General features: G+C 66.9%; 53 protein-coding genes and 1 pseudogene. 26 read left to right on the top strand and 28 right to left on the bottom strand.

The window, feature by feature from the left end:
* Positions 1-428: 428 nt before the first annotated feature.
* A complete protein-coding gene (gene alaS / locus J2728_RS21415; protein WP_310002208.1) occupies positions 429-3,071 on the top strand; it encodes an alanine--tRNA ligase in 2,643 nt (880 codons plus the stop codon).
* A 70-nt stretch (positions 3,072-3,141) separates the two neighbouring features.
* Here the strand turns inward: alaS and J2728_RS21410 are convergent, their stop codons facing one another.
* Positions 3,142-3,519: a VOC family protein gene (locus tag J2728_RS21410; protein ID WP_310002207.1), complete on the bottom strand. Its 378-nt coding sequence runs from the start codon at positions 3,517-3,519 to the stop codon at positions 3,142-3,144.
* Between the two features lie 213 nt (positions 3,520-3,732).
* On the opposite strand from J2728_RS21410, the gene J2728_RS21405 reads away from it, so the two are divergent.
* Positions 3,733-4,254: a hypothetical protein gene (locus J2728_RS21405; RefSeq protein WP_310002206.1), complete on the top strand. Its 522-nt coding sequence runs from the start codon at positions 3,733-3,735 to the stop codon at positions 4,252-4,254.
* Between the two features lie 6 nt (positions 4,255-4,260).
* Here the strand turns inward: J2728_RS21405 and J2728_RS21400 are convergent, their stop codons facing one another.
* The 3 genes from J2728_RS21400 to J2728_RS21390 all read right to left on the bottom strand — a co-directional run bounded on the left by J2728_RS21400 (position 4,261) and on the right by J2728_RS21390 (position 7,119).
* Positions 4,261-5,205, bottom strand: a complete 945-nt coding sequence (locus J2728_RS21400) for an AEC family transporter (RefSeq protein ID WP_310002204.1) — start codon at positions 5,203-5,205, stop codon at positions 4,261-4,263.
* Positions 5,206-5,217: 12 nt separating this feature from the next.
* The gene (locus J2728_RS21395; RefSeq protein WP_310002202.1) at positions 5,218-5,784 is read right to left on the bottom strand and encodes a DUF2939 domain-containing protein; all 567 of its coding nucleotides are present in this window, start codon (positions 5,782-5,784) and stop codon (positions 5,218-5,220) included.
* Between the two features lie 117 nt (positions 5,785-5,901).
* Positions 5,902-7,119 (bottom strand): NADP-dependent isocitrate dehydrogenase, encoded by a 1,218-nt coding sequence (locus J2728_RS21390; protein WP_310002201.1) that lies wholly within the window; start codon positions 7,117-7,119, stop codon positions 5,902-5,904.
* A gap of 336 nt (positions 7,120-7,455) precedes the next feature.
* Between J2728_RS21390 and J2728_RS21385 the strand changes: the two genes are divergently transcribed.
* Entirely contained in the window at positions 7,456-9,879 is a 2,424-nt protein-coding gene (locus tag J2728_RS21385) for an ATP-binding protein (protein ID WP_310002331.1), read from the top strand.
* On the opposite strand, the gene J2728_RS21380 is transcribed toward J2728_RS21385, so the two are convergent.
* The gene (locus J2728_RS21380; protein WP_310002200.1) at positions 9,876-10,871 is read right to left on the bottom strand and encodes a serine hydrolase; all 996 of its coding nucleotides are present in this window, start codon (positions 10,869-10,871) and stop codon (positions 9,876-9,878) included. The two genes, J2728_RS21385 and J2728_RS21380, sit on opposite strands and share 4 nt — an antisense overlap.
* Before the next feature lie 77 nt (positions 10,872-10,948).
* Here J2728_RS21380 and J2728_RS21375 point away from each other — a divergent pair, with 77 nt between their 5' ends.
* The 7 genes from J2728_RS21375 to rpsD all read left to right on the top strand — a co-directional run bounded on the left by J2728_RS21375 (position 10,949) and on the right by rpsD (position 17,055).
* On the top strand, positions 10,949-11,755 hold the full coding sequence (locus J2728_RS21375; RefSeq protein ID WP_310002199.1) for an RNA methyltransferase: 807 nt from the start codon (positions 10,949-10,951) through the stop codon (positions 11,753-11,755).
* Between the two features lie 92 nt (positions 11,756-11,847).
* The gene (locus tag J2728_RS21370; RefSeq protein WP_310002198.1) at positions 11,848-12,264 is read left to right on the top strand and encodes a host attachment protein; all 417 of its coding nucleotides are present in this window, start codon (positions 11,848-11,850) and stop codon (positions 12,262-12,264) included.
* A 106-nt stretch (positions 12,265-12,370) separates the two neighbouring features.
* The gene (locus J2728_RS21365; protein ID WP_310002197.1) at positions 12,371-13,654 is read left to right on the top strand and encodes a DUF1254 domain-containing protein; all 1,284 of its coding nucleotides are present in this window, start codon (positions 12,371-12,373) and stop codon (positions 13,652-13,654) included.
* A gap of 67 nt (positions 13,655-13,721) precedes the next feature.
* Complete coding sequence (locus tag J2728_RS21360; protein WP_310002196.1) at positions 13,722-14,831, top strand: S-(hydroxymethyl)glutathione dehydrogenase/class III alcohol dehydrogenase; 1,110 nt, start codon at positions 13,722-13,724, stop codon at positions 14,829-14,831.
* Between the two features lie 143 nt (positions 14,832-14,974).
* Positions 14,975-15,808, top strand: a complete 834-nt coding sequence (gene fghA / locus J2728_RS21355) for an S-formylglutathione hydrolase (RefSeq protein WP_310002194.1) — start codon at positions 14,975-14,977, stop codon at positions 15,806-15,808.
* Positions 15,809-15,882: 74 nt separating this feature from the next.
* Positions 15,883-16,263, top strand: coding sequence for a hypothetical protein (locus J2728_RS21350; protein ID WP_310002193.1), 381 nt, complete (start codon positions 15,883-15,885; stop codon positions 16,261-16,263).
* Between the two features lie 174 nt (positions 16,264-16,437).
* A complete protein-coding gene (rpsD, locus tag J2728_RS21345; RefSeq protein ID WP_310002192.1) occupies positions 16,438-17,055 on the top strand; it encodes a 30S ribosomal protein S4 in 618 nt (205 codons plus the stop codon).
* Positions 17,056-17,137: 82 nt separating this feature from the next.
* Here the strand turns inward: rpsD and J2728_RS21340 are convergent, their stop codons facing one another.
* Positions 17,138-17,503 carry a TM2 domain-containing protein gene (locus J2728_RS21340; protein ID WP_310002191.1) on the bottom strand — a complete coding sequence of 122 codons (366 nt, stop codon included), beginning with the start codon at positions 17,501-17,503 and terminating at the stop codon, positions 17,138-17,140.
* A 297-nt stretch (positions 17,504-17,800) separates the two neighbouring features.
* Between J2728_RS21340 and J2728_RS21335 the strand changes: the two genes are divergently transcribed.
* Together J2728_RS21335 and htpX are read left to right on the top strand one after the other, a co-directional pair.
* Entirely contained in the window at positions 17,801-18,118 is a 318-nt protein-coding gene (locus J2728_RS21335) for a TFIIB-type zinc ribbon-containing protein (protein ID WP_310002190.1), read from the top strand.
* An 11-nt stretch (positions 18,119-18,129) separates the two neighbouring features.
* Complete coding sequence (htpX, locus tag J2728_RS21330; protein WP_310002188.1) at positions 18,130-19,083, top strand: zinc metalloprotease HtpX; 954 nt, start codon at positions 18,130-18,132, stop codon at positions 19,081-19,083.
* A gap of 3 nt (positions 19,084-19,086) precedes the next feature.
* On the opposite strand, the gene J2728_RS21325 is transcribed toward htpX, so the two are convergent.
* A complete protein-coding gene (locus J2728_RS21325; protein WP_310002186.1) occupies positions 19,087-20,238 on the bottom strand; it encodes a serine hydrolase domain-containing protein in 1,152 nt (383 codons plus the stop codon).
* Between the two features lie 109 nt (positions 20,239-20,347).
* Between J2728_RS21325 and J2728_RS21320 the strand changes: the two genes are divergently transcribed.
* On the top strand, positions 20,348-20,689 hold the full coding sequence (locus J2728_RS21320; protein WP_310002185.1) for a hypothetical protein: 342 nt from the start codon (positions 20,348-20,350) through the stop codon (positions 20,687-20,689).
* Here the strand turns inward: J2728_RS21320 and J2728_RS21315 are convergent.
* The 4 genes from J2728_RS21315 to J2728_RS21300 form a co-directional block, all read right to left on the bottom strand.
* Positions 20,673-21,092: an acyl-CoA thioesterase gene (locus J2728_RS21315; RefSeq protein WP_310002183.1), complete on the bottom strand. Its 420-nt coding sequence runs from the start codon at positions 21,090-21,092 to the stop codon at positions 20,673-20,675. The genes J2728_RS21320 and J2728_RS21315 overlap by 17 nt on opposite strands.
* Before the next feature lie 82 nt (positions 21,093-21,174).
* Positions 21,175-21,516, bottom strand: coding sequence for a Grx4 family monothiol glutaredoxin (gene grxD, locus J2728_RS21310; protein WP_310002182.1), 342 nt, complete (start codon positions 21,514-21,516; stop codon positions 21,175-21,177).
* Positions 21,517-21,579: 63 nt separating this feature from the next.
* Positions 21,580-22,443, bottom strand: coding sequence for a hypothetical protein (locus J2728_RS21305; protein ID WP_310002181.1), 864 nt, complete (start codon positions 22,441-22,443; stop codon positions 21,580-21,582).
* An 11-nt stretch (positions 22,444-22,454) separates the two neighbouring features.
* Positions 22,455-22,691 (bottom strand): BolA/IbaG family iron-sulfur metabolism protein, encoded by a 237-nt coding sequence (locus tag J2728_RS21300; protein ID WP_223393871.1) that lies wholly within the window; start codon positions 22,689-22,691, stop codon positions 22,455-22,457.
* A 123-nt stretch (positions 22,692-22,814) separates the two neighbouring features.
* On the opposite strand from J2728_RS21300, the gene J2728_RS21295 reads away from it, so the two are divergent.
* From J2728_RS21295 to J2728_RS21285, 3 genes are all read left to right on the top strand, one after another.
* On the top strand, positions 22,815-23,750 hold the full coding sequence (locus J2728_RS21295) for a M20/M25/M40 family metallo-hydrolase (RefSeq protein ID WP_310002180.1): 936 nt from the start codon (positions 22,815-22,817) through the stop codon (positions 23,748-23,750).
* A 101-nt stretch (positions 23,751-23,851) separates the two neighbouring features.
* The gene (locus J2728_RS21290; RefSeq protein WP_310002330.1) at positions 23,852-25,669 is read left to right on the top strand and encodes a PAS domain-containing hybrid sensor histidine kinase/response regulator; all 1,818 of its coding nucleotides are present in this window, start codon (positions 23,852-23,854) and stop codon (positions 25,667-25,669) included.
* A gap of 135 nt (positions 25,670-25,804) precedes the next feature.
* Positions 25,805-26,818, top strand: a complete 1,014-nt coding sequence (locus tag J2728_RS21285) for a sensor histidine kinase (protein WP_310002178.1) — start codon at positions 25,805-25,807, stop codon at positions 26,816-26,818.
* 27 nt (positions 26,819-26,845) lie between these two features.
* On the opposite strand, the gene J2728_RS21280 is transcribed toward J2728_RS21285, so the two are convergent.
* The 3 genes from J2728_RS21280 to J2728_RS21270 form a co-directional block, all read right to left on the bottom strand.
* Complete coding sequence (locus tag J2728_RS21280) at positions 26,846-27,193, bottom strand: hypothetical protein (RefSeq protein ID WP_310002177.1); 348 nt, start codon at positions 27,191-27,193, stop codon at positions 26,846-26,848.
* 16 nt (positions 27,194-27,209) lie between these two features.
* Entirely contained in the window at positions 27,210-29,417 is a 2,208-nt protein-coding gene (purL, locus tag J2728_RS21275) for a phosphoribosylformylglycinamidine synthase subunit PurL (protein ID WP_310002176.1), read from the bottom strand.
* Positions 29,418-29,482: 65 nt separating this feature from the next.
* Complete coding sequence (locus J2728_RS21270) at positions 29,483-30,454, bottom strand: endonuclease/exonuclease/phosphatase family protein (protein WP_310002175.1); 972 nt, start codon at positions 30,452-30,454, stop codon at positions 29,483-29,485.
* Between the two features lie 258 nt (positions 30,455-30,712).
* On the opposite strand from J2728_RS21270, the gene J2728_RS21265 reads away from it, so the two are divergent.
* Positions 30,713-30,880: a hypothetical protein gene (locus J2728_RS21265; protein WP_310002174.1), complete on the top strand. Its 168-nt coding sequence runs from the start codon at positions 30,713-30,715 to the stop codon at positions 30,878-30,880.
* 59 nt (positions 30,881-30,939) lie between these two features.
* Here J2728_RS21265 and J2728_RS21260 read toward each other — a convergent pair whose 3' ends face one another.
* The 5 genes from J2728_RS21260 to J2728_RS21240 all read right to left on the bottom strand — a co-directional run bounded on the left by J2728_RS21260 (position 30,940) and on the right by J2728_RS21240 (position 35,744).
* The gene (locus J2728_RS21260) at positions 30,940-32,871 is read right to left on the bottom strand and encodes a CocE/NonD family hydrolase (RefSeq protein ID WP_310002173.1); all 1,932 of its coding nucleotides are present in this window, start codon (positions 32,869-32,871) and stop codon (positions 30,940-30,942) included.
* Positions 32,872-32,972: 101 nt separating this feature from the next.
* A complete protein-coding gene (gene purQ / locus J2728_RS21255; protein ID WP_013078379.1) occupies positions 32,973-33,635 on the bottom strand; it encodes a phosphoribosylformylglycinamidine synthase subunit PurQ in 663 nt (220 codons plus the stop codon).
* A gap of 53 nt (positions 33,636-33,688) precedes the next feature.
* Positions 33,689-34,174, bottom strand: coding sequence for a DUF3291 domain-containing protein (locus J2728_RS21250; RefSeq protein ID WP_310002172.1), 486 nt, complete (start codon positions 34,172-34,174; stop codon positions 33,689-33,691).
* A gap of 104 nt (positions 34,175-34,278) precedes the next feature.
* Positions 34,279-34,458 carry a rubredoxin gene (locus J2728_RS21245; RefSeq protein ID WP_310002171.1) on the bottom strand — a complete coding sequence of 60 codons (180 nt, stop codon included), beginning with the start codon at positions 34,456-34,458 and terminating at the stop codon, positions 34,279-34,281.
* A gap of 11 nt (positions 34,459-34,469) precedes the next feature.
* Positions 34,470-35,744: a cytochrome P450 gene (locus J2728_RS21240; RefSeq protein ID WP_310002170.1), complete on the bottom strand. Its 1,275-nt coding sequence runs from the start codon at positions 35,742-35,744 to the stop codon at positions 34,470-34,472.
* Between the two features lie 86 nt (positions 35,745-35,830).
* Here J2728_RS21240 and J2728_RS21235 point away from each other — a divergent pair, with 86 nt between their 5' ends.
* A complete protein-coding gene (locus tag J2728_RS21235; RefSeq protein ID WP_310002169.1) occupies positions 35,831-36,454 on the top strand; it encodes a TetR/AcrR family transcriptional regulator in 624 nt (207 codons plus the stop codon).
* Here J2728_RS21235 and purS read toward each other — a convergent pair.
* Complete coding sequence (gene purS / locus J2728_RS21230; RefSeq protein WP_099442644.1) at positions 36,451-36,690, bottom strand: phosphoribosylformylglycinamidine synthase subunit PurS; 240 nt, start codon at positions 36,688-36,690, stop codon at positions 36,451-36,453. The genes J2728_RS21235 and purS overlap by 4 nt on opposite strands.
* A gap of 156 nt (positions 36,691-36,846) precedes the next feature.
* The gene (purC, locus tag J2728_RS21225; protein WP_099538612.1) at positions 36,847-37,605 is read right to left on the bottom strand and encodes a phosphoribosylaminoimidazolesuccinocarboxamide synthase; all 759 of its coding nucleotides are present in this window, start codon (positions 37,603-37,605) and stop codon (positions 36,847-36,849) included.
* Between the two features lie 389 nt (positions 37,606-37,994).
* On the opposite strand from purC, the gene J2728_RS21220 reads away from it, so the two are divergent.
* Complete coding sequence (locus J2728_RS21220; protein ID WP_041538493.1) at positions 37,995-38,312, top strand: DUF1476 domain-containing protein; 318 nt, start codon at positions 37,995-37,997, stop codon at positions 38,310-38,312.
* 311 nt (positions 38,313-38,623) lie between these two features.
* Complete coding sequence (locus J2728_RS21215) at positions 38,624-39,046, top strand: DUF1842 domain-containing protein (RefSeq protein WP_310002168.1); 423 nt, start codon at positions 38,624-38,626, stop codon at positions 39,044-39,046.
* 52 nt (positions 39,047-39,098) lie between these two features.
* Here J2728_RS21215 and J2728_RS21210 read toward each other — a convergent pair whose 3' ends face one another.
* The 5 genes from J2728_RS21210 to J2728_RS21190 all read right to left on the bottom strand — a co-directional run bounded on the left by J2728_RS21210 (position 39,099) and on the right by J2728_RS21190 (position 44,785).
* Complete coding sequence (locus J2728_RS21210) at positions 39,099-39,605, bottom strand: DNA-deoxyinosine glycosylase (protein ID WP_310002167.1); 507 nt, start codon at positions 39,603-39,605, stop codon at positions 39,099-39,101.
* Positions 39,592-40,335, bottom strand: a complete 744-nt coding sequence (locus J2728_RS21205) for a 2OG-Fe(II) oxygenase (protein ID WP_310002166.1) — start codon at positions 40,333-40,335, stop codon at positions 39,592-39,594. Before J2728_RS21205 ends, J2728_RS21210 begins: the two co-directional genes overlap by 14 nt.
* Before the next feature lie 4 nt (positions 40,336-40,339).
* Positions 40,340-41,650 carry an adenylosuccinate lyase gene (gene purB / locus J2728_RS21200; RefSeq protein WP_310002165.1) on the bottom strand — a complete coding sequence of 437 codons (1,311 nt, stop codon included), beginning with the start codon at positions 41,648-41,650 and terminating at the stop codon, positions 40,340-40,342.
* Positions 41,651-41,828: 178 nt separating this feature from the next.
* A complete protein-coding gene (locus J2728_RS21195) occupies positions 41,829-43,331 on the bottom strand; it encodes a spinster family MFS transporter (protein WP_310002164.1) in 1,503 nt (500 codons plus the stop codon).
* Between the two features lie 107 nt (positions 43,332-43,438).
* Positions 43,439-44,785: a spinster family MFS transporter gene (locus J2728_RS21190; RefSeq protein ID WP_310002163.1), complete on the bottom strand. Its 1,347-nt coding sequence runs from the start codon at positions 44,783-44,785 to the stop codon at positions 43,439-43,441.
* 100 nt (positions 44,786-44,885) lie between these two features.
* Here J2728_RS21190 and J2728_RS21185 point away from each other — a divergent pair, with 100 nt between their 5' ends.
* Positions 44,886-45,515: a glutathione S-transferase family protein gene (locus tag J2728_RS21185; protein WP_310002162.1), complete on the top strand. Its 630-nt coding sequence runs from the start codon at positions 44,886-44,888 to the stop codon at positions 45,513-45,515.
* A 6-nt stretch (positions 45,516-45,521) separates the two neighbouring features.
* On the opposite strand, the gene J2728_RS21180 is transcribed toward J2728_RS21185, so the two are convergent.
* Positions 45,522-45,986: a hypothetical protein gene (locus J2728_RS21180; RefSeq protein WP_310002161.1), complete on the bottom strand. Its 465-nt coding sequence runs from the start codon at positions 45,984-45,986 to the stop codon at positions 45,522-45,524.
* A gap of 18 nt (positions 45,987-46,004) precedes the next feature.
* Positions 46,005-46,487 carry a hypothetical protein gene (locus tag J2728_RS21175; protein ID WP_310002160.1) on the bottom strand — a complete coding sequence of 161 codons (483 nt, stop codon included), beginning with the start codon at positions 46,485-46,487 and terminating at the stop codon, positions 46,005-46,007.
* A gap of 209 nt (positions 46,488-46,696) precedes the next feature.
* Here J2728_RS21175 and J2728_RS21170 point away from each other — a divergent pair, with 209 nt between their 5' ends.
* From J2728_RS21170 to J2728_RS21150, 5 genes and pseudogenes are all read left to right on the top strand, one after another.
* The gene (locus J2728_RS21170) at positions 46,697-48,178 is read left to right on the top strand and encodes an NAD(P)/FAD-dependent oxidoreductase (protein WP_310002159.1); all 1,482 of its coding nucleotides are present in this window, start codon (positions 46,697-46,699) and stop codon (positions 48,176-48,178) included.
* Between the two features lie 385 nt (positions 48,179-48,563).
* Positions 48,564-49,922, top strand: coding sequence for a sugar MFS transporter (locus tag J2728_RS21165; RefSeq protein WP_310002158.1), 1,359 nt, complete (start codon positions 48,564-48,566; stop codon positions 49,920-49,922).
* Positions 49,923-50,079: 157 nt separating this feature from the next.
* Positions 50,080-51,426 carry a dicarboxylate/amino acid:cation symporter gene (locus tag J2728_RS21160; protein WP_310002157.1) on the top strand — a complete coding sequence of 449 codons (1,347 nt, stop codon included), beginning with the start codon at positions 50,080-50,082 and terminating at the stop codon, positions 51,424-51,426.
* 72 nt (positions 51,427-51,498) lie between these two features.
* The gene (locus J2728_RS21155) at positions 51,499-53,796 is read left to right on the top strand and encodes a glycoside hydrolase family 3 N-terminal domain-containing protein (RefSeq protein WP_310002156.1); all 2,298 of its coding nucleotides are present in this window, start codon (positions 51,499-51,501) and stop codon (positions 53,794-53,796) included.
* Between the two features lie 377 nt (positions 53,797-54,173).
* Positions 54,174-55,386 (top strand): annotated as a pseudogene (locus tag J2728_RS21150) (ice nucleation protein); the annotation flags it as partial.

Here is a 55,386-nt window from a genome sequence, read left to right as displayed (position 1 = left end):
TCACCAGACGGTCGACACGAGGCGCGCGTCGAATTCAGCGATTGTGGCGCAGCCTGCTCCTTTCGACGTGACGTTGTAGTCCGACGTGTCGGCGTTCCGTTTTCCGACTGCATGGCCTTCACGGTCCATGGAGAATGGCCGCTGTCGCTTCGATGGTCGGACAACGCACACTTGTTGATTGGAGACCCCGCACCATCCAACGAGCGACGCTCAAAAGCCGAAAGCTGTGGGGCGGTGAACATTGCGGTCCGGCCCAGCGCCTAAAGTCCGCACACCACCCATCTCGGAACTTCCCGCAGTCCAGGCCACGCCCTTTTCCGCGTCCCAATACGCCCCCATCTGCGAGTCGGTTTCCCCTTCGCTAAAAACCGCGCTATGCAGCGCGCGACTCCCGGCCGCTCGCCGGATGCTTAAGACTTGAGACGCTCATGCCCAGCTTGAACGAGATCCGCGGTACGTTCCTCGACTACTTCGGCAAGGCCGACCACGCCGTGGTGCCGTCCGCGCCGCTGGTGCCGCAGAACGATCCGACCCTGCTGTTCGTCAACGCCGGCATGGTGCCGTTCAAGAACGTCTTCACGGGCGCCGAGACGCCGGCGCATCCGCGCGCGGCCAGCTCGCAGAAGTGCGTCCGCGCCGGCGGCAAGCATAACGACCTCGACAATGTCGGCTACACCGCCCGTCACCACACCTTCTTCGAGATGCTGGGCAACTTCTCGTTCGGCGACTACTTCAAGGAACAGGCGATCCACCACGCCTGGACCCTGCTGACCCGCGAATTCAAGCTGCCCAAGGAGAAGCTGCTGGTCACGGTGTACCACACCGACGACGAAGCGGCGGACCTGTGGAAGAAGATCGCCGGCCTGTCGGACGACAAGATCATCCGCATCCCGACCAGCGACAATTTCTGGTCCATGGGCGACACCGGTCCCTGCGGCCCGTGTTCGGAAATCTTCTACGACCACGGCCCGTCGATCGCCGGCGGCCCTCCGGGCAGCCCCGATGAAGACGGCGACCGCTTCATCGAGATCTGGAACCTCGTCTTCATGCAGTTCGAGCAGCTGGCGGGCGGCGAGCGCGTGTCGCTGCCCAAGCCCTCGATCGACACCGGCATGGGCCTGGAGCGGGTCGCGGCCGTGCTGCAGGGCGTCCACAACAACTACGACGTCGATCTCTTCAAGGCCCTGATCTCCGCCAGCGTCGAGCTGACGGGCGTCAAGGCCGAGGGCGATCAGGCGCCGTCGCACCGGGTCATCGCCGACCACCTGCGCTCGTCGTCGTTCCTGTTGGCGGATGGCGTCTCGCCCTCGAACGAAGGTCGCGGCTACGTCCTGCGCCGGATCATGCGCCGGGCCATGCGCCACGCCTATCTGCTGGGCGCGCAAGAACCCCTGATGCACCGCCTGGCTCCGACCCTGGTCGCCGAGATGGGCCAGGCCTATCCGGAGCTGCGCCGGGCCGAGGCCTCGATCGTCGAGACCCTGCGCCAGGAGGAAGAGCGCTTCCGCACGACCCTGGGTCGCGGCATGGGCCTGCTGGACGAGGCGACCGCGAACCTGGCCGCCGGCGGCGTGCTGGATGGCGAGACCGCCTTCAAGCTCTACGACACCTATGGCTTCCCGCTCGACCTGACCCAGGACGCGGTGCGGGCCAAGGGCCTGACCGTCGACACCGACGGCTTCGACGCGGCCATGCAAAAGCAGCGCGAAATGGCGCGCGCCAACTGGGCCGGTTCGGGCCAACAGGGCGCCGCCGCGGCCTGGTTCGCGATCAAGGAAAAGAACGGCGCCACGGATTTCGTCGGCTACGAGACCACGGAGACGACCGGCGTCGTCCAGGCGATCGTCGTGGACGGCGCCGAGGTCCAAAGCGCGACCGGCGGCACGACCGTCGAGGTCCTGCTGGACCGCACCAGCTTCTACGCCGAGAGCGGCGGTCAGGCGGGCGACCAGGGCGTGATCGAAGCCAATGGCCGCGAGAACCGGGTCATCGACACCCAAAAGCAGGCCGGTGAGCTGTATGTTCACCGTGTCGAGCTGTCGGGCGAGTTGAAGGTCGGCGATCAGGTCGTGGCCTCGGTCGACGCCGAGCGCCGTCACACGACCCGCTCGAACCACTCGGCCGCCCACCTGGTGCACGCCGCCCTGCACCATGTGCTGGGTCCGCACGTTGCTCAGAAGGGCCAGATGGTCGACGGCGAGCGCATGCGCTTCGACTTCAGCCACGGCGGCCCGCTGACGCCCGAGGAGCTCGACAAGATCGAGGCCGAGGTCAACGCGGTCATCCGCCAGAACGTCCCGGCCGAGACCAAGGAGATGGCCCCGCAGGAGGCCATCGAGGCCGGCGCCGTGGCGCTGTTTGGCGAGAAATACGGCGACAGCGTCCGCGTGCTGACGCTGGGCAAGTCGCTGACCGACGAGGCCAAGGCCTATTCGGTCGAGCTGTGCGGCGGCACCCACGTGGCTCGCACCGGCGACATCGCCCTGTTCAAGATCGTCTCGGAGCAGGGCGTCGCCGCTGGCGTGCGCCGCATCGAGGCCCTGACCGGCGAGGCGGCCCGCCGCTTCCTGCTGGACCAAGCGGGCGTGGCCAAGTCGCTGGCCGACCAGTTCAAGACCCCGGTCGCCGAGGTCGCCTCGCGCGTCGACGCCCTGATCGCCGATCGTAAGCGCCTCGAAAAGGAACTCGCCGAGGCCAAGAAGCAGCTCGCGCTGGGCGGCGGCGGCGCGGCCTCGGGTCCGGAAGACGTCAATGGCGTCGCCCTGATCGCCCGTGTCCTGGACGGCGTCGGCGGCAAGGAGCTTCGCGGCGTCGCCGAGGAGTTCAAGAAGCAGCTGACCTCGGGCGTCGTCGCCCTGGTTGGCACCTCCGACGGCAAGGCCGCTGTCACGGTGGCGGTCACCGCCGACCTGACCGGCAAGTTCAGCGCCGCCGATCTGGCCAAGGCCGCCGTGATCGCCATGGGCGGGCAGGGCGCCGGCGGCAAGGCCGACTTCGCCCAGGGCGGCGCGCCCGACGACAGCAAGGCCGAGGAAGGCCTCGCGGCGGTCAAGGCGGCCCTGGCCGGCTGAGCCGACGCGGTCGACGACTAGACCGAAGGGGACGCTCCAAAGGCGTCCCCTTTTTCATGTCCGGGCGAGATCACGACTTCAGGAACGCCGAGAGCTTGTTGCCGTCCGGATCGCGGACATAGGCCAGATAGTAGCCGTCGCCGTAGTGAGGACGGGGGCCTGGCGGGCCCGCGCAGGAGCCCCCGTGAGTCATGGCCGCCGCGTGAAAGGCGCCGACCTGGTCTTGGGTGCTGGCCGTGAGCCCGACCATGACCCCGTTCCCGGCCTGGACGGGCAGTCCGTTCTCCGGGCTGCAGATCAGGATCGTCGCGTGGTCGGGATCGGGGCCATAGCCGATCCAATGCTCTTGCCGCCATAGCCGGGCGTGTCCCAACGCGCCCAGCACCGCGTCGTAGAAGGCTTGGGCGCGGTCGCCGTCGCTCGCGCCGATCGTGATGTAGCTGATCATCGGGCGTCCTCCCGGCCCAAGGCTAGATCGCCCTCCTGACAGATCGCGTCAGCAGTCGCCGCCGCCTCGGACATGACCGAGTGGTGTCCAGGCCCTCTTGGAGGTCGACCAAGGGCGCGCGGCGAAAGGCCTGAAAGGCGCCCGTACGCTATCCGCTTGACGGGGACATGGATCGAGCCTCAATTGAGTTACATATGTAATCCGGAGGCGAGGGTGTCCCTGTTCACATCCATGCGGCGGCTGGCGGCCGTGGGTCTGGTTTTGGCGCTCGGCGCCTGCGAGCGGGAGGTCGCCAGGACGCAGGTCCATTTCGCGCCGCCATCCCTGTGGCGTGTGGCCGTGGTCGAGGATTCCGGCGGTCGATCCGGCGCCGTGGACGTCTGCGCCAACCCGGAGCTGATCGCCTCGTTCTCCCGCGTCGAGCCGCGCATCAACGGTTTGCCGTGCGAGCCGGTGGGCAAGCCCGCCAAGAATAACGCCAACGAACGCATCGCGCGCTGCGAAGTGGGCGGCGCGATGTACGGGCTCTACGTCACGACGACGCGACGGGCGCACGACGACTTCACCGTTCGCTTCGCGCTGCAGCCCTTGCGGGACGCCGGCGGCAAGATCGTCCAGGCGCGACGCTATCAGAGGCTGGGGTCTTGTCCGGCGGGTTGGTCCTCGGGCGATCAAGGGCCTGCGGGCGGCCGGCCGACCTCGAACCTCCTAAGCGGTAATAAGCTGGCGTCGTGACGGCCGTCAGAGGCGGTTCGGCGCCAGCAGCAGGAAGGCCAGCGCCAAGGTGACCATGGCCGCCGCCGTGGTCAGGGCCACGGTGCGCGCCGCGCCCCGGGCGAAGACATCGTAGGCCCGGGTCTGGATGAAGACGCTGACGGCCGTGGGCGCGGCGGCCAGCAGGGTCGCGCCCGCGCGGAAGGCTGGCGGCGCTGGCGTCAGGCCGATGGCCAGCCAGGCCAGAACCGGAAACAACGCGAGCTTGGCGACGGCCGCCGTGACGACGGGACCATTGTGGGGCGTCGCTTCGCCCTCGGCTTCACGAAGGCCCAGCGCCGCGCCGAGCGCGACGAGACCGACGGGGCTGCCCGAGGCGGCGGCCAGGCCAAGGGCGCGGTCCAGCGCCTCTGGCGGCCGTAGGTCCAGCAGGGCGAGTGTGACGCCGGCGACAGCGGCCGCGACGACGGGATTGCGGAAAGCTTGCAGGATCGAGCGCCACACCGAGCGTCCCGCCGCCCAGCCGAGCAAGCCCACGCCAGCGGCCGACAGGATCACGAAATCGACCGCGATGACGCCCGCCGCCAGCCGAGCGGTCTCGGCGCCGAGCACGGCGGCGGTGATCGGCAGGGTCAGGAAGGCGCTGTTACCGACACCGCTAGCGATGCCCGCGCCCGCCAGCTCGGCCTTGGTCCAGCCCAGCGCCCGGCCAAGGATGACGACCGTCGCCATGACCACCAGACCCACGACGGCGTAGGCCGCCAAGCCCGCCGCCAGATCGGGCCCGGGACGACCCAGTCGCGACAGCGAGTGGATCAGGAGGGCCGGAAAGCCGATCCAGTAGACATAGGCCGACAGGCCGCGCGCCTGGTGAGCGTCCAGCAGGCGCAGCCGGCTCAGGGCCAGTCCGGCTCCGACCAGCAGGAAGAACGGCCAGACGCGGGCCAGGACATCGGCGACGAGAGCGATCAAGAACGGAACCTCTCAGCCCTGGCGCTCGTCGGCGGGCAGTCGGATGTGAACCAGCTTCCAGGTGAACAGCGCCCGGCGCTCGAATGTGAACACCGTCGTCTTGCGACGCGCCTCGGGACGCCCCACCGCGATGCGCACGCGGTTCGGATCCCAGTAGACAATGGTGGGGTGGGGGCCCTTGATGGCCCGCTTGAACGCTTCGCCCGACGATGGTTCGGTCGGCGCCGCGCCCGGCGGATAGCCGCGCGTCAGGGCGTTGAAGCCGGATACCGTCAGATAGCGGTCGACCTTGGGCTCGGGTGGCGCGAGGGGCTCGACGGCCTTCTTGAAGACACCCATTGGATCGCGCCAGATCGAGGGCGCTTCCGGCTTGGCCGCCGGCGCGTCGGCGACGAGCTGGGCCGTCAGGCCGCTTCGGACGGCGGGGAAATCAACCAGTTCGCCGATCGCCTGGACGTCCTCGTACTGGGCCGCCGCCTTCAACGCCCGGAACGCGAACCAGGGCGCGGAGACGAAGGCGGCGGCGAACACGAAGATCGCCAGCACGATCAGATCCCAGATCCGCTTCTGCAGGGTCATGAGGCCTCCGAAAGGTCAGGAGCGCTTAGACCGCCTTCGCCGCCGGCCGTCCACAACGAAAAACGCCCCCGAGGGTATCGGGGGCGTTCTCGCGATCATCTTCGCTCGAGGCGAAGGTTAGGCCGCGGCCATGGCCTTCTTCAGGTTCTCGTCGATCTTGTCGAGGAAGCCTTCGGTGGTCAGCCAGCCTTGCTTGTCGCCGACGAGCAGGGCCAGGTCCTTGGTCATGTAGCCGCTCTCGACGGTGTCGACGCAGACCTTTTCGAGCGTGGCGGCGAAGTTGGCCAGCTCGGTGTTGTTGTCGAGCTTGGCGCGGTGGGCCAGGCCACGGGTCCAGGCGAAGATCGAGGCGATCGAGTTGGTCGACGTGCTCTCGCCCTTCTGATGCTGGCGATAGTGACGGGTGACCGTGCCGTGGGCGGCTTCGGCTTCCACCGTCTTGCCGTCCGGCGTCATCAGCACCGAGGTCATCAGGCCCAGCGAGCCGAAGCCCTGGGCGACGATGTCCGACTGCACGTCGCCGTCGTAGTTCTTGCAGGCCCAGACGTAGCCGCCCGACCACTTCAGCGCCGAGGCGACCATGTCGTCGATCAGGCGGTGCTCGTAGTGGATGCCCAGGGCCTTGAACTTGTCGGCGTATTCGGCGTCGTAGACTTCCTGGAAGATGTCCTTGAAGCGGCCGTCATAGGCCTTGAGGATCGTGTTCTTGGTCGACAGGTAGACGGGGTACTTGCGGTTCAGGCCGTACGCGAACGAGGCGTGGGCGAACTCGCGGATCGACTCGTCGAGGTTGTACATCGCCATGGCGACGCCCGAGCCGGGAGCCTTGTACACTTCGTGCTCGATGGTCTGGCCGTCCTCGCCGACGAACTTGATCGTCAGCGTGCCCTTGCCGGGGAACAGGAAGTCGGTGGCGCGGTACTGGTCGCCGAAGGCGTGGCGGCCGACGATGATCGGCTGGGTCCAGCCCGGCACCAGGCGCGGCACGTTCTGGCAGATGATCGGCTCGCGGAAGATCACGCCGCCCAGGATGTTGCGGATCGTGCCATTCGGCGATTTCCACATCTTCTTGAGATTGAATTCCTTCACGCGGGCTTCGTCCGGCGTGATGGTGGCGCACTTGACGGCGACGCCGTGCTTCTTGGTCGCGTTGGCCGCGTCGATCGTCACTTGGTCGTCGGTGGCGTCGCGATTTTCAACCGAAAGGTCGTAGTAATCCAGTTCCAAGTCCAGGTACGGGAAGATCAGCTTATCCTTGATGAGCTTCCAGATGATCCGGGTCATTTCGTCCCCGTCCATGTCGACGACGGGATTGGCGACTTTGATCTTGGCCATTGCGGGGCAGTTCCTCTGGCGGTGGCGCGCCTGGAGCGGCCTGGCGCACAGGGCCAGGACGCGGCGCGGACCGGCTGGCTATAGACTGTTGCGGGACGAGGGAAAAGCGGATCGGTTGACGCGCGGGCCTGGCTTCGATCGTTAAGTCCGTGGTTTTGGGTCGTTCGTGGCGCGGGGGCGCCAAGCGCGCGGCTTTTCGAAAGGCGCTTCGCGGCGCCGGCGTTGGCATTCAAAGCAAGACCGGCCCGCGGAAGCGACCGGCTCGGGGGCGCGGTGAACGGCAGTGCGGCAACGAACGGTCAGGTAACGCGGCCCTTGGCGCGTCGTTTGCTGACCATGGTCGCGATGCTGTCGATCGCGGTGACCGGCGTCGCGACCGCCGCCGCCTTCTTCTTCGTGCGCGACAGCGCGGCCGACACCCAGACCCAGCATCTGGCCGCCTATGTCGGCGAACGCGTCAAGACCGAGGACCGGCTGTTCTCGGACCTGGTGAAGGTCCACGACGCGGCGGCCGAAGCCCTGACACGCCGCCTGGCCGACGGCGGGCGCCCGGAGGACTTGGCCAGGTTCGATACCCTGTTCCCCGAACATGGCGACGGCACCCGCCGCTCGGCGCCGGGCCTGTTCGACGGCGCCAGGATCGGGGAGCGGTATGTCTATGGCGTCGGAGCCTACCTGCCGCGCGCCGCCATGCTGACAAGCGCCGAGAAGGCCCTGTACGTGGCCGCGCTCGATGTGGTGGCCGCCACCGGCGAGGCGCAGCTTCGACACTACGACAACTTCTACTTCTTCACGCCGGACTCTCGACTGGTGATGTTCGGGCCGCGTCGGGCCGACAAGCTGCGCTTCTATCGACGCGACGCTCCGCCCGACCTGAACATCGCCAGCGAGGAAATGACCCTCCTGACGCTGCCGAAGAACAATCCCGAGCGGCTCATGAAGTGCACCAAGCTGCGCCGGCTGATCTCGGACCCGACGGGCCGTCGGCTCACCGTCGCCTGCCTGACGCCGGTCTACCTGAAGGATCGGTTTGTCGGCGCCTTCGGGGCGAGCCTGTCGCTCGATTCCTATCTGCTGCGGGCGGTGGGCGACGCCCTCCCGGGCGGTCGCAACATGATCGTGGCCGACAATGGCGAGCTGATCTCCGCGCAGGGACTTTCGCGCAAGGGCGCGGTGGACGCCTTCGCCTTGCGCCGGTTCGAGGCCGACAGCGACCTCAAGCATCTGGTCCAGCGCATCCGGGCGCAAAACCGCGACGTGGGCGCGGTGCTGTCTCCGCGCGGCGACCGGTTGGTGGCCTATGGCCGCCTGGAGGAGCCGGCCTGGTGGTTTCTGATGACCTTCCCATCCGGCGACATTATCTGGTCGTCGCTGAAGACGGCGTCCTGGGTGCTGCTGTTCGGGTTTCTGGGCGTCCTGGCGCAGATTCTGCTGCTCTATCGCCTGACCGACCAGATGGTGGTCGCGCCGCTGCAGGACCTGGCCGAGGCTCAAAGGCTGGGCGATCCGTCGGCGGCGGCTCCGATCGAGGCGCGCGAGGACGAGATCGGCGCGTTGGCGCGCTCGCTGCGCGGCCAGCGGGATCGCAACGAAGAGCTCCTTCGGTCGCTGGAGGAGCGCGTCGCCGAGCGCACGGCCGAACTGCAGCGCGCCAACCAGGCCAAGTCCGTCTTCCTGGCCAATATGAGTCATGAGCTGCGCACGCCGCTCAATGGCGTCATCGCGATCGGCGACCGTTTGGCGGACGAGCCGGATCCGGCGGCGCGACGGGAGCTGGCCGCGCTGGTCACATCTTCCGGCCGATTGCTGGAACAGGTGCTCAGCGACATCCTGGATGTCTCGAAGATCGAGGCCGGCGAGTTCCAGCTGACGCTCGAGCCGTTCGACCTGACGCGGCTGGTCCACAGCATGGCCGAGCTTCACGCCGCGGCGGCCCAGGCCAAGGCCCTGACCTTACGCTGGTCGGTCGCGCCCGAGACGGCTGGAACGTACGAGGGCGACGCGGGGCGGATTAGCCAAATCCTCTCGAACCTCCTGGCCAACGCCGTGAAGTTCACGGACGCGGGCGAGGTGGCGCTGGACGTCGACCAGGTCGATGACGGCGTCCGCTTCACGGTCCGCGATACCGGTGTCGGCTTTGACGCGGCGGTGCGCGAGCGTCTGTTCAAGCGTTTCGTCCAGGCCGACCAGTCCATCACCCGCCAGTACGGCGGCACCGGGCTTGGCCTGTCCATCTGCGCGACCCTCGCCGCGAAGATGGGCGGGTGGATCGGCGCCGACGGCGAGCCTGGACGAGGCGCGCGCTTCGAGGTGGTCCTGCCCCTGTCGCGCTGCGACGCTCTTCCGACCGAGGCCGAAGAGGCGGGCGAAACGGTCTCGCTCGAAGGGTTGCGGGTGCTGGTGGCCGAAGACCATCCGACCAATCGCAAGGTCGTCGAAATTGTCCTGCGGCCTTTCGGCGTGGACATGACCCTGGTCGCCGATGGCGAGGCGGCGTTGGCCGCGCTGGACGAGAAGCCGTTCGACGCGGTGCTGATGGACATGCAGATGCCGGTGATGGACGGGCTGTCGGCTACCCGCGCCATCCGCGCGCGAGAGGCGGCGTCGGGCGCGCGCCCCATGCTGGTGATCATGCTGACCGCCAACGCCATGGAGGACCATGTCGCCGCGGCCCATGCCGCGGGGGCTGATCTGCACTTGGCCAAGCCGTTGCATCCTGGGCAGCTGATCGAGGCGCTGGCGCGCGCCCGGCGCGGCTAGAAGGACCGCAGCACGGTTCGCCCCGCCTCGGCGATGATCGCTTCGCGCGCTGTCGTGTCGGCGGTGGAGCTGGACAGAAAGACCGCCAGGGCTATGCGGCGGCCGTCCTTCAGCGCGATCAGGGCCACCGCGTGGCTCTCGGCGGTGACGCCAAGGTCGGGCCGGGCCGAACCCGCCGTCTGCCAGATGTTCGCCCCCTGGGGCAGCACCGAGGTCAGATAGCCAGGATCGTTTCCCAGCAGAAGGCGAGGGTCGGCGTTCGCGAAGGCTTCGCGCGTGTTGAACGTTTCGAGGAGCCGAACCAAGCCCACGGGCGAGGCCGTGTCGCGAGGATCGGCCGCGCGTTGTCGAGCCGCAGCGGCGCGCCTGTCGGCGGGGACGTTCGCCAAGGCGCGGCGCCAGGCGCCGTCGCCTTTCCAGGCGGCGCGGAACGAGGCCAGCCCCGCCGCCTCGGTCTCGACCTGGCGGCGATACCGGTCGACCGAGATTCCGCCCATCTGCCGTACGCCCAGCCATCCGTTGACGGCGCCAGGGCCGCCGATCCGCTTGGTCAGAAGGTCGAGCGCGGTGTTGTCGCCGGCCCGCGCCAGCGTCTCCAACTCCGCCACCGTGTAGGATGCTCGACCCGGCCAGGCGTCGGCCACCGCGCTGGGCGGCGGCGAGAGGTCGACGTCGCGGACCGAGATCGTCTCGTTCGGGTCCAGCTGGCCGGTCGCCCGCTCGGCCATCACCGCCGCCAGGACCGGGACACGCGCGGCCGCGCCCAGCACGAAGGGGCGATCGCCGTTGAAGCCCCAGATCTGGCGCGTGCCCAGATCCTCGGCCGCGACGCCCAGCAAGGCCGGCGCGGCCCGGTCCGCGATGGGCAGGATCGCCTTCTGCAAGCCCTTCGGATCCATGGCCGGCTCTTCCTGGCCCAGCATCGGTTTCTCTCCGCAAGCGGCGAGAATGGGCAGGGCGGCGAGGGTGGTCAGGAAGGCGCGGCGTGACATCCCCGCTAAACGCGGCCGTGGCGGTTCGGCTGCTTGCCCTCTTGCATCCGGCGGTCTGTCGGCGGCAAAGGGTGCGGATGACCGACGAAAACCCGTCCGCCTCGGCGCGGCCCGCGCCGCCCTGCGTGATCCTGAACGAACCCCAGCTGGCCGAGAACATTGGCGCGGTCGCGCGGGTCATGGCCAATTTCGGTCTCTATGACCTTCGCCTGGTGCGGCCGCGCGATGGCTGGCCGCAGGAGCGCGCCTGGGCCAGCGCGTCCGGCGCCAGCTGGCCGCTGGACGACGCCAAGGTGTTCGACAGCCTGGAGGCGGCGATCGCCGACCTGAAGCTGGTCTACGCCACCACGGCCCGCCCGCGCGAAACGCGCCTGCCGGTCTACACGCCGCGCGAAAGCGCCGCCCACCTGGCCGAGGAAGTCGCCCTGGACCGCAAGGTCGGCCTGCTTTTCGGCGGCGAGCGCGCGGGCTTGGAGACCCACGACATCGCCCTGTGCCAAGCCATCGTCTCGATCCCGATCGACGAACGCTTCCGCTCGTTGAACCTGGCCCAAGCCGTGTCGATCAACGCCTACGAATGGAAGATGACCCAGGACGACCGGCCCTGGAAGAAGTTCGAGCTGAACGTCGAGGAGCCCGCCGACCAGGCGACGCTGCTGGGTCTTTACGAGCATCTCGAGGACGAACTGGAGAAGGCCGGCTTCTACCATCCGCCGGAGAAGAAGCCGTCGATGGTCCGCAACCTGCGGGTCCCGCTGGCTCGGGCCCGACTGAGCGACCAGGAGGTCCGCACCTTCCGGGGCGTGATCACCGCGCTCAGCAAGGGGCGCGGCCGGGTTCTGGCCAAGCTGGCGGAGAAGGCGGCCAAGAAGCCGGTTCCTTAAGGAGCGGGGCGGGCGCCGGATTTGACCTGGATCATCCGCCGCCGGATTGGCGAGGCGCAAGCTGGCTTCAGCGTTCAACCAGGAGCCACTCCATGAACCCAGACGCCATCACTCTCGTCGTCGTGGCCGACGGCCGTCGCGCCCGCCTTCTCGAACAGCCGCGCATCGACGGTCCGCTGCATGACCGTCCCGAATGGCTGGCCGACGTGAAGGAACATCACGATCACGCCGCGCCCAGCCACATCACCCACTCGGGCGACGCGCGCGACCGGGCTGAAAAGGCTTTCCTGACGGATCTCGCCAAGCGGCTGGAAGGCCTCGCCGGCAAGCATCACTTCGACCAGGTCGTCCTGATCGCGCCGCCGCGCGCGCTGGGGCATCTGCGCGAAGCTCTGTCGCCGAACCTGGCCAAGAAGGTCGTTGGCTCGGATCCGCACGAGCGGGTCGACGCCACCATCATCACGCTGGAAGCCGCGGTGCACGCCGCGCGCTACGCCCAAGCGGCCTGATACGCGCCCGGCGGCTCCCCGGGAGCGGTAGACGGGAGGCGAGCGGTCTTGCGCCGTTCGTCTTTCCCGCGTTCACTCACTCGAACAAGTGTTTGGGGAGGGAGCCATGAACCGTCGGGAGCTGTTGGCCATGGCTGGCGCGGCGAGTTTCGCGCCGGGTCTTCAGGTTCACGCCGCCGCGCCGACAAACGCGACGGCGGCGCGCGACGCCTATCTCTACGCCCTGCCGCTGATCGAGATGGCGACCACCCGCGCGCGGATGCTGAAGGCGCCGGGTGCCGCCATCAACAAGTTGGATCACACCCGGACCCTGGCGGACCACACGTCCCGGCGCGTAACCACGCCCAACAACGACACCCTCTACTCCTGGACTTTCCTGGACCTGACGCGGGGACCCGCGACCCTGACCATCCCGCCGATGGGCGAGCGCTACTATTCGGTGGCGGTGATGGACATGTTCACCAACAACAGCGTCGTGCTGGGAACGCGCACGATCGGCGGGGAGGGCGGGACCTTCACCCTGGTTGGGCCGGGACAGGTTGCCAGCGGACCCAATCCGACCCGCGTCGCCACGACGCACGCGTGGCTGCTGCTGCGGGTGCTGACCGACGGGGGCGAAGACCTCGCCGCCGCGCACAAGGCGCAGGATGGTTTCCAGCTGAAGGGCCCGACAGCCGCGCCCGTGCCGACCTACGCCGCGCGGGACGCCGCGCCAGACGCCTATTTCGCCTCGGCCCGCGCGCTGTTGGCCAGTGATCCGGCGCCCCCGAGCGACCTACGGATCCTGCGCCGCGCGGCTCCGTTCTTGGGCGCTGGACCTTTCGACGCCGCCAGCGCGGCCGAGGGTGTCGACGAGGCGCGGCTGATTACCATGTTCGCCAGGGGACGGCAGACCTTCACCGACGGCTGGGCCTATCCGCGTCCCAATCTCGGCGACTACGGTCAGGACTATCTCTATCGCGCCATCGTCGCCCTGCAGGGGCTGGGCGCGCTGCCGGTGGCCGAGGCGATGTACATGAAGGCGGCGGGCGACGACGGGGCGGGGACCTTCACCGGCGATGGCCTCTATCGACTGAGCCTGCCCGCGCGCTTGCCGCTGGACGGCTTCTGGTCGCTGTCGATGTACGAGGCCACGAGCGACGGGCAGTTCTTCTTCACCGACAACCCGCTGGGTCGCTACACGATCGGCGACCGCACGCGGGGCCTGAAGCGCGACGCCGACGGCTCTCTCGACATCTGGATCGGTCGGTCCGATCCCGGCGGCGAGCGTTCGGCCAACTGGCTTCCAGCGCCCAAGGCTGGGCCGTTCGCCTTGTACCTTCGCGCCTATCTGCCGAAGGCGGAGCTGCTGGACGGCCGTTTCCGCCTGCCGCCGATCGTGAAGGCTTGATCGGGGCTCGACCCCAAGGGCGCGCGGCGGCAAAGTCGCGCCGAATCGTTTCCGAGGAGACCTCCCCATGAAGACCCGCGCCGCCGTCGCCTTCGAAGCCAAGAAGCCGCTGGAGATCGTCGAGGTCGATCTCGAAGGGCCCAAGGCCGGCGAGGTGATGGTCGAGATCAAGGCGACCGGCGTCTGCCACACCGACGCCTACACGCTGGACGGTTTCGACAGCGAGGGCATCTTCCCCTCGATCCTGGGCCACGAAGGCGCGGGCGTGGTGGTCGAGGTCGGGGCGGGCGTCACGTCAGTGTCGGTCGGCGACCACGTGATCCCGCTCTACACGCCCGAATGCCGCCAGTGCAAAAGCTGCCTCTCGGGCAAGACCAACCTGTGCACGGCGATCCGCGCGACCCAGGGCAAGGGTCTGATGCCGGATGGCACCAGCCGCTTTTCGTACAAGGGCCAGCCGATCTACCACTACATGGGCTGCTCGACCTTCTCGAACTACACCGTGCTGCCCGAGATCGCGGTGGCCAAGATCCGCCGCGACGCGCCGTTCAAGACCGCCTGCTACTGCGGCTGCGGCGTGACGACGGGCGTCGGCGCGGTGACCAACACCGCCAAGGTCGAGCCCGGCGCCAACGCCATCGTCTTCGGCCTGGGCGGCATTGGCCTGAACGTCATCCAGGGCCTGAAGCTGGTCGGCGCCAACATGATCGTTGGCGTCGATCTGAACCCGGCGCGCGAGGAATGGGGCCGCAAGTTCGGCATGACCCACTTCGTCAATCCGAACGACGTGCAGGGCGATCTGGTTCAGCACCTCGTCGCTCTGACCGACGGCGGGGCGGACTATACCTTCGACGCCACCGGCAACACTGGCGTGATGCGCACGGCGCTGGAGGCCTGCCATCGCGGCTGGGGCGAGAGCATCATCATCGGCGTGGCCGAGGCAGGGAAGGAAATCTCGACCCGTCCGTTCCAACTGGTCACGGGCCGGGTCTGGAAAGGCACGGCCTTCGGCGGCGCGCGCGGCCGCACCGACACGCCCAAGATCGTCGACTGGTACATGGACGGAAAGATCCAGATCGACCCGATGATCACCCACGTTCTGCCGCTGGAAGAGATCAACAAGGCCTTCGACCTGATGCACGCGGGCGAAAGCATCCGGACCGTGGTGACGTTCTAGCGCCAAGTTTCCCTCCCCCTTGATGGGGGAGGGTAGGGTGGGGGTGACGCTGGCGTTTGGCGCCATGCGCGCCGCCACCCTCGTAGATCACCCCCATCCCCAGCCCTTCCCCCATCGAGGGGGAAGGGAGTGGAGGCAAGCCGATGACCGTCGAAACCCTCTCCACCCATCGCGTCCACGGCGGAACGCTGCGGTATTGCAAGCACGACAGCACCAGCACCGGCACGCCGATGAAGTTCACGGTGTGGACGCCAGATGGCGAGGGGCCTTTTCCCTACCTCGTCTGGCTGTCGGGCCTGACCTGCACCGAGGACAATTTCACGGTGAAATCGGGCGTCTACGAACACGCCGCCAAGCATGGCGTCGCGATCGTCGCGCCCGACACCTCGCCGCGCGGGGAGGGCGTCGCCGACGATCCGGCCTATGACCTGGGGCAGGGGGCGGGCTTCTACGTCGACGCCACACAGGCGCCTTGGGCGCCGCATTTCATGATGCATTCCTATGTGACCGGCGACCTGCTGGCGGCGGTCGAGGGCGCCTTCCCGCTGGACGGCGCGCGCAAGGGGATCTTCGGCCATTCCATGGGCGGCCACGGCGCCTTGACCATCGCGCTGAAGCATCCCGAACTCTTCAAGTCGGTCAGCGCCTTCGCGCCGATCGTCTCGCCGCTGAACTGCCCGTGGGGCGATAAGGCGCTGAGCGCCTATCTCGGGCCCGACCGCGCCGCCTGGCGTCCCTACGACGCCTGCGCCCTGATCGAGGACGGCAAGGGCGGAAGCTTCGATGACATCCTGATCGACCAGGGCCTGGCCGACAATTTTCTGGAGAGCCAACTGAAGCCGGAACTGATCGAAGCGGCCGCCGCCAAGGCCGGCCGCAAGGTCACGGTTAGGCGGCGGGCCGGCTACGACCACAGCTACTTCTTCATCAGCACGTTCATCGGCGACCACCTGGCGTTCCACGCCGCCCGGTTGTGACTCTTTCGTAATTCATCCTGGGTTCAGGCGGCGAGCGCTCTTCTCACGGTCAAGCTGACTGGAGGGGAAACACCATGAAATTCGCGCCGCTCGCCGCCGTTATCGCCCTGGGCCTGAGCACCTCCGCCTGCGTGATCATCGACGCCGACGAGGGGCGCCACGACGTCTCGGTAACCCGGAGCGTTTCGGATGGCCTTGAGCCTCTGCAGGCCGTGCGGGTGGAGCGGGATGATCTCGTCATCCGCGTCTCGTCCAATGGCTGCACGCGTTCCGACGACTTCGCGGTCGAAAGCCAGCGCCGCGACGGCCGCACCGCTTTCACCTTCACCCGCAAACGGCCGGACATGTGCCGCGCGCTGATCGCCGAGGGTGTCGAGCTACGCTATCCGCTGGAGACGTTCGGCGTGGCTCGCGGCGACAAGATCCGCGTGCGCAATCCGCTGATCAGGCCGTAGCGGGTAAGGGCAGGGAAGATTGACTCCCCGCCCGCCTTCGCTCATAAACCGCGCCTTCACGCCGCCGGCTCGCCGCGCGGCGCGATGACCTTATGACGGATTGACCCGAAGCCGCCGTTGCGATCGCACCCCTTTTTCAAGGGGTACCGGCCCGGATCGTTAGAAAGAACGACTATGTCGAAGCGCCATAGCGCCAAGTACAAAATCGACCGCCGCATGGGTGAAAACCTGTGGGGCCGTCCGAAGTCCCCGGTCAACCAGCGCTCGTACGGCCCCGGCCAACACGGCCAGCGCCGCAAGAGCAAGGTTTCGGACTTCGGTCTGCAGCTGCGCGCCAAGCAAAAGCTGAAGGGCTACTACGGTAACCTGACCGAGAAGCAATTCTCGCGCACCTACGAGGAAGCCGCCCGTCGCAAGGGCAACACCTCGGAGAACCTGATCGGCCTGCTGGAATCGCGTCTGGACGCCATCGTCTACCGCGCCAAGTTCGTGCCGACCCCGTTCGCGGCTCGCCAGTTCGTCAACCACGGCCACGTCCTGGTTAACGGCAAGCGCGTCAACATCCCGTCGTACCGCTGCAAGGCCGGCGACGTGATCAGCGTCCGTGAAAAGTCGCGCAACATGGCTCTGGTTCTGGAGTCGCTGGCCTCGAACGAACGTGACTTCTGCGAGTACGTCTCGGTCGAAGCCAAGTCGATGACCGCCACCTTCGTCCGCGCTCCGGAACTGTCGGAAGTTCCGTATCCGGTGAAGATGGAACCGAACCTCGTCGTCGAATTCTACGCTTCGTAAGCGTCGGATCCGAAACGATACGGAAAAGGCCCCGGAGCGATCCGGGGCCTTTTTTGTTACAACGACCTCGGCGCGAAGCGGCTCAGCCGTACTTCTTGGCGAAGGCCTGATCGCTCATCGTGATGTAGATGATCGCCTCGACGAGCGCGGCGATCGACGGGATGAACGTCCAGCAGAACACCAGGTACAAGATCCCCCAGCCGACACGGCCCAGATAGAACTTGTGGCCGCCGATGCCGCCGAGCAGCAGGGCCAGCACAATGGCGATGACCCGGCTCTTGGAGCCCGCAGGGACAACGTCGGCCTGGGGCGCGCCGCAGTGCGGGCACTGAGGGGCCGACTTGTGAAGCGCCTTGCCGCAGCCCAGGCAATACTTCTTGTCAGTCAGGCTCGCGGCGTCGGACTGCGTGCTTGGCTTCGGTACTTCGATGACGTCAGGTTCGCTCATTGGCCCCCCAAATATGTAGCGTAAGACGAAGCTAAATCGCCAGCTCCACTTAAGCTAGTGATAAGACGGCAAACTTTCGGGCGTTGTTCGCGGAGGGGTCTTGCAATATCCCGCGAGGCTTCCTAGCTCAGTAACAGCGGGACCGGGCCCCTCTGGCGAGCGATGTGAGCGCTCGTGATGTCGGACCGCATCGGGTGTTCTCGATGTCTTGGGTCCGGCCGCCTATGCCCCCCTCCCCAGAAGGCGCCGTTCTCGGTCGAGAACACCCGATCCATCCTTTGGACCGGAGGTTCCTGAATGCCGCTTCTGATGTGCCCCAACTGCGACGGCTCCATGCAGGCCGTGCAACGCGCCGGCGTCGAGTTCGACATGTGCCCGCGTTGCCGCGGCGTCTGGTTGGATCGCGGGGAGCTCGAGAAGCTGATGGAATTGGAGCGGCAAGAGACGCAGGCCGTCTATAGTCAGCCGCGCCCCTACAGTCGCCCCGACCACCATCATGACCATCACCACGATCACCGGCCCGACGGGTACAAGCGTCGCGACGACGACGACCATCGCGGCGCCTACGGCTATAAGAAGAAAAAGCGTTTCGACCTGTTCGACATCTTCGACTGACAGACAAACCGATGAACCACTTCAAGACCTACATGCTGCTCGCGGGTCTGACGGCCCTGTTCGCCGGCGCCGGCTACCTGATCGGCGGCCCGACCGGCATGGCGATCGCCCTGGTCCTGGCCGTGGCGATGAACGCGTTCTCGTACTGGAACGCCGACAAGATCGTGCTGCGCACCTACGGCGCGGTCGAGGTCGATGAGAGCCATCGCGAACCGTTGATCCGCGACTACGCCATCGACGTGGCGGAGATGGCGGCCAAGGCTGGCCTGCCGCGTCCGCGCATCACGGTCATCGACAGCGTCCAGCCGAACGCCTTCGCCACCGGTCGCGACCCAGCCCACGCGGCCGTGGCCGCCACCACCGGCCTGCTGTCGCTGCTGACCCGCGACGAGATCCGGGGCGTGATGGCCCACGAACTGGCCCACGTGAAGAACCGTGACACCCTGACCATGACCGTGACGGCGACGATCGCCGGCGCGATCTCGGCCCTGGCCAACTTCGCCTTCTTCTTCGGCGGCTCGCGCGACGAGGAAGGCAACGGCGGCGGTATCGGCGGGATGATCGGCGCGATCGCCTTGGCCATCCTGGCCCCGATCGCCGCCATGCTGGTGCAGATGGCCATCAGCCGCGCGCGCGAGTACGAGGCCGACCGGGTCGGCGCTCACATCGCGGGCGACTCCGGCTCTCTGGCCCGCGCGCTTGAGAAGATCGAGGCCTATGCCCGCGGCGGCTACGAGAACGTCCAGGCCGAGCGCAATCCGGCCACGGCGCACATGTTCATCATCAACCCGCTGGCCGGGAAGGGCGCGGACAACCTGTTCTCGACGCACCCGGCCACCCACAACCGCGTCGAGGCTCTGATGCGGCTGGGCGTGGGGCAGGGCGCGCGGCGCGTGGCGGTTCCCGTGTCGGAACCGGCGGTTCGGCCCAGCGGCCTGGGCGGTAAGGCCGGTCCCTGGGGCTAGGGCCTAGGGCGTCAGCGCGGGCAGCCGGCTATACTCCCAGGACCAGGGGGCGCCGGTCTCGCCGAGCGCGGCCTTGACCAGAGCCGGGATGACCCGCTGGCCAACGCCGCTGTTGGTCAGGATGACCACGCAGCGGCGGCCCTTTCCGACGCAGACCAGCATGTTGTCGGTGATCTCGTTGTGGCCGCCCTTCAAGAACGAAGGGCCTTGAGGGCCGTCGAACACGACCACGCCGATGCCGGCCGCCAGCCCGATCTTGGCGTTGTCCGGGTTCTCCTCCGTGGTCAGGGTGGGGAATTCGTGGGCGCTCTTGATCGGTAGGCTGGGCTTGGCGAACTCGGCCCGGGCCTTGGCCGAAAGACCCCAACCCGAGGCCATGGCGGCCGCCAGCTTGCCCATGTCGCCGATCGTGGTGTCCAGTGAGCCGGCCGCCTTGACGCTGGACCGGTCGTCGTGGGGCTCCCACTTGCCGTTCTCGTCCTGGCCGTCGGCGAGGTTTCCGGCGAAGTCGTCGCGCCAGATCATGCTGGACCGCGTCATGCCCAGCGGCTGGAACAGCCGCCGGTTCATCTCCTCGCCGACATTCAAGCCCAGGCCTTGCTCGATGACGAACTGCATCAGGTTGATGCCTTCGCCCGCATAGGCGTAGCGGCTTCCTGGCTGGAACTTGATGTCCAGCTTTTCGTCGGGATTCAGCCAGCGGAAATTCGGGAAGCCGGCCGAATGGGTCATCAGCATTCGCGGCGTGATTTCGCGCCAGCGCGGGTCGTTGGCCAGGTCCGCATAGGCCTTGTAGTCGGGCAGGGGCTTGGGAAGGTAGGTCGCGATCGGCTTGTCGAGGTCCAGTTTGCCCTCGTCGACCAGCATCATGACGTAATAGGCGAAGGTCGCCTTGGTTACCGAGGCCGCGTACATCACGGTGTCCGGCGTCAGGGGATCGCCCTTGGCGTTGCGTACGCCGCGAGCCGTCACATAGACGAGCTTGCCATTCTCGACGAGCGCCATGGCCACGCCGGGAATCTTGCCCGCATCCCTCAGCCGGTCAATCTCGGCGTCCAGTTTCCGGTCGTCCGAAGCGGCGAAGGCCGGCGCGAGGGAAACGCTGGCCAGAAGGGCGGCCCATCCGAGGGCCGCGAAAGCAGAATGAACGCGCACGAAGACTCACTCCAAGACTGGTCAGGCGGCCGGTGGCGGGTGATCTTCAACTCAGTTCGAGTGGTTCGTACAGAGGTCGATGAACGGGCGCTTTTCACGCAGGGGTTTCATGTTCGCTGGCGCGACGCTCGCGCTGGCCGGTTGCGCGACGACGCCTCGACTGGTGGCTGGTGAGACCTGGCCCGAGCTCGAGCCGCTGCTGGCGGTCTCGCTGGGGCGGCGAGCGGTGACGATCCGGATCGAGAGCCGAGGCTGCGCGGACCGCGCCAACATGGTGTTCCGGGTGGATCGCGGGGGCGGCCGAGCGGTGGTCGCCTTCGCCCGCCGACGTCTGGAGACCTGCAAGGGTCCCACCGGCTGGGCGGACATGACGTTCAGCTATGAAGAGCTGGGTCTAAGGCGCGGCGAGCGGATCGTGATCGCCAATCCGGTTCTCAGCCCTTCGGCGTGAAGCGCTCGACCATCCAGGGCAAGACCCGCGCGGGCCGCTTGGCGGCGATGTCGATCAGCACCCAGTCGGTTCGGCTCTGGGCGCACATCTCGCCGTCGGGGCCGTCGATGCGGACATAGCGCTCGAAGCGCGGCCCCTTCAGCTCGCCAACCCAGGTATAGCCGACCGCGGTCTCGCCCAGCAGCAGTTCGCGGCGGTAGTCGATCTCATGACGGCGCGCGACCCAGCTCCACGGCGCGCGCTGCTCGTCGCTGGCCCAGGCTTCCCAATGGGCGATCGCCAGATCCTGCGCCCAGCCCAGATAGACCACGTTGTTGACGTGGCCGTTGGCGTCGATGTCCGACGCCTTGGGCTCGAATGTCAGGGAGAAGGCGTCAGAAGGCGGGACGAACAGCCGGCTCACGCGCGTCGCCGCGCGTTGTTTTTAGAGGGTGAGCCCCCCAAGCGGCGAACCGCTATGCACTTCGCCTGAGGGCTCACGCGGATTACGCCGCGAGCACGCCTTGTTCAGCCAGGAAGGTCTTCAGCTCGCCCGACTGGAACATCTCGCGGACGATGTCGCTGCCGCCGACGAATTCGCCCTTCACGTAGAGCTGCGGGATGGTCGGCCAGTCGGTGAAGGTCTTGACGCCCTGGCGCAGCTCGTCGTCCTGCAGAACGTCGACGCCAACGAACGCGACGCCCAGGTGGTCGAGGATCTGCACCACGACCGACGAGAAGCCGCAGCGAGGCTGGTCGGGCACGCCCTTCATGAACACGACGACCGGGTTCTCGGCCACGGTCTTGGCGATGAAGTCGAGGGCGGGGGAGGCGGCGGCGTCGGTCATGGAAAGCGTCCTTGGCGAAGCCTCTCAGCTAGGCGCCGTCGCGGTCGGGGTCAAGTGCGACGATCATGCCAGTCCAGCGGCCTTCCGGCGTTCTTGGGCCGAGAAGCGGGCCAGATCGATTTGGGCGCGGAGGTTGTCGGGCAGCTCGCGGCCGACCACGGCGGCCAGGCGCTGGATGTCGGCGGGGTGTTCCACGGTGACGCGAACGGAGGTCAGGAGGGGCTCGGCCAGGGCGTAGGCCAGGCAAATCTCCTCGGCGCTCCAGTCCGGCGTGTCATGCAGGAAATCATAGCCGCCGATGCCCGCCAGCGGGTCTATGCGCCGCCGCCAGAGCGAGGGGCGAGGCAGGTTCTGGCCGCCACTACGCAGCGCCTGGGGCCAGAAATCCTCGCCAAGGACCGCCAGCCCCCGGCGTTCGGCCTCGCGGATACGTTGGCGGTCGGGCAGGCCCGAGGTCAGGTTGAACGGGGAGGCGATGGCGACCAGCAGCTCGTTGTCCAGCAACGCCTGATCGATTTCGCCCCGCGTGGCGACGCCGAGACCGGGCGCGTCGCCGTTCGCGCGCGGGCCAAACAGGTCGTGCTCCAAGGCCGGGGGCAAGGTGGGGCCTTGGGGATCATTGACCAGGACAAGGTCCGCCTGGTCGAGGCCCAGCGCGTCGAAGTCGCCCGCCAGCGTCCGCTCGGGCGCGCCGCGAACCCGCAGGGTGACGAACAGCCTTTGGCGCTCGACCGTGGCGAAAGCGTCTCGGACGCCTTGCCGCAGGGCTTCGGAGGCGCCGTCGATCTGAAGACTGTTGATCCCGCTTTCCAGCGCCGCCAGCATCAGATCGCGCGTCTCCTGGGCGCCCGAGCATGAGTCATCGCCCAGGCGCAAGGTCAGCGCCGATATCGCCACGCCCGACTTGCCAAAGGGACGATAGCGCACGTCGGGGCGACCTATTCGGCGGGGGCGGCGGTTTCTAGGGCCAAGGCGTGCAGGGTCCCGCCCAACACGTCGGCCAGCGCCTTGTTGACCAACTGGTGCTGACGCACGCGCGGCAGGCCCTTGAAGGCGGGCGAGACAATCCGCGCCTTCCAGTGATCGTTGTCGCCGGCCAGGTCGGTCAGCACGATCTCGGAATCGGGGAACGCCGCCGTGAGGCGCGCTTCGAGCTCGGCGTGGGACATGGGCACGGCTGAAAACTCCGGTCTGCTAAAGATTCACTGGCGCGGGATGTCTTGAAAACCATCCCGCGACGTCTTGGCGCATGTGGGATTTAATTGAATTCGGCTCTCAGCGCACGGCATGTAAGCGCCATGCACAAGCTTTCTCGCGCCGCGGCGCTCCTATTCGCCATCGCTTCGCTCGCTAGCGCCGCTCCCCCCGCCTTGGCCGGGCCCGGCGACAAGGCGCTGGAGGACGTCCGTATCCTGTCCGCCGACGACATGCAGGGCCGCGCGCCGGGCGCGCCGGGGTCGGAGAAGGCCAGGGCCTATATCCTGTCGCGCTTCGCCCAGATTGGCCTCGCGCCCATCGGCGAGCGGTTCGAGCAGCCGTTCACCTTCGTCAAGCGTGACGGCTCAACGGTTCAAGGCGTGAACCTCGTGGCGCGCATCAAGGGGACGGAAGGCGGCAAGGCGATGGTGGTGTCGGCCCACTACGATCACCTGGGCGTCCGCGACGGGGAAATCTACAACGGCGCCGACGACAACGCCTCGGGCGTGGCGGGCCTCTTGGCCGTGGCCGAGGCGTTCAAGGCGAAGCCTCCCAAGCATGACGTGATTTTCGCGGCGGTTGACGCCGAGGAGGGCGGCCTGCGCGGCGCACGGGCCTTCGCCGCCAAGCCGCCGGTCCCGCTGGAGACGATCGCGCTGAACGTCAATTTCGACATGCTGAGCAAGAACCAAAAGAACGAGCTCTATGTCGCCGGCGCGGCGCCGTTCCCCTACCTAAAGCCGATCCTCGTCAAGGTCGCGACGACCGCGCCGGTGACCCTGAAGCTCGGCCACGACACCGACGTTGACGGCAAGGAGAACAACTGGAGCAACCAGTCCGACCACTACGCCTTCGGCGAGAAGGGCGTGCCGTGGGTCTATTTCGGCGTCGAGGACCATCCCGAGTACCATAAGCCCACCGACGACTTCGCGACCTTGCCCCAGGACTTCTTCAAGCGCTCGGTCGCGACGGTCGTGCAGGCGGGCCTGGCCTTGGAGCGGGACCTGGATGACGTGGTCAAGGCTTCGGGGCGCTAGGGGTGAACCCGAAGCGAGCTTGGGGTCCGTTGGCGGAAAAACTCTTTCCTGCTTGAATCGACGCAGGGCATCGTGGCGCGCGAGGCGAAGGGAGGCGTAAGATCGACACCGTCGGCTTGAAGGCTCGGATCCTCAACGCCGTCCCGACGATCGCCCTGATCGCGGGCGCGGCCCTGGCGGCGGACTATGTCCTCAATGTCCTGATCCGCGGCGTCCCCTCGGCGTTCACGCCGGTGACGACGCTGATCATCGCCACGGCCGTCGCCACGCCCCTGTCCTATTGGCTCACCAGTCAGCGCCTTCGCCTGGAAGAACTTCGGGACGCCCTGTCGGCCAGCGTCGAGAGCAAGCAGAAGGCTATCGAGGAGGCCGAGGAGGCGCTGGCCAAGTATCGGGAGGCGGATCGTCTCTATCGGCTGTTGGGCGACAATCTGACCGACCACGTGGCGCTCTGGAGCCGAAGGGGCGAGCGAATCTACAGCTCGCCCAGCATCGAGCGGATTTCCGGCTACAGCGCCGAGGAGTTCCTGAACCTTCCACCGACCGCGATGGTCAGCGAAGCGGACTTCACGCGGGTCCAAGGCGTGATCCAGAGTCTCACGCCCGGCGGACCGCCCGCTAGCGCCGACTACGAATGCATCCGCAAGGATGGCTCGGTCATCTGGCTGGAAAGCACCTATTCGCGGCTGGGCGATGGTTCGGGCATCCTGCTGGTCACCTCGCGTGACATCACCGAGCGCAAGCGCCTGGAGCTGGACATCGCCCGGGCGCTGGAGTTGGCGGAAGCGGCCTCGGCGGCCAAGTCCGACTTCCTGGCCAACATGACCCACGAGTTGCGCACCCCGTTGACGGCGATCATCGGCTTCGCCGAGGTGCTGCGGCGATCAGGGAAGCTGGACGAGACGTCCGCGCGCCAGGCCGGACATATCCTGGACGCCAGCAACACGCTGCTCAGCGTGGTCAACGACGTCCTGGATTTCTCGCGCCTGGAGGCCGCTGGCCTGGAGTTGGATCCCGCGCCATTCGATCCCGCCGCCATGGCCTCGTCCTGCGCGGCGCTGGTCGAGGAACGCGCCGACGCCAAGGGCCTCGCGGTGGTCGTGGAAACCGCCGAAACCATCGCGCCGATGAACCTGGACGGGTCGCGCCTGTCGCAGGTGCTGCTGAACTTCCTGTCGAACGCCGTGAAGTTCACCGTCCATGGCGGTATCACGGTGAGGCTGCTCCAGCGGCGCGCGGGCGATGAGGCGCTGTTGCGGGTGGAAGTCGCGGACACAGGAATCGGCGTCGCGCCCGAAAACCGCGAGGCGATTTTCGACCGTTTCTCACAGGCCGACGCGGCGGTTTCGCGGCGGTTCGGCGGTACGGGCCTGGGCCTGGCCATCTCGCGCCGCATCATTGATCACATGGGCGGCCGCATCGGGGTCGACAGCGTCGAAGGCGAAGGCTCCACCTTCTGGTTCGAGGTGCGAGGTCCCCTGGCCGACGCGCCATCGGCTCCCGCCGAGACCGTGGAAACCCTGAACGCGGAATCCGGCGTCCGGCTGCTGCTGGTCGAGGACAACGCGGTGAACCGCGAGCTGGTCAAGGCGATGCTGGAGCCCTTCGGCGTGATCGTGGAGACCGCCAATGACGGCGTCGCCGGTGTCGAGGCCATGCGGCAGGGCGAGTTCGACCTTGTGCTGATGGACGTGCAGATGCCGGTCAAGGACGGCCTGACCGCCACCCGCGAAATCCGCGCCTTGGAAGGGGCGCGCGGGGCGGCGACGCCGATCATCGCCATGACCGCCAACGTCCTGCCCGAGCAGGTCGCCAACTGCCTCGCGGCCGGCATGGACGACCACCTGGGCAAGCCGATCAGCCCGTCGAAGCTTTTGGAGACGGTGGCGCGATGGTCGGGTAGAAGTCACGCGGCCTAGCTGGCGACGCCTTTCGGCGACGTCATGGATATGACGGCCTGATTTCTGGCTAAGCGGCCCGCCTTCGCCGCCTAGTCGTTGGTGTGACCTTCCGTCGTGTTAAATACAGGCGCCAAATCCGCGTGAGATATTAGCGTGCCCAAGAGCATAGATGAGTTCGATTGGGCGAGCACGCCGCTGGGCGCCAAGGAATCTTGGCCGGCGGCGCTGAAGACAACCCACGACATCATCATGGGCACCGAGTTCGCGATATGCGCGACCTGGGGATCCGAGCAGACGCTGATCTACAATGCCGCCTATATTCCGTTTCTCGGGGCTCGACATCCCGGGGCCTTGGGGCGGCCGATCCCCGAGGTCTGGTCGGACGTCTGGGACGATATCGCGCCTCTGATCCAAAGAGCGATGGCGGGCGAGAGGGTCTACATGGAGAACATGCACCTGGTCATGACCAGGAACGGCTCTCCCGAAGACACCTATTGGACCTTCTCCTATAGCCCCTTGCGAGATGGCGATCGGGTCGAGGGCATCATCGACATCGCCATCGAAACGACGGGACAAGTCTTGCTCGAGCGGGAACGCGCGCTGGTAATGGGCGAGACCACTCACCGGCTGAAGAACACCTTGGCCTTGGTGCAGGCCATCGCCCAGCAGACGCTTCGCGACATCCCCGACCGCGAGCGTGTTCAGGCGTTTGATGACCGGCTGCACGCCCTAGCCAGCGCTCACGACGTGCTTCTGCAACACGAGTGGAACGGCGCGGACCTGCGGGGCCTCGTGGAAGCGGCCCTGGGGCGCGTGGTTGACCGGGCTCGGTTCGAGGTCGAGGGACCGCGATTGGTGGTCAAGGCGCCGATCGCTCAGAATGTCTCGCTGCTGGTTCACGAACTGGCGACCAACGCGATCAAGTACGGCGCGCTGACCCAAGAGGGCGGGCGCGTATCCGTCAGTTGGGCGCGCGAGGGCGAACTTGTCCGCATGGAATGGCGCGAGCGGGGAGGGCCGCCCGCCACCGCGCCCAAACGCAAGGGTTTCGGATCCCGCCTGGTCGGCCTGGGCCTGACTGGAAATGGCGGCGTCGAGAAGGATTTTGGACCGGAAGGCCTGACGGTTCGTCTCACGGCTCCCGTCGAGAGCCTGCTCGAGGTCTGACCGAAGGCGGAAAGGACGCGCCGGCCCTCAGTCCACGCAGATCGCGGCGGTCGCCTTGCCGTTTTCGACCTTGGCGTAGCAGCCGAACTGGCGGTCGGTCTTCTGGCACCGGCCCGTGGCCGCGCCTTGCGGCTCCAGATTGCCTTCCAGGATGCAGGCGCCTTGGCACTGGCTCTTGTCGGCGCAGGTCTTGCCCGCGTCGGCATAGGGCGTGACGCACGTCGGGATCTGGGCCCTGCCGACAGGCTGGATCGTCCCGCCCTTGGCCGAGCAGGCGGCGGCGAGCGTCTCGGCCGTCGGCGCCGCCGGCTGGCCGGTGGGCGCGCAGCCGACGATCAGCAGGGCGGCGAGGGCGGTCAAGGCCAGCATGCGCATCCGGTCGATCCTTCGATCAGGCCTTGGGGGCGTTCATATAGCCCGGCAGCCAAGCCTCGTGGGCCGTACGCAGAGTGTCCAGCGGAATGCTGAAAAGACCCTTCGACGCGAAGTCGTTCCCGCCGGCCACGCCCGCGACGATCGCGTGGACGCCAGCGTCCTTGGCCGCGTCCAGAACCGCGTCGGGATCGGGCGTGGCGATCAGGTAGCGGGCCTGGTCCTCGCCGAACAGGTAGGGGTGGGCGTGGGCGTCGCTGGTGGCGTTCAGGGTGATCCCGACCTTGCTGGCCAGGGCCACGTCGGCCGCGGCGACCAGCAGGCCGCCGTCCGACAGGTCGTGGACGCCGGCCACCAGGCCCGAGGCGATCAGGCCGCGCACGAAGTCGCCGTTCTTCTTCTCGGCGGACAGGTCGACCGGCGGCGGGGCGCCGTCCTCGCGACCCAGGATTTCGCGCAGATAGATGGAAGCGCCCAGCTCTCCATGCGTATCGCCGACCAGCACCAAGGTGTCGCCCTCGGCCACGTTGCCGAAGCCCGTGCGCAGGTCGTAGTCCTCGAGCAGGCCCACGGCGCCGACGGTCGGGGTCGGCGGAATGGCCACGCCGTTGGTCTCGTTATAGAGGCTGACGTTGCCGCTCACGACAGGGAAGTCCAGCGCGCGGCAAGCCTCGGCCATGCCGTCGGTGGCGCGGACGATCTGGCCCATGGTCTCGGGCTTCTCGGGGCTGCCGAAGTTCAGGTTGTCGGTGATGGCGATCGGCAGGGCGCCGGCGGCCGTCAGGTTGCGCCAAGCCTCGGCGACGGCCTGCTTGCCGCCCTCATAGGGATCGGCCTGGACGTAGCGCGGGGTGCAGTCGCTGGTGACCGCGATGGCCTTGCCGGTGTCGTGGATGCGGACGATGCCCGCGTCGCAGCCGGTGGCGCTGTCTTCCAGCGTGTCGGCCATCACGTGGCGGTCGTACTGCTCCCACAGCCAGCGCTTGGAGGCCATGTCGGGGCAGCCGACGACCTTCAGGACCGCCTGGGTCCAGTCGGTCGGGCCGGGGATCTTGCCCGGGTCAAGGCGCGCGTCGAGCTTGGGCTGGACCCACGGGCGATCATACAGCGGCGCGTCGTCGAACAGCGGGGCCAGCGGCACGTCGCAGACCGTCTCGCCATGATGCTTCAGCACCAGGCGGCCGGTGTCGGTGGTGTAGCCGATGACGGCGGCGTCCAGGCCCCACTTTTCGAAGATGGCGTGGCCGTCCTGCTCGCGGCCGGGCTTCAGGACCGCCAGCATGCGCTCCTGGCTTTCCGACAGCATCATCTCGTAGGCGCTCATGCCTTCTTCGCGCTGAGGGACCATGTCCATGTTCAGCTCGATGCCGACGCCGCCCTTGCCGGCCATCTCGACCGACGAGGAGGTCAGGCCCGCCGCGCCCATGTCCTGGATGGCGGCGACCGCGCCGGTGGCCATCAGCTCAAGGGTCGCTTCGATCAGCAGCTTCTCGGCGAAGGGGTCGCCGACTTGCACGGTGGGGCGTTTCTCTTCCGAGTCCTCGGTGAACTCGGTCGAGGACATGGTCGCGCCGTGGATGCCGTCGCGGCCGGTCTTGGAGCCGAAATAGACCACCGCCAGGCCCGGGCCCGGAGCCGCCGAGTAGAAAATGCTGTCGGCCTTGGCCAGGCCCACGCACATGGCGTTGACCAGGATGTTGCCGTTGTAGCCCTTGTGGAAGTTGGTCTCGCCCGCGACCGTGGGCACGCCCACGCAGTTGCCGTAACCGGCGATGCCGGCGACCACGCCGTCCACCAGACGCTTGGTCTTGGGGTGCTCGGGATCGCCGAAGCGCAGGGCGTTCAGGAGGGCGATCGGCCGCGCGCCCATCGTGAAGACGTCGCGCATGATGCCGCCCACGCCCGTCGCCGCGCCCTGGTAGGGCTCGATGTACGAGGGGTGGTTGTGGCTCTCCATCTTGAAGATGATCGCGTCGCCGTCGCCGATGTCGATCACGCCGGCGTTCTCGCCGGGACCGCAGATCACGCGGGGACCGCTGATCGGGAACTTCTTCAACTGGTTCTTCGAGGACTTGTACGAGCAGTGCTCGGACCACATCACCGAGAAAACGCCCAGTTCCACCAGGTTGGGCTCGCGGCCCAGGCGCTTGAGGACGACGTCATACTCGGCGGGCTTCAGGCCGAACTCGGCGGCCAATTCGGCCATGGGCTTTTGGGGCGTGCTCATGGACGCGGGGTCTAGCGGATTCCAAGAGCCCTGTCAGCGGCGGAGGTCCCGCAAACCGAGCGCGCCTAGAGGCCAAATTCGACCCACAGCGGATAATGGTCCGAAATCCGCCAGGACAACTCGGTGCGGTTCAGGTCTTTCAGGACCAAGCCCTGAAAGTTCACGCCGCCCGCCTGGCGGTACTTCAGCGACAAATAGGGCCTCCCCCTCACGGTCTCGAACCAGGCGATCTGGTCGAAGAAGCTCTTTAGATCGGGGTTGTCCAGCGATGACGACAGGGTCCGCGGCACCTTCAACAAGCCTGGCGCTGGCGTGAGACCCGTGGACGTGAAGGCCTGCCACAACGGATCGCCGTGGCGGTCGATGTTGAAGTCGCCCATGGCGATCAGGTTGTGGCCGAAGTCGTCCTCCTGTTCGGCCCACTGGCGCAGCCACTTGGCGATGCCGGTCAGTTCGGCGACGCGATCCCGGCTGGCCGCGCCATAGATCACATGCAGCGTGACCAGCACGACAGTCTGCTCGCCGGCCTGAAAGCCGACCGCGTAGGGTGTGCGAACGAACTGACGCTGAAAGGCGTTGGCGGGCGAGGAGAACGGCGTGTCGATGTCCTCGGGCACCACCAGTTCGCAGGCCAGGCCCGAGAGCTTCACCCGCCGCGTGTCGAAGACATAGGCCAGCCTTTCACCGTTGCCGGGCTGGCCATATGTGACGTCGGTCATGACGAAGCCGTAGTCGGGACCCAGCTTCTTCAAGGTGTGGCGCAGGGCGCGGAGATTGGCCTTCACCTCCTGGATCGCGACGATGTCGAACCGAGACAGCACCTCGGCGATTAGCACGCAGGCGTGGAAGTCGCGGCGCGGAGAGTCTCCGGGCTGGCTGGCCCAGCTCTTGGTCAGGTTGCCGAAGGCGCGGATGTTCCATGTACCGATCAGCAGATTGTCGCCGTCGGTCTTGGGTGGGATTTGCGCCAGCACGGTCGACAGAGCCAGCAAGTCGTCCGTAACGACTTGGGGCGGAGGGTCGGTGATCTCGGCCATGACAATTATCTCGCCCAGGTTGAGAGAATAGTCATCCTCGACAACAGTATTAGCAAGCTGGGTGACAGGTTCGTGATGGGCGCCCGTCGCCGGCGCCGGTCACGACCGTTGCTCTCCCCGCGACCGATGAGGGGGTAAATATCAGTGATTTCTTTAGCTTAGCTAGAATTAAGGCGGCTTGACCGGAGGAACGGGTCGACTCCGGGTTCGTTCTTTTCACGTGCGTCACGAGCGCGCTGTGAACCAAGGAGAAGCCCGATGGCTGACAAGGACCGCAATCCGCAGCAGCAGCAGAACGACCAACAACGCCCGGCGCCGGGCCAGCAACAACAGCAAGGCCAGCCGCGCCAGAACGAGCAAGGCCGCAATCCTGGCGGTCAGGCCGACCAGGCGGGTCAAACCGAGGAACGGCGCGACCAGCGCTGACCTCGCAGATCTCTCCGTGGAGGAAAGGCCGGCGGTGATCCGCCGGCCTTTCTTTTTGGCTACTTGGCGTCGACGACCGGCAGCTCGATGAAGCTGGCCGTGTCGCCGGCGTGGAACACCCGCTGCGTCGCCTTCACGTAGTCGCTGGGCTTGGCGAAGAAGATGTTCGGCACGAAGGTCTGCGGGTTGCGATCGTAGAGCGGGAACCAGCTGGACTGGACCTGCACCATGATCCGGTGGCCCGGCTGGAAGGTGTGGTTCGCCGTCGGCAGGATGAACTCGTACTTCAGCGGTTTGTTAGGCGTCAGCGCTTTGGGCTGGCTGAAGCTCTCGCGATAGCGGCCGCGGAAGATGGTCATGCCGACGGGCAGTTCATAGCCGCCCAACTCGGTCTGGCTGGGAACCTCGTCCGGATAGACGTCGATCAGCTTGATCACCCAATCGCTGTCGGTCCCGCTGGTCGAGGCGAACAGGTTCACCTTCGGCACGCCGGCGATCTTCAGCGGTTCCTTCAACGGCTCGGTGACATAGGTCACGACGTCGGTGCGGCTCTCGGCGTGACGCTGGTCGCTAACCAGCCAGGCCTTCCAGCGGTCGCCGTCGGCGAACTGCACGGGGCGCTGTACGTAGGGAACGGGCTTGGCTGGATCCGAGACATACTCGTCATAGGCCGCCGCGCCCTTCGTCGCCGCCGGCGCGGTGAAAGACAGGCCACCCTTGGCGTCGAAGTAGAGAGCCTTGCCCGGCTTGCTCAGGCTGCCGCCCTGGGGCCAGCTTGCGTAGCGGTTCCACTTGTTCTGGCCCGGATCATAGATCAGCACCGGCGGGGTGTCGGCCTTGGCGCCGTCCTTTAGGTGCTGGTCGAAGAAGGGCTTGAGCACGTCGCGGCGGAACTGCAGCGCGGTGTCGCCGTCCCACTTGAACGGACCCAGGTTGTAGCCGTCATAGTTGACCTGACTGTGCCGCCACGGGCCCAGCACCAGGTAGTTCATGTCGTTGTTCTTGTCCTTGGACTCCAGCGCCGGATACGAGCGCACCGCGCCCCAGATGTCCTCCTGGTCCCACAGGCCCTGGATCCACATGGTCGGCACCTTCAGCGGCGTCTTTTCCATGGTCTTGTCCAGCGCCTGCTCGCTCCAGAAGCTGTCATAGGCGGTGTGGTCGGCCAGCTTCTTCCACCAGGGCAGTTGGTCCAGGCCGTGGTTCTTGGCGTAGTCGCCGGCCGATCCCTCGCGCAGGAAGTTGGAATAGTCGTCATAGCCCTGGCGCTGGACGCCTTCGCCCGCGCCGCGCACGCTCGTCTGGCGGGCGAAGTAGTCGAAGTTGATCTGGCGGAAGGCGCCGTACTGGAACCAGTCGTCGCCCATCCAGCCGTCGATCATCGGGCTCATCGGCGCGGCGGCCTTCAGCGCCGGGTGCGGATTGACCAGGGCCATCACCACCGTGAAGCCTTCGTACGAGCTGCCCAGCATGCCGACCTTGCCGTTGGTCTCGGGTACGTTCTTCACCAGCCAGTCGATGGTGTCGTAGGCGTCGGTGGAGTGGTCGACCTCGGAGCTGTTCAGCGGCCCCTTCAGCGGGCGCGTCATCACGTAGTCGCCTTCGGAGCCATACTTGCCCCGGATGTCCTGGAAGACGCGGATATAGCCGCCGTCGGCCACGAACGGCTCGTCGCCCTGGGGCATGGCGCCGACCATGCGCGGGCTGTCGGCGCGAGCGGCGCGCTTGGCGGCGTTGTAGGGGGTGCGGGTCAGCATGATGGGCAGGTTCTTGCCGCCCTTGGGCACGACGATGACGGTGTAGAGCTTGGTCCCGTCGCGCATCGGCACCATCACCACGCGCTTTTCGTAGTCGTAATTGATCTTGGTCTGGACGTACTTGCCGTCGATGTCCGGCGTCATCGCCGTGATCTGGGCGTGCGCGGCGACGGCGAACACGGAAGCGGCCGCGGCGGCGAGCAAGCCGGCGCGCAAGGCGGAAACGAAACGCATGAGTGGCCCTCCTACAGAGGGCGGCACCTTAGGACCGGGATTTGCGGGCTGCTACACTGTAACAGCGTTCCGGAGCCCATTTTTGTCCGAGAGCAGAGCGCCTAGGCGCTCTGGAAGATGCTGCGGAACAGCACCGCGCCGTCCTCCGAGCCGAGGTCGGCGTCGAAGGCGCGGTCTGGGTGGGGCATCAGGCCCAGGACGTTGCCCTTGGCGTTGACGATGCCGGCGATGTCGCGGGCCGAGCCGTTGGGGTTTTCCTTGTAGCGGAACACCACCTGGCCTTCGCCTTCGATCCGGTCGAGGGTCTCCTCGTCGGCGAAGTAGTTGCCCTCGCCGTTACCGACCGTCATGACCGCCTGGCGTTGTTCGCCGTAACCGGCCGTGAAGCGGGTCTGGCCGTTGACGATATCGAGCTCGACGGGCTTGCAGACGTACTTCAAGCCCGCGTTGCGCAGCAGGGCGCCGGGCAGCAGGCCCACTTCGGTCAGCACCTGGAAGCCGTTGCAGATGCCGACGACCGCCACGCCCTTGTCGGCGGCGGCGACGACTTCCTTCATGACGGGGCTCAGCGCCGCCATGGCGCCGCAGCGCAGGTAGTCGCCGTAGGAGAAGCCGCCGGGCAGGACGATCAGGTCCAGGTCGTCCGGCAGCGCCGTCTCCTGGTGCCAGACCATTTCGACACGCGCCCCAGCGGAGCGCTCGATGGCGACCTTGCAGTCACGATCGCAGTTCGAACCCGGAAAAACGACGACGGCGGCTTTCATGGCGCGGGCCTGTAGCACCGTTCGGGCGGAATGTCAGTCACGTCGGACGGATATTACGCGCACTGGTCCAATTCCGGCTCCACCGCCTCGCCGCTCGGGGGCGGGAAGGGCGACTTGAAGGTGAAGGCGGCGGGCGTCGGGCCATGGGCCTCCAGGTGGGCGAGCTTCTCCAGCGCCTCCTCGACGGTCGGCGTGTGGCCGGCCGGGACCCACCACAGCGTCATGTAGAGGTCCATGTGCTCGAACCACTCGCGGCGGCGGCGCATGATCTCGATGTGGCCGCTGCGATAGACGAAGGCGCCCAACGACGGGATGTCGGTCCAGACCGAGAGGTTCGGGATGAATAGCGGGTCGTCGCCGATGGCCAGGTCCGTGGCGTTGTTGCCGTCGCCTTTCAGCCGCCAGACGAAACCGGGCGATCCCTCGGCCAGCGCGTTGATGCGATCCAGGTTGTCGGCGAAGTCCTTGATCATCGGATGATCGATCGGCGCCTTCAGGCGGCCGACATTGACCTGGGCCAAGTGGAACGTCTCGCTCATCAGGGTCTCCCTTCCGCTCGACGCCGAACATTGTGCCGCGAAGCTTCGAGCGGAAGGGGGCGCGGCGCGAGACCCGCCTTAAACTTTCGTCATCGTGCGGCCGGCTACAGCTCGATCATGTCGAAGTCAGACTTTGGCGTGCCGCACATCGGACAGATCCAGCCGGCGGGGATGTCGGCCCACCGCGTTCCGGGCGAGAGCCCTTCGGCGGGATCGCCCTGTTCCTCGTCATAGATGTAGCCGCAGGTGCGGCACTGCCAGACCTTGAAGGGTTCCGCGCTCATCGCCCGCCGCCTCAGTGCATCTTGAAGCGGATCGGCACGGCCTTGGGGCCGCAGACGAAGTTGGCGGTCATGCGGGCGGGCGTCCCGTCCAGCTCGACGCTGTCGAGGCGGGAAAGCAGCTCCTCCCACAGCACCCGCATCTCCATCCGCGCCAGGTGTTGGCCGAGGCAAATGTGCGCGCCATAGCCGAAGGCGATGTGCTTGTTGGGCGCGCGGTCGACCTTGAAGCTGAACGGGTCCTCGAACACCGTCTCGTCGCGGTTGCCGGATGGGTAGGACAGGAACAACCAGTCGCCCTTGGCGATCTTCTTGCCGGCCAGTTCGGCGTCGGCCGTGGCGGTGCGCATGAAGTGCTTCACCGGCGTGACCCAGCGGATCGACTCCTCGATCAGGCCCGAGATCAGCGACGGATCTGCCTTGACCTTGGCGAACTGGTCGGGGTTTTCGGCGAGCGCCCACAGCGCGCCGGCGGTGGTCGAGGAGGTGGTGTCGTGGCCGGCCGTGGCGGCGATGATGTAGTAGCTCATCGCCTCCAGGTGGCCCATCGGCTCGCCGTTGATCTTGCCGTTGGCGATGAGGCTGGCCAGGTCGTCGCGCGGCTTGGCCCGGCGATCCTCGGTCATGGCGTTGAAGTACATCATGAAGTCCATGACCACGGACTGGATGCTGTCGACGCCTTCACCGGCGTCGGTGATCGTCTTGCCGCTGCGGTTCAGGTCCGGGTCGGCGTTGCCGAACAGCTCCTGGGTCAGTTTCAGCATGCGAGGCTCGTCGCTCTCCGGAACGCCCAGCACCTCCATGATCACGTGCAGTGGATAAAGGAACGCCACATCGCGGGCGAAATCGCAGCGGTCGCCATGCTCGGCCATGCGGTCGACGAAGCCTCGGGCGATCTCGCGGATCCTGGCCTCCAGCGCCCGCAGGTTCTGCGGCAGCAGCGCGCCTTGCGTGACCTTGCGGTAGGCGAAGTGGTCCGGATTATCCATCTGCACCAGCGAGCGGACGAGGTGAGGCGACCCGCCCATCATCTCGCGCACCTTGCGGTCGGCCTCGATCGTGGTCAGGACCGTGGCGCGGTCGCCGTTGTGGAACAGCTCGTTCTGCCGTTCGACCTCCAGGATGTCGGCGTGGCGCGTGACGACCCAGAACGGATCGAAGCCCTCGGGCTGGGCGATATCCAGCGGGGCCTCCTTGCGCAGCCAGGCGAAGGCCTGGTCGACGCGATCGCCGTCGGCGTAGGCGGTGGGATCGACAATGTCCTTGGCGATGTCGGCGGGGATCGTCATGCGGGCCTCCTGGCTCCTCCCGAGGATGGCTCTGCGGCCATCTCAATTATTTGCTTGTTGTCCAACAAATAACTAAGTTCTACAAGATGACATCGTCCCTTAAGGTTCCCGAGCGCCGCACCCAGTCCGACCGCCGCCAGCAGTCGGAGGCCGAACTGCTGCGCGCCGCGGCGGAGCTAATCGCCGAGCAGGGCGTGGCGGCGGCCACCTTCGAGAACATCGGGCTGCGGGCCGGCTATAGCCGAGGGCTTGTGACCCAGCGCTTCGGCTCCAAGCAGGGGTTGATCGAGGCGCTGATCGGCCGGCTGCAGGCGCGGCTCGAGGCTCAGATGGACGACCGCCGCCTCGACCAGCTCAACGGGCTGGAGGCGGTGCTGGGCTTCGTCGACGCCTTCCTGACGAACCTGTCGCGGGACGGCGAGATGCGGGCCTATTTCGTGCTGCTGGCCGGCGCGGTGGCCGACGTGTCGGAGCTGCGCGCGCCCTTCGCCCTGGCGCACAAGGGCGCCGAGGAGCGGCTGGAGGCCATGGTCCTGCGCGGCCAGGCCGAGGGCGTGATCCGCGCGGCGCTCAACGCCGACGCGGCCGCTCTGATGGTGGGGTCGTTGCTGCTGGGCCTGTCGACCCAGCTGCTGATCGATCCCGGCATGGACCTAGAGCCCATCCGGGAGACCAGCCTGGCGATGCTCAGGACGAGCTTCGCTGTTTAAGCCACGTCGATGCGGTAGCTCTCGATGACCGTGTTGGCCAGCAGCTTCTCGCACATGGCCTTGACCTCGGCCTTGGCCTTTTCGGCGTCGGTCTCGGCCAGGTCGAACTCGATCACGCGGCCGACGCGGGCGTCCTTGACCGAGGGCCAGCCCAGGCCATGCAGGGCGTTCTCGACGGCCTTGCCCTGGACGTCGAGCACGCCGGGCTTCAGGAACACGTGGACGGTGGCTTTCAACTCTAAATCTCCTCACCCGTGGAACGGGGGAGGGGGACCGCGAAGCGATGGAGGGGGCGTCGCCCAGCCATCCGTCGCATCGGGCTTTTCGCCCCCTCCGTCACGCGGCCGCGCCGCGCGCCACCTCCCCCGCGCGCGGGGGAGGAGAACCCAAGCTTAGTGCACGCCGCCTTGGATGACGGTCGGCATTTCCTTCATGATCCCCAGGCGGCGGGCCACCTCGGTATAGCTCTCGATGACGTTGCCCAGGTCGCGGCGGAAGCGGTCCTTGTCCAGCTTTTCGTTGGTCGCGGCGTCCCACAGGCGGCAGCTGTCCGGGCTGATCTCGTCGGCCAGGATGATGCGCGAGAAGTCGCCCTCGTAGACGCGGCCGAACTCGATCTTGAAGTCCACCAGCGTGATGCCGACGCCGCTGAACAGGCCCGACAGGTAGTCGTTCACCCGCAGGGCCATGGCCATCATGTCGTCGATCTCCTGGGTCGCGGCCCAGTTGAACGCGGTGATGTGCTCCTCGGAGACCATCGGGTCGCCGAGCTTGTCGTCCTTATAGTAGAACTCGATGATCGAGCGGGGCAGGGGCTGGCCCTCGGTCAGGCCCAGGCGCGTGGCGATCGAGCCGGCGGCGATGTTGCGCACCACGACCTCGAGCGGGACGATCTCGACTTCCTTGATCAGCTGCTCGCGCAGGTTCAGGCGGCGGATGAAGTGGTTCTGCACGCCGATCGAATTCAGACGAGTCATGATGTACTCGCTGATCCGGTTGTTGATCACGCCCTTGCCTTCCAGGACCGCCTTCTTCTGCGCGTTGAACGCGGTGGCGTCGTCCTTGAAATACTGGATCAGGGTGCCGGGCTCGGGGCCCTCGTACAGGATCTTGGCCTTGCCTTCGTAAATCTTCTTGCGACGGGTCGTCATGGCTCTCGTCGAGGCCCTTTTTGGAAGCGCGCGCCGCCCATACCCGGAAAAACTTCCCGAGAAACGAAAAGCGCGCGCGGCGGATAGCTGCGCGCGGCTTTCGACTCAAGGCCGCTCACTAAAAAATGTCCTCCGGAACCTACCTGAATGAGCGCTTACGCGCAAACAAAGGCGCGGAGTTTGGTTTATGGTGAGACCATAAACGCCGCCTCGGGACGATCCCGAGATTGCGGATGGAAGCGGCACGATATATGCAGCCGCCGTAGGAGCATGATAGCCGAAAGTGGACGCCGGTTTTGGCGACCATCATGCTCAAAATGTTTAGAATTAGAGCTTGCGGGGCCAAATCGATGGATTTGGTCCCGCAAGCGGGCGACTTTGGGGCCTTCATGACCACCTTCGACGAACGCGAGCAGGGTTTCGAACGTAAGTTCGCGCTGGACCAGGAACTGGAATTCAAGGCGGCCGCGCGCCGCAACCGCCTTCTGGGCGAGTGGGCGGCTGGCCTGATGGGCCTGGCGACCGCCGAGGAATACGCGCGCGCCGTGGTCAAGTCCGACTTCGAACAGCCGGGCGACGACGACGTTTTCCGTAAGGTTTACGAGGACCTGAAGGGTTCGGGCGTCTCGATCGGCGAAGGCGAGGTCCGCATGAAGATGGCCGAGCTGCTGGCCCAGGCCCGCGAGCAGATCAAGGCTGGCGAATAAGCGCTGGCGATATCGCCGGATGAATGGGGCCGCCTTTCGGGGCGGCCTTTTTCATGCGCGGTCGACGCCCCGCGCGGTGTTCGATTTATTCTAAAATCACCTCAGGTTGAGGCTCGCGACGCGCCGCGCTCGCAAAGCCTTGTCTTGTCCCGAATTGGTTAACGCCTTTACGCGAGCTCCGGACGAATTCACACGTCCTGATTGTTAGAAATATAAATTTCCGCTCAGGTTTTATCTGGCGTCCCCGGCGCGAAAGCTCAATGTGCCGCCCGGCGATCCCACGGGTCGCCTAAAATCAGGGAGAACGTCCAATGACTGCTGACGTCGGTACGCTTCACACCCAAAAGACCGCCAGCGATGTGCTGGGCCTGTATTTCGTCAAGGCGGTGGTCGGAAACGCCGGCACGCCGGGCGCCCCGTTGGTCAATCTGGCCCTCTCGGTCCAGGCGGCCTCGGGCCACGTGGCTGGCATCGCCGAGATCACCCAGGCCATTCAGGGCGGCAACCACCGGTTCCCCGTGACCGGCCAGATTTATCAGACCGGCCTTGGCCCCAACCATCAACTGGTCTCGCTGCAGGGCGAGTTCGTCTACTCGGTGCCGCCGCCCGCCATCGGCTCCTTCATGGCCAAGTTCACCGCCGCCTTGTCGGTGGACCAGAAGTGGAACGGCTCGGGCGGCTTCAATTACGTGACGACCCACGTCGAAAACGTGCCGGTCAAGAACATCGCCTAGCCCTTCCAGGCGCTTGGCCCGCGTCGCCAGAACGGTGGCGCGGGCTCTTCGTCTAGCGGGCGCTGTTCGATCGCGCGAACGGCGCCAATCGCCGCCAGGCCTTGGCCTTCTCCTCGAAGGTCAGCGCCGCGTGCGCTGGACTGGAGGAGGGCAGGGCGATGGCCGGAACGCCGTCTCCGAGCAGCCTCCCTCCCAGCTTGGCGGCCGTCCCGCCGTTGAAGGCCACGACGCGCAGGCTCGGCAGGGTTTCGATCAAGGCCAGCAGGTCGTTGGCGGCCGGATCGCGGATGGCGGAGTCCAGGCTACCGGGCCGCTCGGCCTCGGCGATCACGTCCCACAGGCCCACGCCGTGGGAGAGCAGGGCCAAGAGGCGCTCCTCGTAGGGCAGCGCAACGTGCGGGGTGTCGAGCACCCGCTCCATCAGCCGCCAGAAGGCGTTCCTCGGGTTGCCGTAGTACTGGCGCGCGGCCAACGAGGCCTCGCCCGGCAGGCTGCCCAGGATCAGGACGCGCGTGTCGCCATCGACGACCGGCGGGAAGCCGCGCTTAACCGCCGCCATGGGGCGGATCGTTCCTCAGCCAGCCCGTGATCGTCAGACGCGCCGCGCCGGCATAGGGCGCGACGGGCGCCACCGAGTGGGCTCGGGGCGCGCGGAACAGGGTCAGGGTGTTGAAGGTGGGCGCGTAGCCGCGCTCTACATCGCCTTGGGCGTCGTGGAACAGCAGTTGGCCGCCCCAGTGCGGCCGCCAGGTCCGTGTCAGGCCCAGCGCGTAGGCCGCCAGGCGCTCGCCCTCGCCGGTGTCGTCGCGCAACGTCAGAAAGTCGCCGGGGCGATAGCAGGTGGCCTGGCCGTCGATCTTGCCGACGGTCGTCTCGCCCGTCACCGCCGAGCAGAAGCCGATGAAGGCCTGGCTGTTCAGGAACTTGGTCAGGGCGTGGATCGGATGGCCCGGATCGCGGCCGGCGAGATAGGCGTCGATCATCGGATAGCCGAGATAGACATAGGCGAAGCCGTCGCGCGCCCGGGCCGTGGCCGCGTGGAGCCGCCCCGCCACCGCGTCGCTACCCAGGGCCTGTCGGCGCGCGCGGTCCATCACATCGGCCTTGCCCCGCTCGTCGGAGCAGATGATGTCCCAATCGATGGTCTGTTCGAGGATGCCGGCCAGGCGATCGACCACGGCCGGCTCGAACACGTCGGGAATGCGCGCCACGCCCTCGCGGCTATAGGTCGCCGCGAAGGCGGCCGGATCGAGCGCCGGGTTCAGGCGCAGGATCGGCGCGTCATCCAAGGGCTTAGGCGTCCTGGCCGAAGACGCGCTTGAAGATCACGTCGACGTTCTTGGTGTGGTAGCCGAGGTCGAACAGATCCTCGAGCTCGGCGTCCGTCAGAGCCTTGGAAACCACCGGGTCGGCCTTCAGGAAGTCCAGGAACCGGCCCTCGCCGCGCCAGACCTTCATGGCGTTGCCCTGGACCGCTGCGTACGCGTCCTCGCGGCTGACGTCCTTGTGGGTCAGGGCCAGCATGACGCGTTGCGAGAAAACCAGGCCGCCCAGCTTGTCCAGGTTCTTGGCCATGTTGTCGGGATAGATGTTGAAGCGCTCGATGACGCCGGCCAAACGGCGCAGGGCGAAGTCGAGGTGGATGGTGGCGTCGGGGCCGATGCCGCGCTCGACCGACGAGTGGCTGATGTCGCGTTCGTGCCAGAGGGCGACGTTCTCCATCGCCGGGACCACGGCCGAGCGGACCAGGCGCGCCAGGCCCGTCAGGTTCTCGGTCAGGATCGGGTTGCGCTTGTGCGGCATGGCCGACGAGCCCTTCTGGCCCGGATCGAAGGGCTCTTCGGCTTCCAGGACCTCGGTGCGCTGCAGGTGGCGGATCTCGGTGGCCAGGCGCTCGACCGACGAGGCCACGACGCCCAGGGCCGCGAAATAGGCCGCGTGGCGGTCGCGCGGGATCACCTGGGTCGAGACCGGCTCGACGGCCAGGCCCATCTTGTCGGCCACGTGCTGTTCGACGCGCGGGTCGACGTTGGCGAACGTGCCGACGGCGCCCGAGATCGCGCAGGTGGCGATCTCGAACTTGGCCATAGCCAGGCGCTCCTTGGCGCGCTGGAACTCGGCGTAGTAGCCGGCCAGCTTCAGGCCGAAGGTGACGGGCTCGGCGTGGATGCCGTGGCTGCGACCGACGCAGACGGTCATCTTGTGCTCGAGGGCCCGGCGCTTCAGCGCCTTCAGCACCAGGTCGACGTCTTCCAGCAGAAGATCGGTGGCGCGTGACAGCTGCACGGCGAAGCAGGTGTCCAGCACGTCCGAGCTGGTCATGCCCTGGTGCAGGAAGCGGGCTTCGGGGCCGACGATTTCCGACACGTGGGTCAGGAAGGCGATGACGTCGTGCTTGGTGACGCGTTCGATCTCGTCGATGCGGTCGCTGTCCCAGACCGCGTCGCGGCCCTTCTCCCAGATCGTCTCGGCGGCGATCTTGGGAATGACCCCAAGTTCGGCCATGGCGTCGGCGGCGTGGGCCTCGATCTCGAACCAGATCTTGTACTTGGTCTGGCTGGACCAGATGGCGGCGGCTTCGGGGCGGGCGTAGCGGCTGATCATGGGCGGGCGTTTCGACCGGGCGAGCCGGTGAGTCAAGGGAAGAGGCTTATTACTTGGGCAATCCTCCCCCCAGCGGGGGAGGTGGCGCGAAGCGCCGTAGGGGGGGAGTTTCGTCGAACTTCCCCCTCCGTCGTCTCTTCGAGCCGACACCTCCCCCGTTAGGGGGAGGAATTCGACCTCAGGCTCCAGCCCGCTCCTTCATGTGCTTGACCAGCCCGATGGCCGCCAGGGCGTAGTGGACGCCGGCCCAGGCGTAGAAGCACAGCGAGACGATGATGCCCTGCTGGGTTGAGCGGGCCACCGCGCCGGCGCAGGCCTGGACCAGATCGGGCGCGGAGCCCTTGGGGGCCACGCCGCCAGGGCAAGCCGCGCCAAAGCTGGCCGCGCCCGCATCTCCGAACGATCCGACCAGGGCGTGCAGGACGCCGGTAGAGCCAGGGTTGTTGAAGTTGAACTGCGCCAGGTGGTCGATCAGCCAGCCGGTGAAGACCGGCCCGCCGCCCAGGGCGATCAGGTTGAGGAAGAAGAACAACAGGGCCGTGGCCGTGGCGCGTCGGCGCGGCTCGACCGAGTTCTGAACCACGGCGAAGGTCGGCGCCAGGTAGGTATAATGGAAGATGCCGGGGACCAGTAGGATCAGGGCCGTGGTCTGCCAGCTCGTCTGGAGATAGGCGCTGATATAGATCGGCGTGGCGATCAGCAGGCCGATGGCGGGGGTGAGAGCGTACCACTTGACGCTCTTCTTGCCGGCCCAGTCGGTCAGGAACCCGCCGACCAGCGTGCCGATCCCCGCCGAGAAGCCCATGATCAGGCCAGTGATCAGCCCGACCTGCGCCAGGCCAAGGCCATAGGTCCGCACGAAATAGGGCGGCACGAACGCGCCCGAGCCGTAGGAGCCGAACGAGGCGATGGTCACGCCCAGCACCATGTGCAGCACCGGCCACTTGCCGAACAGCACCTTGGTCACGGCCCAAAGCTCGGAGAACTCCTGGGCCATCGAGAAACCCGGCTTGGCGGCGGGCTCGACGACTAGGTCCTCGGCCTCGATCGGGCGCTCGACGATCTCGGAGTGGCCGCGCGGCGGCTCCTTGACCACCAGCTTGACGATCAGGGCCAGGAGCACGCCGGGCAGGCCGACGAGCACGAAGGCCACGCGCCAGCTGAACTCCTGGGCCAGCCAGCCGCCGGCCACGGCGCCGAACATGGTGCCTAGCGGGATGCCGAACGAATAGATCGACAGCGCCGAGGCGCGCTTCTTGGGCTCGAAATAGTCACTGATCAGCGAGTGGCTGGGCGGCGAGCAGCCGGCTTCCCCGACGCCGACCCCGAAGCGGAACAGGGCCAGCTGCGCGAAGTTGGCGGCCGCGCCGCACAGGGCCGTGAAGCCCGACCAGATCACCAGAGAGACCGAGATGATGGTGACGCGATTGTAGCGCTCGGCCAGCCGCGCGATCGGGATGCCGAGGATCGTGTAGAGCAGGGCGAAGTAGAGGCCGCCCAAGAGGCCCAGCTGGGTGTCTGTCAGCTTGAGGTCGACCTTGATGGCCTGACCGATGACGGCGATGATCGTCCGATCGATGAAATTGAAGGTGTAGGTCGCTAGCAGCAGTCCAAGGACCGCCGCCTTGTACCCGTTCGAATAAAGCGGCCGCTCGCCGCCGGACGCACGCGCGTCGGCCATCCTGACTCTCTCCCTTCAAACATTTGTTCTAATTCTTGAAGGGACTGTGACGGAGCGGAAGCCAAAGCGCCAGGGGCTAAATTCCGGGCCCAGGGCGCTCCTTGTGTTCAGGACACCATGTCGGCGGCGATGCTCTGGCGCGCGCGCCAGAACAGCCCGAACGACACCACGCCCATGAGGGCCGAGACGATAAGAGCCCACCGCACGCCCTCGGCCGATCCCATGCCCAGCGGGCCGGCGAACAGGTCGCTCAGCAGACCCACGCCCAGCGGGCCGAGGCCCAGGCCGATCAGGTTGATGATGAACAGCAGCACCGCGGCGGTCGTGGCGCGCATGGCGGGATCCACGATGCTCTGGGCGGTCGCGTAGACGGGGCCGTACCAAAGCGCGCCGAGCAGGTAGTAGGGGACCAGCAGGATCAGGGCCGGGACGGCGCCGGGCAGATTGATGGCGGCGATGTAGGCGGGAACCGCCGCCAAGGACGCGAGCGCTGGGGCGATGACGTAGGCCCGGATGTCCTTGGAGCCGTAGCGATCGGCGATCACTCCGCCCAGCCATGCGCCGATGACGCCGGCCGTGCCGCCCATCAGGCCCAGCGACAGGCCCAGGAAGCCCGCCGACTTGAGGCCGAACATGCTGGCCAGACTGGCCAACTCGGCCGTGTGATTGCGGAAGAAGAACGAGGCGGTGAACGGCGCCTGGCCATAGCCGATGAAGGCCTTGATCGCCGCGGCCAGGGCCACGAGCCAGAAGGTCTTCTTGGCCATCAGCACGGCCAGCGCGGCGCCGAAGCCGATGGGCTGGGCGGCGCGGGCGGCGAGATCGGCGGCGAGCCTTTTTCGCGGTTCGACTAGGGTGAGGGCGGCGATGATCGCGAACACCACGCCGGGCGCGCCGGCCACCATGAACGCCACGCGCCATCCATAGGCGTCGGCCACCAGTCCGCCCATCGCCATGCCGACCAGCGTGCCCAGCGGGGTGCCGATCGAATAGAAGGCGATGGCGCTGGCCCGCTTCTCCTTGGGGACATAGTCGGTGATCAGCGAGTGGGCGGGCGGGGTGCAGCCGGCCTCGCCAATGCCGACGCCGATGCGGGCGAGGATCAGGTGCCAGAAGTTCTGGGCGAAGCCGCACAGCACGGTGAAGGCGCTCCAGGCGGCTACCGAGCCGGCGATGATCAGCGGCCGGTTCTTGCGTTCGGCCAGGCGCGCGATCGGGATGCCCAGCACGGTGTAGAAGATCGCGAAGGCCAGGCCCGTCATCATGCCCAGCTGCCAGTCGGCCAGGCCCAGTTCCTGCTTGATCGGCTCGGCCAGGATGTTGACCACCTGACGATCGAGGAAGTTCAGGGTGTAGATGATCAGCAGCACCCACAGCGCGTAGCGTCGGTAGCCCGCCGACACTGGCGCGATCAGGGGCGATCCGGTTGGCGCGATGGGGGCGTCCTTGGCCATGCGTCTCTCCCTCGAACATTTGTTCTAATCGTTGAGGCCACCTTAGACGCAGGCTAAGCCGAAGGGCCACCCGGCATTTGCGTCAGCGGAGGAAAGCGCCATGGAACTCGTGATCGGCACCAAGCGGTGGTCAAGCTGGTCTTTGCGTCCCTGGCTGGCGCTGAAACGGACCGGCCAATCGTTCAAGGAAATCGAGATCGAGCTGCGGCGCGGCGACGCCACGACGCATGACATCGCCGCCTATTCGCCCAGTAAGCTGGCTCCGGCCTTGAGGGACGGCGATCTCGTGGTCTGGGACTCGCTGGCGATCTGCGAATACCTGGCCGAGAAGTTCCCAGAGGCTAAGCTTTGGCCCACGGATCCGGCGCTGCGGGCGCTGGGCCGCTCGGCCTCGGCCGAGATGCACTCGGGCTTCCAGTCGCTGCGCGGCGAGTGCCCGATGGCGCTGGACGAAGCGCCGCGCAAGCTGGACATCTCCGAGGCCACCCAGAAGGACGTCCGCAAGATCATCGAGCGCTGGAACCAGCTGCTCAAGCGGTCGGGCGGGCCGTTCCTGCTGGGAGAATGGTCGATCGCCGACGCGTTCTACACGCCGGTGGCGACGCGCTTTCGCACCTACGGGATCCATCCGTCGGACCATGGCGACGCCGGCGCGGCGGGAGCCTATGCCGAGCGCCTGCTCGAAACGCCGGAATTCCTGGAGTGGGAAAGCGCGTCGCGCGTCGGCTGAGCGACCTTAAAGGCCTTCCGGAACGCCGTTCTTGACCGGCGGCGCCTTGCAGCGGCCGGCGCGGGCCTGGACGACGTAGAACAGAGCGCGGCCTTGCGCGAAGGCGCTGTGCTCGGCCAGCGGATTGGTCGGCTGGCCGGTGGTCAGGCTGAGCGCCTGCTCGCCGCCGCCCGGCGCGGCTTGGCCGAGCGAAGCCTGGTTCCACTTGCTGAGCACGGGGGCGCAGGCGGCGACCACGGCTTCGGCCACGACTTCGCCGCTATCGCGCGAGCCGGCCAGGCTGTAGGCCCAGCGGCGCGTGCATTCGTCGACCGGCGTGGCCGGATCGGACGCGGCCATGGCGCCCGGCGCGGTCTTGAAATCGGCGCAGATCTTGGGGTTGGCCATGCCGTCGTGGTCGCGGTCTTCACAGGCGGCGAGACTAAGGGCGGCGAGGGCCAACACGGCCATCGCGGGCTTGCGGATCATCATCTGGATTTCCGTTCGATTCTAGCGGGGGCAAATCTGGACCGCGCGTTGGCTGAGGCGCCCACGCTCGTCGTAATAGGAGATGGTCGCGTCGCGGCAGACACCGCCCGACGAGGCCGAAACCTGTTGGAACGACCCGTTGCGGACCTCGCCGCTGGCGACGGGATTGCCCATGTGGTCGTAGTAGACTTGGCGCACCGGCCGCGGTTCGTCGCGCGGCGCGGGCGCGGCGCGCGAGCCGGCGTCCTGGTAGACCGTGCGGGTCCGGTGGCAGCCGCTCTTGCCGATCTCGCGACCGACCAAGGCGCCGCCGACGCCGCCGATCAGCAGGCCGCCGCCGCCTTTTGAGATCGCGTTACCGACCAGAGCGCCGCCCAGACCACCGACCACGGTTCCCGTGGTCTTGCGGCTGCGGCACGAGGCGGCGTCCGCCGTGCTGGGCGCCAGGGTCGCGGGGAGGGCGATGGCCCCGACGACCATGCCGATGATGAAAAGACGAGCCATGTCTGTTCTCGTGGTGAAGGTCCCTCGCCAGGCACAACGCGGCTTCCCTCCAGATGGATGCGTGAAGAGTCGGCTAGACGACTTGGGCGGGGGAGCGTTGGCGCGGCCAATCGTCTCGATTCACGATTAACGGCCACTTCACCACGCCTCGCGACACCGCCTTAACCAAGCCGCCCCATGCTGTATCGAAACGGGACTTGGAGGGGCGAATGGCCCAGCACGTCGAGACGCTGGTGATCGGAGGCGGACCGGCCGGCCTCACGACCGCCTACACCCTGGCCAAGGCCGGGCGGGGCGTGACCGTGCTGGAGATGGACCCCGCGCGCGTGGGCGGCGCCGCCCGAACGCTCGACTACAAGGGTGTGAAGTTCGACATCGGCGGCCATCGGTTCTTCTCGAGAAATCCCGAGATCCTGGAGCTGTGGCGCGAGATCCTGCCCGAAGGCTTTCTCGAACGGCCGCGCCGTTCGCGCATCTACTATCGGGGGCGCTTCTACGCCTTCCCGTTGCGCGCCTTCCAGGCTCTGGCCAACCTCGGTCCCTGGATGGCGGCCAAGTGCCTAGCGTCGTTCGCTTGGGCCAAGGTCAAGCCGGTCAAGCAGCCCGAGAGCTTCCGGGATTGGGTGCGCAACCACTTCGGCGAGACGCTGTTTTCGACCTTCTTCAAATCCTACGCCGAGAAGGTGTGGGGCATGAGCTGCGATGAGCTTTCGGCCGATTGGGCGCGCCAGCGTATCCGCGGCCTTGATCTCGGGACGGCGATCGCCGACGGCGTCCGGCGTTCGCTGGGCCTGCGACGCGCGAAGCCCGTCGCGACGCCGACCAAGACGCTCAGCGAGCGGTTCCTCTATCCCCGCCAAGGCGCGGGCATGGTCTGGGAGGCCTGCGCCGAAAAGGTCTCGGCCCTAGGCGGCGAGGTTCGCCTGGGCCGCCGCGTGGACGGCCTGCACTATGACAAGCTGGCGCGCATCTGGACTGTCTCGGTCGCCAGCGCCGACGGCCGCAAGGAGATCTACACGGCGGACAACGTGGTCTCGTCGGCGCCGATCCGCGAGCTGATGCAGTCGATCAGCCCGACTCCGATGAGCGTCTTCCACGCCGGCGAACTGATGTATCGCGACTTCCTGACGGTCGTCTTGATGGGCAAGCCGCGCAAGGCGCCGCCCGACACCTGGGTCTACGTCCACGATGCGTCGGTGGAGGTTGGCCGCGTGCGCAACCTCGGCGCCTGGTCGCCGGAGATGATCCCCGAGGGCGTCGAGGCGGCCCTGGGCCTGGAGTACTTCTGCTTCGAGGGGGACGCTCTCTGGTCTTTGTCGGATGACGAGCTGATCGCCAAAGCCAAGGCCGAGCTCGCCAGCATTGGCCTGATGGATATCGAGGCGATCCAGGACGCCTGCGTCGCTCGCCAGCGTAAGGCCTATCCGGTTTACGACGAGGCCTATGCCGAGCATGTCAGGATGATCCGCCTGGATCTGAAGATGCACTATCCGGGCCTGCACATAGTCGGCCGCAACGGCATGCACCGCTATGGCGACCAGGACCGCGCCATGATGACCGGCGTGCTGACGGCGGAGAACATCATCGCGGGCGAGCGCCTGCACGATGTCTGGGAGGTCGACGAGAATGCGGCGTATGAGCGTCCCGCGCTCCGCGTCGAGCGGGCGGCTCCGCGAAGGGCGGCCGCCTAGTCAAAGCTCTAGGCGGTGATTCCCCGCGCCGGCGATTGCTCGGGGTTTTGGCGTTTCGATTCGCCCGCTAGTCGTCCGACGCCCCAACAGCCGAAGTGAACGAGCGCATCGGCCAAACCCGCCATGGCGGCCAGAACGAACACGCCTGAAATCACGACAACCGCCAACGCCAACATGGAAAATCCTCCGTCTTCCTAACCAAGCGGGGGAGGGAAGCCTCCGTTCCGAATGGTACCGCGAACACCCAAAAAATCAGACAAATGGTTGACAACGTTGTCACGCTTCCAATGAATGGCGCGTCCGCGCAAAGACGGACTCACAAACATCGTCGCTTAGGGAGTGGTCCAGTGATTGCGGTGCTGAAGTTCAATCTCGGAGGCGTTCGATGAGCGACGCCGCGATCGCCAAGTCCCCGGCCAAGGGCGGGGGCGCCAAGCTGGCCATCGTCTATGTGACGTGCCTGTTCTTCATCTGGGCCCTGGTCACCAACCTGCTCGATCCGCTGCTGAAGACCATGAAGACGGTCTTCACCCTGACGCCGGTCGAAGCCAGCCTGACGGGCTTCGCCTTCTTCATCGCCTATGGCGTCATGTCGATGCCCTCGGCGGCGTTCCTCTCCAAGTTCGGCTACGCCCGCTCGGTCATGGTCGGCCTGGGCGGCATCGTTCTCGGCTGTTTCATCGCCATCGCCGCGGCCAAGCTGCACACCTTCGCCCTGGTGCTGACGGCGCTGTTCATCATGGCCTCGGGCATCACACTGCTGCAGGTCGCGGCCAACCCGCTGATCGCCTCGATGGGCCGTCCCGAGGACAGCTCGTTCCGCTTGAACCTGTCCCAGGCGTTCAACTCGCTAGGCGCGGCCTGCGGCCTCTGGTTCGGCGCTAACTTCCTGCTCAAGGGCCAGATCTTCGAGAAGGACATCACGATCACCGACGCCATGCGCGAGCAGGCCCTCGGCTTCGTGTCGAACGTCTATTTCGTGATCGGCGCGGGCCTGGCCCTGTTCATCCTGGCCATCTTCTTCGTGCGTCGTCAGATCACCGAAGCCGCTCCGAAGACCGGCCACTACGTCAACCCGCTGTCGGCCCTGTCGTCCAAGTGGGCGAACCTGGGCGCGATCGGCATCTTCCTCTATGTCGGCGCCGAGGTGGCGATCTCGCTGAACCTGCTGCTGTTCCTGGAAGAAGCGCACATTCTGAACATCCCGGCCGAGCAGGCCGGCAAGATGACGACCTTCTACATGGTCTTCGCCATGATCGGCCGCTTCGCGGGCTCCGCCCTGCTGAAGAAGTTCAAGGACTACTGGCTGCTGACCGCCGTGGCCGTGGGCGCGATCGCGCTGAGCCTGACCGTGATCCTGACCAAGGACATGGTTCCGAGCGCCCACACCGGCGACATCAACCTGATCCTGGCCACGGTCCCGATGACGACCGGCCTGATCCCGGCCTTCGCGGCCCTGCTGATCGGGCTGTTCAACTCGATCATGTTCCCGACCATCTTCACCCTGACCCTGCAACGCTCGTCGGCTCCGGCCTCGGCGACCTCGGGTCTGCTGTGCATGGCCATCGTCGGCGGCGCCTTCCTGCCGCTGGCCTTCGCCAAGATCGAGGAGATGACCGGCTCCAAGTCGCTGGCCTTCATCGCCCCGCTGGTCTGCTACGTCTACGTCCTGTGGTTCGCGCTGGTGTCCAAGAACGCCCCGACCCACGAGATCGAAGACGAAGGTGTCGCCGGCGGCCACTAGGCCCGACGGAACCGTCTCGAAAGAGCCCCGGAAGGCTTCGGCCTTCCGGGGTTTCTTTTTGCCCGATCAGTTTTCCTGAAGGCGCCTATCGAAAAACCTCGATCGTAATTCCCAGTGCGCGGCACGACATTGGTGGGCCTACGAACGAAGGAACGCCATGGCCGCCGTCCAACCCAAGAGCAGCCGCTTCATCAGCGGTTTCGGCGTCCAGGTCCTGGCCGCCATGGCCATCGGTCTGGGCCTTGGCCTGCTGGCTCGCCAGATGGGGCCGGCGGAAGGGCAGGCGGGTTACGCGCTGGCCGAGACCCTGCACCAGGTCGGCGCGATCTTCGTCCAGCTTCTGCGCGTTCTGGTGCCGCCGCTGGTCTTCACCGCCATCGTCGCCAGCATCGCCAACATCGCCCAGCTCCAGAACGCCGCCCGTCTGGTCTGGCGCACGCTCTTCTGGTTCGCGGTCACGGCGCTGATCGCGGTGCTGATCGGCATCGCCCTGGGCCTGATCCTGCAGCCGGGCCTGCACACCACGGTCGAGGCGGCGGCGGCCAAGGCGCCCAAGACCCATGGGTCTTGGCTCGATTTCCTGACCGGTCTCGTGCCCGTCAACGTCCTTGGCTTGGCGGCCTCGACCAAGATCAGCGACGCCGGCGCGGCCACCACCTCGCTGTCGTTCAACGTGCTGCAGATCGTCGTCATCTCGCTGGTGACCGGCGTCGCGGCGCTGAAAGTCGGCGAGGCGGGCGAGGCCTTCCTGAAGTTCAACGCCTCGGCGCTGGCGATCGTGCGCAAGGTGCTCTGGTGGGTGATCCGTCTGACCCCGATCGGCACGATCGGCCTGTTCGGTAACGCCGTCGCGCAATACGGCTGGACGACCCTGGGCCAGCTCGGCGCGTTCACCGGCGCGATCTATGTCGGCCTGGCCCTCGTGCTGCTGGTCGTCTATCCGACGATCCTGGCGCTGAACGGCCTGAACCCGATCAAGTTCTTCCAGGACGCCTGGCCCGCGATCCAGCTGGGCTTCGTCTCGCGCTCGTCGGTCGGCACCCTGCCGGTGACCGAGGCGGTGACCGAGACCAGCCTGGGCGTGCCGCGCGCCTACGCCGCCTTCGCCGTGCCGCTGGGCTCGACCACCAAGATGGACGGCTGCGCGGCGATCTATCCGGCGATCTCGGCGATCTTCGTGGCGCAGTTTTTCGGCGTGCACCTGGCTCTGTCGGACTACGCCCTGATCGTCTTCGTCTCGGTGATCGGCTCGGCCGCCACCGCGGGCCTGACGGGCGCGACCGTGATGCTGACCCTGACCCTGTCGACCCTAGGTCTGCCGCTGGAAGGCGCGGGCCTGCTGCTGGCGATCGACCCGATCCTCGACATGGGCCGCACGGCCGTGAACGTCGCTGGCCAGGCCCTGGTGCCGACCATCGTCGCCAAGCGTGAAGGGATTCTCGACCTCGAGACCTACAACGCCGCTCGCGTTCCCGCCGAGGCGGGGCTGATCGCCGCGGAATAGGCATGCCCCGGTTGCGCCGGAAAGCTTTAGCGGCGAGTTTGCGCGCCTCGTAAAGCGTCCCCGGGGGATTCCATGATTTTGAAGACGGCGAACGGCGGCCCGGAAGGGCCGAGCCGGCGTGGATTCCTGTCCGGCGCCGCCGCTCTCGCTGGCCTGGCCGTCGCCACGCCGCGCGCCTTCGCCCGGGGCTCGGAGCGCGTCGAGGCCTTGCTGGCCCAGATGACGATCGAAGAGAAGGCCGGCCAGCTCTCCTGTTTCGCCGACATGATCCGTCCACCGATCGGCGACATGAATCCTCTGGTCAACATCCGCAACGCCCAGACCCTTACCGCCGAGATCCAGGCGGGCCGCATTGGCGTCCTGATGAACGGCGTCGGCGCCCAGGCGGCCCTGGAAACCCAGAAAGTCGCGGTCGAGGGCTCGCGACTGAAGATCCCGCTGCTGTTCGCCGCCGACGTGATCCACGGCTTCCGCACGGTGTTCCCGATCCCCCTGGCCGAGGCCGCCAGCTTCGACCCGCATCTGGCCGAACGTACCGCCCGCGCCGCCGCGTCGGAGGCCTCGGCGTCGGGCCTGCACTGGACCTTCGCGCCCATGGTCGACGTCGCCCGCGACCAGCGATGGGGCCGTGTCGCCGAGGGCTCGGGCGAGGATCCCTATCTCGGCGAGGTGATGGCCGCCGCCCGCGTCCGCGGCTTCCAGGGCAGGGACCTCAAGGCCGACGACAGCATGCTGGCCACGCCCAAGCACTTCGCCGCCTACGGCGCGGTGATGGCGGGCCTTGAGTACAATTCGGTCGAGCTCTCCGAGGCCACGCTGCGCGAGGTTCACCTGCCGCCGTTCCAGGCCGCGTTCGCCGCCGGAGCGATGACGGTGATGTCGGCCTTCAACGACGTGAACGGCGTTCCGGCCACCGCCAACAAGCGCCTGCTGACCGGCGTGCTACGCGAGGAGTGGGGCTTCAAGGGCGTGGTCATCTCCGACTACACCTCCGACCAAGAGCTCGTCGCCCATGGCTTCGCCGCCGACGACCGCGACGCCGCGCGCCTGGCGATCCTAGCCGGCGTCGACATCAGCATGCAGAGCGGGCTTTATATCCGCTACCTGCCGGAACTGGTCGCCTCGGGCGCCGTGCCGATGGCGGTGGTCGACGCCTCGGTGCGCCGGGTCTTGGCGCTGAAGGAGGCGATCGGCCTCTTCGACAATCCTTATCGCTCGCTGGATCCCGCCGCCGAGCGCGCCCGCACCGCCACGCCGGCCCTGCGCGCCCTGAGCCGCGAGGCTGGCGCGCGGTCCATCGTGCTGCTGAAGAACAATGGCGGCTTGCTGCCCTTGCCCAAGGCGGGCAAGCGACTGGCGCTGATCGGTCCGTTCGCCGACGACCGCGACAACGTTCTGGGCGCCTGGGGCGGGTTCTTCGCCGACAAGTCCCTGAACGTCGACCTCGCCACGGGCCTGCGAGCCCAGATGGCCGATCCGGCCAGCCTGATCGTGGAGCGCGGCTCGGATATCGAGGGGACGATCGCCGGGGGGATCGAGCGGGCGGTCGCCGCCGCCCAGGCCGCTGACATCGTTCTGCTGGCGATCGGCGAGAGCGAGACGATGACCGGCGAGGCGAAGTCTCGCACGGACATCCGTATTCCGCCGGCTCAGCAGCGCTTGGCCGAGGCCGTGGCGGCGACCGGAAAGCCCGTTGTCGTTCTGCTGCGCCACGGTCGCGCCCTGGCGCTGGAAGGCCCGGTTCGCGACGCGCCGGCGATCCTGGCGACCTGGTTCCTCGGCAGCGAGATGGGCCATTCGGTGGCCGACGTGGTGTTCGGCGCGGTCAATCCGTCTGGCCGCCTGCCCGTCAGCTTCCCGCTCGATAGCGGCCAGGAGCCGTTCTTCTACAACGGACGCACCACCGGCCGCCCCGCGCCGGCCGATCCGAACGCCCAGGAATACAAGTCTCGTTGGCGCTCGATCCGGAACGACGCGCTCTATCCGTTCGGTTTTGGGCTGGGTTACGCGCCGTTCGCGGTGAGCGACCTTCGTCTCGACACGGACAAGCTCGGCTGGAACGAGACGCTGCATGTCACCGCCAAGGTTCGGAACATCGGATCCGTTCATGGCGAGCACGTGGTTCAACTCTATGTTCGCGACCGCGTCGCCAGCCGTACTCGGCCCGTCCGCGAGCTGAAGGGCTTCCAGCGCGTGTCGCTGGCGCCGGGGAACGAACGCGAGGTCCGGTTCGAGCTGCGGCGCGAGAATCTCATGTTCGTCGGCGACAATGATCATTGGGTCGTTGAGCCCGGGACCTTCGATCTTTGGGTCGCCAACTCCGCGACGGACGGTCTCGCCGCCAGCTTCGCGCTACAGCCTCCAGTTTAAGCGCCGCCCGCGAATCGCGCTTCCTGAGCCTGAGGCCAAAATATGGCTTCGATACAAAACTTTCATGGTCTGGCCAGGTCGCCTGTTGCGCGAATTCCGTGGGCGCGACCGCGATCCACTGCGTGTCAGGTGTTCCTAGGTCCTTGTCATGAAAGGGATTTGCGGGGTTTCTAGCCTCGAGGGCGACAAGACCTGGAAGAGCCGAACCCGCGGCTATTCGCTGCGGCGGCGTGTCTCGTTGAAAGGAGTTGGAAAGTAAATAAGGTTAGTCTTGCCTGGCCGAAGTGGGTGCTTGGGCGGGACGCTGCATTGGGGGGCGTCTTTCTGTTTGCATAGATGACGCGTTGCGCGCGCGCGTCCGTCAGAAGGATGGATGAATGTCGGTCTCGAGCCTTTCGGTCGCCCAAATTTCGTCGCTTTCGGTCACGGCCATCCAGTCGCTGTCGACCACCGACATCCAGTCGCTGAGCGGTACGCAGATCGCGGCCATCAGCGCGACCGGCATCGGCGCCCTGGCGAGCACCCAAGTCGCGGCCCTGAGCACGACTCAGGTCAAGGCGCTTACCACCACCCAGATTCCGAAGTTCGCGACCTCGTTGGCTTTCGACGTCACGCAGCTTCAGCAGCTCTCCACCCAGCAGGTCCAGGCGCTGACCTCGACCCAGCTGGCGTCGCTCGGCACATCCCAAATCGGTGGTCTTAGCGCGACGCAGCTTGGCGCTCTGTCGTCCGCCAACTTCTCGGTGCTCGACGCCACGCAAGTCGGCTCCCTGAGCGTCACCCAGATCAAGGGGGTCACGGCCTCCCAGGTGAAGGGAATGACGACCACCGACATCGGCGAGCTTAGTGGCGCGCAGGTGGCGGCGCTGGCCCCCGATCGCTTCGCGGCCATGACCGCGACGAATGTGTCGGCGCTGAGCGGCACTCAGGTCGCGTCGCTCACCGGCACGCAAATGAGTTCTCTGAGCGTCACCCAGATCAAGGGTCTGAACGCCACCGACGTCGGTGAGTTGTCGGCCGCGCAGGTCGGGGCCTTGTCGACGCTGCAATTGACGGCGCTGACGCCGACGTCCTTCTCGGCGCTGAATGCGACGCAGACCAAGGCGCTGTCGACCACCCAGATCCGCAGCGTCACCCTTGATCAGATCAAGGCGCTGACGACGACGGATATCGGCGAGCTGGCCGACACGCAGGTGGCGGCGCTGAGCGCCGCGCAAGTCGGGGCGCTGACCGGACCTCAAGCGGCGCAGCTGTCGACGACGCAGGTGGGGGCTCTGGCCACCACGCAGATCGCGGCCCTGACGACGACGGCGTTCTCGGCGCTGACGTCGACGCAGGTTGGGGCGCTGGCGGCGACGCAAGTCAAGGCGCTGACGACCGCCCAACTGGGCGCGCTGACGACCACGGACATCGGCGATCTTGGCGGCGCGCAGGTCGCGGCGCTGACGACGGCGCAGGTGGCGACGCTGAGCGCGACGAACGTGTCGGCGCTGAACGCGACGCAGACCGCGGCGCTGGCCGACACCCAGGTCAAGGCGCTGACGGCGGCGCAGCTGAAGGGTCTGTCGACGACGGACATCGGCGACTTCA

Source organism: Caulobacter segnis (assembly GCF_031454995.1).
GTDB classification, from domain to species: Bacteria; Pseudomonadota; Alphaproteobacteria; order Caulobacterales; family Caulobacteraceae; genus Caulobacter; species Caulobacter segnis_E.
Note: the sequence above shows the minus strand (reverse complement) of the source record. Positions and strands in the feature narration are given on the sequence as shown.

What these genes read in the sequence shown, in the direction of transcription:
- J2728_RS21165 (WP_310002158.1), top strand. Translation starts at nt 48,564, where the DNA reads ATGAGCGACGCCGCGATCGCCAAGTCCCCGGCCAAGGGCGGGGGCGCC.
- J2728_RS21265 (WP_310002174.1), top strand. Translation starts at nt 30,713, where the DNA reads ATGGCTGACAAGGACCGCAATCCGCAGCAGCAGCAGAACGACCAACAA.
- J2728_RS21340 (WP_310002191.1), bottom strand. Translation starts at nt 17,503, where the DNA reads ATGAGCGAACCTGACGTCATCGAAGTACCGAAGCCAAGCACGCAGTCC.
- purB (WP_310002165.1), bottom strand. Translation starts at nt 41,650, where the DNA reads ATGATCAGCCGCTACGCCCGCCCCGAAGCCGCCGCCATCTGGTCCAGC.
- J2728_RS21335 (WP_310002190.1), top strand. Translation starts at nt 17,801, where the DNA reads ATGCCGCTTCTGATGTGCCCCAACTGCGACGGCTCCATGCAGGCCGTG.
- J2728_RS21295 (WP_310002180.1), top strand. Translation starts at nt 22,815, where the DNA reads ATGCACAAGCTTTCTCGCGCCGCGGCGCTCCTATTCGCCATCGCTTCG.
- J2728_RS21210 (WP_310002167.1), bottom strand. Translation starts at nt 39,605, where the DNA reads ATGGCGGCGGTTAAGCGCGGCTTCCCGCCGGTCGTCGATGGCGACACG.
- J2728_RS21360 (WP_310002196.1), top strand. Translation starts at nt 13,722, where the DNA reads ATGAAGACCCGCGCCGCCGTCGCCTTCGAAGCCAAGAAGCCGCTGGAG.
- J2728_RS21395 (WP_310002202.1), bottom strand. Translation starts at nt 5,784, where the DNA reads ATGACCCTGCAGAAGCGGATCTGGGATCTGATCGTGCTGGCGATCTTC.
- J2728_RS21270 (WP_310002175.1), bottom strand. Translation starts at nt 30,454, where the DNA reads ATGGCCGAGATCACCGACCCTCCGCCCCAAGTCGTTACGGACGACTTG.
- rpsD (WP_310002192.1), top strand. Translation starts at nt 16,438, where the DNA reads ATGTCGAAGCGCCATAGCGCCAAGTACAAAATCGACCGCCGCATGGGT.
- J2728_RS21260 (WP_310002173.1), bottom strand. Translation starts at nt 32,871, where the DNA reads ATGCGTTTCGTTTCCGCCTTGCGCGCCGGCTTGCTCGCCGCCGCGGCC.
- J2728_RS21235 (WP_310002169.1), top strand. Translation starts at nt 35,831, where the DNA reads ATGACATCGTCCCTTAAGGTTCCCGAGCGCCGCACCCAGTCCGACCGC.
- J2728_RS21160 (WP_310002157.1), top strand. Translation starts at nt 50,080, where the DNA reads ATGGCCGCCGTCCAACCCAAGAGCAGCCGCTTCATCAGCGGTTTCGGC.
- J2728_RS21390 (WP_310002201.1), bottom strand. Translation starts at nt 7,119, where the DNA reads ATGGCCAAGATCAAAGTCGCCAATCCCGTCGTCGACATGGACGGGGAC.
- purQ (WP_013078379.1), bottom strand. Translation starts at nt 33,635, where the DNA reads ATGAAAGCCGCCGTCGTCGTTTTTCCGGGTTCGAACTGCGATCGTGAC.
- J2728_RS21320 (WP_310002185.1), top strand. Translation starts at nt 20,348, where the DNA reads ATGTTCGCTGGCGCGACGCTCGCGCTGGCCGGTTGCGCGACGACGCCT.
- J2728_RS21375 (WP_310002199.1), top strand. Translation starts at nt 10,949, where the DNA reads ATGACCGACGAAAACCCGTCCGCCTCGGCGCGGCCCGCGCCGCCCTGC.
- J2728_RS21385 (WP_310002331.1), top strand. Translation starts at nt 7,456, where the DNA reads ATGGTCGCGATGCTGTCGATCGCGGTGACCGGCGTCGCGACCGCCGCC.
- htpX (WP_310002188.1), top strand. Translation starts at nt 18,130, where the DNA reads ATGAACCACTTCAAGACCTACATGCTGCTCGCGGGTCTGACGGCCCTG.
- J2728_RS21220 (WP_041538493.1), top strand. Translation starts at nt 37,995, where the DNA reads ATGACCACCTTCGACGAACGCGAGCAGGGTTTCGAACGTAAGTTCGCG.
- J2728_RS21170 (WP_310002159.1), top strand. Translation starts at nt 46,697, where the DNA reads ATGGCCCAGCACGTCGAGACGCTGGTGATCGGAGGCGGACCGGCCGGC.
- fghA (WP_310002194.1), top strand. Translation starts at nt 14,975, where the DNA reads ATGACCGTCGAAACCCTCTCCACCCATCGCGTCCACGGCGGAACGCTG.
- grxD (WP_310002182.1), bottom strand. Translation starts at nt 21,516, where the DNA reads ATGACCGACGCCGCCGCCTCCCCCGCCCTCGACTTCATCGCCAAGACC.
- J2728_RS21240 (WP_310002170.1), bottom strand. Translation starts at nt 35,744, where the DNA reads ATGACGATCCCCGCCGACATCGCCAAGGACATTGTCGATCCCACCGCC.
- purL (WP_310002176.1), bottom strand. Translation starts at nt 29,417, where the DNA reads ATGAGCACGCCCCAAAAGCCCATGGCCGAATTGGCCGCCGAGTTCGGC.
- J2728_RS21185 (WP_310002162.1), top strand. Translation starts at nt 44,886, where the DNA reads ATGGAACTCGTGATCGGCACCAAGCGGTGGTCAAGCTGGTCTTTGCGT.
- J2728_RS21180 (WP_310002161.1), bottom strand. Translation starts at nt 45,986, where the DNA reads ATGATGATCCGCAAGCCCGCGATGGCCGTGTTGGCCCTCGCCGCCCTT.
- J2728_RS21250 (WP_310002172.1), bottom strand. Translation starts at nt 34,174, where the DNA reads ATGAGCGAGACGTTCCACTTGGCCCAGGTCAATGTCGGCCGCCTGAAG.
- purC (WP_099538612.1), bottom strand. Translation starts at nt 37,605, where the DNA reads ATGACGACCCGTCGCAAGAAGATTTACGAAGGCAAGGCCAAGATCCTG.
- J2728_RS21365 (WP_310002197.1), top strand. Translation starts at nt 12,371, where the DNA reads ATGAACCGTCGGGAGCTGTTGGCCATGGCTGGCGCGGCGAGTTTCGCG.
- J2728_RS21350 (WP_310002193.1), top strand. Translation starts at nt 15,883, where the DNA reads ATGAAATTCGCGCCGCTCGCCGCCGTTATCGCCCTGGGCCTGAGCACC.
- alaS (WP_310002208.1), top strand. Translation starts at nt 429, where the DNA reads ATGCCCAGCTTGAACGAGATCCGCGGTACGTTCCTCGACTACTTCGGC.
- J2728_RS21155 (WP_310002156.1), top strand. Translation starts at nt 51,499, where the DNA reads ATGATTTTGAAGACGGCGAACGGCGGCCCGGAAGGGCCGAGCCGGCGT.
- J2728_RS21190 (WP_310002163.1), bottom strand. Translation starts at nt 44,785, where the DNA reads ATGGCCAAGGACGCCCCCATCGCGCCAACCGGATCGCCCCTGATCGCG.
- J2728_RS21175 (WP_310002160.1), bottom strand. Translation starts at nt 46,487, where the DNA reads ATGGCTCGTCTTTTCATCATCGGCATGGTCGTCGGGGCCATCGCCCTC.
- J2728_RS21410 (WP_310002207.1), bottom strand. Translation starts at nt 3,519, where the DNA reads ATGATCAGCTACATCACGATCGGCGCGAGCGACGGCGACCGCGCCCAA.
- J2728_RS21280 (WP_310002177.1), bottom strand. Translation starts at nt 27,193, where the DNA reads ATGCGCATGCTGGCCTTGACCGCCCTCGCCGCCCTGCTGATCGTCGGC.
- J2728_RS21215 (WP_310002168.1), top strand. Translation starts at nt 38,624, where the DNA reads ATGACTGCTGACGTCGGTACGCTTCACACCCAAAAGACCGCCAGCGAT.
- J2728_RS21245 (WP_310002171.1), bottom strand. Translation starts at nt 34,458, where the DNA reads ATGAGCGCGGAACCCTTCAAGGTCTGGCAGTGCCGCACCTGCGGCTAC.
- J2728_RS21370 (WP_310002198.1), top strand. Translation starts at nt 11,848, where the DNA reads ATGAACCCAGACGCCATCACTCTCGTCGTCGTGGCCGACGGCCGTCGC.
- J2728_RS21195 (WP_310002164.1), bottom strand. Translation starts at nt 43,331, where the DNA reads ATGGCCGACGCGCGTGCGTCCGGCGGCGAGCGGCCGCTTTATTCGAAC.
- J2728_RS21380 (WP_310002200.1), bottom strand. Translation starts at nt 10,871, where the DNA reads ATGTCACGCCGCGCCTTCCTGACCACCCTCGCCGCCCTGCCCATTCTC.